This is a genomic window from Paenibacillus sp. sgz302115 (genome assembly GCF_056120445.1).
On the sequence record NZ_JBVYOK010000021.1, the window covers coordinates 1 to 57,671 of the forward strand.

Here is a 57,671-nt window from a genome sequence, read left to right on the forward strand (position 1 = left end):
GTCTCGTTTCGGGTAGACTTCATAGTAAGCGCCTCCTGATGGGTTTTTAGGACTCCGATCCCTTACACCCCCATCATACGAGGCGCCCTTGTTTTTGTCTAAGTCGAAAACTTAGCGAATACAGGAATGTTAAGGAACAGGGGGATGGATACGACGACTCTCTCCTTGAACCACAAAGGCTCCGTCCTAAGCCACTTAGTACTGATGCTGTCTAGTACGCGTTCAGTGGCGTACTAATACCAAAAGCGCCGCTCCCGGACAACAGGGGACGGCGCTTTTATTTTAACGTGACTGCGGGAATGTTTGGACTTCCGGCCGCTGCCCGTCTATAGATTTCTAATTGTAACCAATTCAATCTGCGGCGCCCGCAGCAACATGCCCAAGCTTGCCTGGGGCCAGCATGAGATACAGCTCTTGAATCTGTTCCCCGCTTTTGTCCACGGTCAGGCAGAGCACTGCCTTGATCTCCCCTTGCTGCTTGAACACGAGATTCTGCTCTCCATTGATCATGGCAAAGGAAATCTCCCACTCCCGCATCTTCCGCAGAACCCGCTTCGAGGTCAGCAAGGCCAGCACACCCTTACGCCCAACCATAGGTCTGAGAATAGTTTGTACCTCCTGCCCGCCGCCGTCACCGACAAGCACTGGCTGCTCGGCAAGCAGCTTCAGCATTCCGCCGACATCATAGGCGGTAAAAGCTGCGGTGAACCGGCGCAGCAGCGTCTCTCTGGACGTACCGGAGCCCGGTGCGGCTGACACTGGCAATGGCTGCTTGGCCTGAATCGTCCGCTTGGCCCGGCTGTAAATCTGCCTGCAGTTGCTCTCGGACTTGCCGACCATCTCCGCAATGGCATCATAATCGTACTGAAAGGCCTCTCTCAGCACGAACACGACTCTTTCGGCAGGCGACAGCCGCTCCAGCAGCACTAAAAAAGCGTACGAAAGTGTATCCTTCCGTTCTGCCGCCGCTTCCGGCCCGTCGTAAGGCTCGCTCACCGGTTCAGGCAGCCATTCTCCGATGTACGTCTCTCTACGGCTGCGCGCCGAGCTGAGCAGGTTCAGACAGCGGTTCGTAATGCCTTTGGCTACATAAGCCTTCATGTTGAGAATTCCGCTGCGGTCCCGCCGCTGCAGCTCTGCAAAACAATCCTGCACAGCATCCTCCGCATCAGCCACCACCCCCAGCATTCTATAGGCAATCGAAAATGCGTACCTATAATAGCTGCGGTACAGCTTCTCCAGGCTCAAAACCGCCCTCGTATCTATCCCAGCACCAAGCTCACCGTCCCGGTCCTTCACCTCCGTACCTCCTTTAGTTAAAACATCCCGGATACATTCCAGTCGATATGGCGATCCGGTTCCAGCTATTGATGGTGTTGATCACCATAATCCAGTCCACGAATTCCTCCTGGCTGAAATGCTCCATAACCTTGTCATACAAGGCTTGCGGCACACCCGCCTGACTGATAAGAGTAACCGTCTCAGCAAGCTCCAGCAGCGCTTTTTCCCGTTCCGTAAAGAGCGGCACCTCTCTCCAGACGCTCAGCAGCAGGATATGATCGGCATAATCGCCCAGCTTCAGCAAATCCTTCGCATGCATATCAATACAGAAGGCACAGCCGTTGATCTGGGAGACCCGTATCTTCACCAATTCATATAATACCTTATCCTTGATACGCCCGCCCGCATGCTGCTCTAGTGTCATCATTGCCCGAAAAGCTGGTTCATTAGCCGTTCTGTAGTTAAACCGTAAACTCATCTTCATCGCCTCCATAATATGTGTACATACTGGAGACAACATAGCGTCCTGATTTGTGACAGACCTATGCTTTTATTGCTCTTTTGGCTCTCTTAATGGTGATCATCCGCCAGCCTGTAAGCAGCGCCGACACCAGGCAAATAACCGATGAAGTCAGGAACACGGCATGCATCCCGGAGAGAAAAATATCCGGACGGCCCGCGATCAGACCGGTTACCCGGTAGCCCGCCCTGCTGCTCATTACATTGAACAGAATTGAGGTGGCGATGGTGATGCCGACTACCATGCCGACATTGCGGACCAGTGAATTGACGCTGCCTGCCGACCCAAGCTGTGTGCGCGGCACAGTGGACATAATCAGCGAATTGTTGGGTGACATGAACAAGCCGCTGCCGGTCCCGAGCATGGCAATCCACACACCTGCAAGCACAACCGGACTGCCGTCATGCAGGCGGGCCAGGCCGAATTGGGCGATGACCATTACGATCAGCCCGGCGAAGGTAAGGAATTCGGAACCGATTTTATCCGACAACGCCCCGCTCAGAGGAGCGATGATAACCATACAGATCGGGAACAGCATCAGCAGAAAGCCTGCATAGAATGGCGACAGATTCAGCATGTTCTGCGCATAGAACGGGGCAATAATATTGAAGCAGAAGTTGGCCACGAAGACCAGAAATGCGCACAGGATGCTGAGCGAGAACAAAGGATTCTTGAACAGGGACAACTGGAGCAGCGGATGAGTCCGGCGCAGTTCCACTATGATAAAAGCAATAAAAGCTGCGGCTGCAGCAATCAGCGACGAGAGAATCCGGCTGTCTCCATATCCGAGCTGTTGTCCGAGCAGCAGTCCGGCAAACAAAGCAACAATAAAAACGGCAAACAGCAGGCTGCCGGGAACGTCAATTTTGGATTTTACATGGATCAGGTCCTTCGGCAGCACCTTCCACCCAAGGGCAATGGCAATAAGTCCGATTGGAACATTGACCCAGAAAATATACTCCCATCCCAAGGTAGAGACGATGATTCCGCCCAGGCTTGGCCCCGCAATACTGCCGAGTGATACGAAGGTTCCGATCAATCCAAGCGCCTTGCCCCGTTCAGTGGACGGGAAAATATCCGTAACAATCCCCTGGCTGTTAGCCATCGTCATCGAGGCGCCGATAGCCTGAATGATCCGGGAAGCAATCAGGAATGGCAGATTCGCACTTAGGCCGCAGAGCAGCGATCCAATGATGAAAATCACCGTGCCGATTTTGAAAATTCTGATCTTGCCGGCGATATCGCCCAGCTTTCCGAAGAACAGTATGACGGAGCAGATCGCCATCAGATATCCTGTCGTTACCCACTCCACCTGCGCTATCGGCAGCCCAAGCTCCTTCACAAGCACAGGCAGGGCAATATTTACAATGCTGCCGTCCAGCGTAGACATGAAGGTGAACAAATTAAGTACGATCAGAATGATCCAGCGCTTCTTCTGAATCGCCGCATCCTCCTGATAGGTTGCACTGATTGAACTCATACGCAAGCACCTCTGACATCAAATTTTCCGAAAAAATATAGTTGCGTCCGCAACAAAATAACAAACCCAGTGTATCACAACATAGTTGCACGCGCAACTACTTTACTGTAGTATTTTGGATGAAAGGCTAATGACCGAAAATAATCAATCAAAGAGGTGCGCATATTGAACTCGAACAAGGAACCTATCGGCAAGCTGCTTTCCCAGCTAACCCGGCAGAGCCAGAAATTCCTCACCAAAGAACTGATGGATTACGGAATCGGCAGCGGCGGACAGCACACCTTTCTCAAGCTGATCGTGAACCAGCCCGGCATTACGCAGGAGCAAATGACCACCGAGTTGAAATTCGATAAGGCCACTACCGCCCGCTCCGTTAAGCATCTTGAGCAATCGGGCTATGTCGAGCGCCGAACCGATCCCAAGGACCGCCGTTCCTCCCTGCTCTATCCGACGACCAAAGCGATTGAGTTCGCTCCGGTCCTTCAAGAGATTCTGAATGAGCTAAACCGCAAGCTTGCAAGCGGCCTAACCCCAGAGGAAGTGGACACTCTCATTATGCTGCTCCAAAAGATCAGCAGGAATTCCGCGAATCTGTAATCGATCATAAATATGTTTTCATGTAGCGAATATAGACTGTCTACGGGATTAGGTGGAAAAAGGATCACTAATTAACGTGTTACAAGCGTTGTTATCCGAAATAAACGAAAAAACTCCCGTTAATTCTTTCAATAGGACCACTAAAGGCTAGAAATAGTAAAAATAGTGGGAGAAATTCCACTTCAAGTCACATTTCACCTGGTTAGATAGCAAATAAGTGAACAAATTCCCAATAAATATTGCTGGCCCAGGGGACGCCTATACCGGATGTTTTCTTTGCCGAATATTCAAAAACAGGTTAAAATGTAAAGCAATATGAGGTGTTTTCAGAAAGGAGTCATGATCTTGTCAATTGCAAGTGTAAAAGAACATTTCCGCCGTGTAGGCAGAGTGCAGGATGTGCGTGAATTTGCCACCTCCAGCGCTACTGTAGAGATGGCCGCAGCGACCATTGGCGTGATTCCTGCCCGGATTGCCAAGACCCTCTCCTTCCGGGGAGCGGACGAACAGGCCATTCTCGTTGTAGCCGCGGGGGATGCCAAGATTGACAACAAGAAATTCCGGGAACGCTTCGGCTTCAAGGCCAGAATGCTGACTCCTGAAGAAGTGCTGGAACAGACCGGTCACGAAATCGGCGGGGTCTGCCCCTTTGGACTGGCTCATGAGCTGGAGGTCTACCTGGATGTGTCGATGAAACGGTTCACCACGCTTTTCCCGGCTTGCGGTAGCACCAATTCCGCGATTGAGCTGACCTGCGATGAGCTGGCAATGTATTCGGGGAGCAAGGACTGGGTCGATGTCTGCAAGGGCTGGAATGAGGACGAAACGCCGGAATTTGAGGAAGGAACAACACAGTGAACAACAAAATGGACAAAAGCAGGCCGGAATCCTCATTCACGGGGACTCCGGCCTGTTTCCTATTTATTCAAATTCTTGCTCTCCACGATTTGCGTAACTTCCTTGGTAATGATGTCGCCGCCCATGCTCTTCCACTTGGCTACGAAGAGATCGAAATCGCTCAGCGGTGAATCGCCGACAATAATGTTCAGGAAGGTCTCGCTCTCGAGCGTTTGCAGCTCGGACCAATTCCGCTGCATATGCAGCGTACTTCCGTAAAAGATACTACGAACTTTCTCAATGGCGGTCGAGGATAACACGGCGACTCCGTATTTGTAGGCGTTGGCCGCCTTCCAGCCCTCCAGATTTTTTTTGGGCTGCTCCTCTTCGGTAAGCCAGTGGTTATAGAGCAGCTTTGTGTCCGGGTCCAGAGCACCCGGATCAATTTTGCCGTGCAGTGCCTGCTGCATATCCGAATAATGCTTCTCTATGGCCCCGGAATAATCAATCAGCAGGTCGAACGGGTAATAGGCCCGGGGCTGAATGCCGGTCTGCGCAGAGAAGTCATCAAGCTGCTTGACCGCCTCCTGATTAGGGTCCCTTCTCCGCTCCAGCCGGGTAAAAACATTCAGCAGCTTCACCACAGCTTCGGGATGCTCATAGCCTTTGCGCACGACCAGATAGCGGTCCGTGACCGGAGCCATGTGCGTTATAAAATTGCCCGCTGCATCAAGCGGTGCGGCATATGCCCGCCATTCCGCCTTGGTATCGAGAGCCACCGCCTCCGACAGCGGATAGAAGGGCATCCACCACGGACCGAAGAACATCCCTGACTTGCCGGAGATAATCGGCTCCTGGGTTTCTTTGTAAAGGGCAAAATCCGGGTCGATCAGCCCCCGCTTGTACCAATCGGCCAGCTTAGCCAAGGCCATCTTCGTCTCCGGGGTAATCGAGCCATAGACAATATTGCCCTGGCTGTCCTTGATCCAATTGGTCGGAAACGCATGAAAAGCGCTAAACACGGAATCCAGGCCGTTGACATGGGGTTTCGTGCCGTACACGATATTTTTGTACGCGCTGAGGCCAATCGTATCACGCTTGCCGTTGCCGTCCGGGTCGCGTTCAATGAAAGCCTTGGCGATCCGCTCAATATCCTCAAAGGTATGCGGAGCGGGAAGCTCCAGCCGGTCCAGCCAATCCTGCCGGACCCACAGCAGCGAAGGCGAATCTGCATTGATCGCCACATTCGGCAGGCCGTACAGCTTGCCGTTCCGGGTTGCGTCGCCCAGCGCTTCACCTTGGGTGGAATCATACATATCCTTGATCAATTCGGACCCGTACTGCTTGTATGTCTCGGTCAGATCCGCAATCATATCGCTGTCAATCAGCTTCGCTAATTGATCCCTGTCAACGACCATCGCATCGGGCAGATCATTGCTGTCAATCGCGAGCTGCGCTTTTTGCGTGTACGGCTCTTCGCCTTTCGCTTCCCAGGAATGAATGACCTTGATATTCGTCAGGCTCTCCAAATAACGGGAGATCGGATTGTTGTCGTTGCTGTCTCCCGTATTCAGGCGGGAATCCGGCACCTTGAAGCCAATCCGCATCACAACCGGCTCATCATATTTGCCATAGGCGGCTGAGTCTGCACTATTCGCCGTATTTGTCCCGCCCGTTGCCTTCGCATCCGGCACTCTGCCCTCGCGGCAGGCGGAGAGAGACAACATCGCCACAGCAAGGAGAACATATTTAGCCGCTTTGTTCACCGCTCAATCCCCTCCGCACGATATTCGCTCGGCAGCTTGCCCACGCGTTCCCGGAACAGCCTGCTGAAATAACGGTCATCTTCAAAGCCTGATCTGCCGGCAATTTCGCATACCGGATAATGGGTCTCCAGCAGCAGCGATTTGGCCAGCTCCAGCCGCATCCCCCGCAGACTCTCGCCAAAGGTCTCACCGGCAAAACGGGCAAAACACTGGCTGAAATACCCTCTGCTCATGTTGATCTCGGCAGCGACATCCCCCTGATTGATCTTGTCTCCGGCATGGCTCCTCATATAGCGGACCGCACGGATCAGGCAGAACATCACCTCTTTGCTCAGCCCCAGCTCAAGCATCCGCCGCTGCGCAAACCCTGAGAACTGCCGCAGCCAGTTTTTCCAGTGCGACCAGCTCAGGTTGCCTGCAGCCAAATCTTTCAGCTGTGCCGTTTCTTCAGCCTTCAGAATTAGCCCGTTCCATCCGTGCAAAAGTGCATAACCAAATTCTGCAATTCTGTCCTGCCCGGGCTGCTGCCGCTGCACATGAGTGATGAAAGTCTCCCAAGCCTCCCGGTCCAGCGCCCAGCGGAGATTCAGCGCATGCTCCAGTGCATCTTCTCCGGTTATGGGCAGAAGCTCCTCTGCCGCTATCCTTTTCAGCTCAGCATAGTCCAGCCTGGCCGGCTCCCCGGTCCCCTCATAATAAAAAAGCGCATGGTGCGCCGCTTTGTCCAGCACCTCCTCTACCTCCTGAAGCTGCCGGTCCTTCAATCCGCTTACCAGCGCCGCCGTCCAGCGTCCGCCAAGAACGCTTTTGAGCTCCCGGCCGGCCTCCTCCTCCGTAAAACGCCCAGGCAGCGGGGTGAGCCACATGTTCTTCAGCGCAAGCAGCGGATTATTCTTCACGATAGAGAGCCGGAACAGCTCCTCTTCATTGCCATGATGCCCCAGTGGAAGATAGAGCAATCCCTTGTCCGCAGCCACCGCCTTACCCTCTCCGCGCGCGAGCGATTCACGGGCACGGTCCTCCCATTTCACCCGTTCGACCAGACGGCGGATCGTTTCGTCTGCGTTTTCAACCTCCAGCAGCGTTTTGACAATATAATCGACCGCTCCGAGACGCAGCGCCTCCTGCACGTAATCAAATTCATGATGGCAGGTCAGCACGACACAGCGGATCGCAGGAAAACGCATGCGCACCTGCCGGATCAGCTCAAAGCCGGTCATGCCAGGCATTGTAATATCGACAAACAGCAGATCCGCCTCCTGCTCGCGGAGCAGGGCCAGCGCGGCATTGCCGTCCCCGGCCTCACCGACGATCACCACCCCGAAGGACGCCCAATCAATCAGCGAGATGAAGCCTTTGCGCACCAGGCGCTCGTCATCGACCACAACAGCTTTAATCATCGAAGTCCTCCTTGCTTTTGATGGGTATGATTATGATTACGCTTGTTCCTTCATCTGTTCCGCTGAGAATTTGCAATGTAACTTGCTCTCCGAAATAGGTCCTCAGCATACGTTTTACGTAGGAGAAGCCGATGCCCAGCCCCCGCTTCCCCACCACTCCATCCGTAAGAAGCTCCTCAATCTGGGCCTCACTCATGCCCGTACCGTTGTCCTTTACACACAGCCGTACTTCTCCCGGGCTATGGGCCGTAATAATGACATCCACTTTGCCGTTGTCGCTAAGGCCGTGATAGATTGAATTCTCCACGAGCGGCTGCAGCAAAAACCGCGGAACTGCTGCGCTCAGCACGGTCTCATCTGCCTGCACATTGAACTCGAACTCATAATCATAACGGATACGCTGCAGCTCCATGTAATTGCGGATTGCTTCAATTTCCTCACCGATGGTGACAATAATACTCATCTTGCCAAGGTTGTAGTGCAGCACCTTCACCAGCAGTGTGACCAGCTTGTCGATTTCCTTCTGCCCGTTCAGCCGGGCAAGCCACTGCACCGTATTCAGCGTGTTATGGAGAAAATGGGGGTTGATCTGGCTGAGCAGCTTCTCGATCTCGAACTGGCTTTTCTGCTTCTCATTGCGGGCGACGGCCAGAATCAGCTCATTGACCTGATCCTTCATCTGCTGGAAGTTGCTCAGCACAAAGTCGAACTCCTCTACATTGGTGTATGCAACGGGAACCGTTACATTCTCCGCCATGCGGATAATCTCCAGGTTCACCTTGCGCAGAGGGCCGTAGATCCGCTTCCAGATGAGCCAGGCCAGAAATCCGGCAAAGAGCAGCGTGGACAGGGCGAGCAGGATCATTTTGTAGAACCAGGTATAAATTTCGCTGTTAAATACCGATTTCTTGACCACCGCCACCAGCTTCCAGCCCTGCGGACTTTCATAGCGGAACAGATGATAGCCGTCAAGCTCTTCATGCGCTGCCCCCGGATTCTTGCCGGCTGCGGCAACAATCCGCTGCGGTAATTCACCGTCAATCGTCTGGGTCACGCTGCCGCTCTGATTGACCAGCAGATGATTCACCTGCATCCCGTAGGCCTGCTGATTAAAAATTTTGCGCAGCAGACTATAGTTCGTCTCCAGATAAATGTATAGCTTATGCTGGCCGTTCACCCGGACAATCCGCTGCTCGGAGAAGACAACATTATCGCCGACCGCGTACATCGTTTGGTGCGGCCCGTAGTAATCAGCCCCGTTATAATGCATGAAGGGAGGGAGCTTGCTGATTTCAAAACCCCGCCGTGTGCTCATATTGGTGAACAGCACCGGATCATCACTGCCCGGCATGATATAGGCGGTTAGGCCAATGTAGGGGTTGGTGAAATTGACCAGATTGATCTTCTGGTTAATCGAATTCATGATCTGCGATTTACGGTAGATTTGCTTCTCCTCCAGAAAGGAGGACATTTCCTGCACGATCTGACCATCCAGCGCGAACTGCTTGGAAGCGAAATCAAGGTTGTCGATGGCGTTCTCCAGGCTGAGCGCCTCCTGCCGCAGGCTCGCGCTGATGCCGCTTCCGATTTTGCCGGAAAGCACGGAATAAATCGAGGTATACGATACAATGCCGACAATGAGCAGCGGCAGCATTGTACCGACCAGCAGGTACATCACCAGAGTTGTCCGCAGCGATCTGCCTGCCGGAGCATGCCTTACCGCCTTCCTTCTCAACATCCGCAGCTCCCTCTTCTCCATTTATGAAAGCGTTTCATTCACTGATCCTAGAATACCAGAATTAATCGCAAACGAACAGAATAAGGCAGAGCAGCTCCATCACCGCCCTGCCTTGCTCCTGCCCTTCACACCTGCTTATTTCACGCTTTTGCGGGCTTCGAACAGCTCTTCCGCTTTCTTAACCGAGAAGTCCATCACTTCGGCATAGCCGAGACCGTTCACCTTGTCATGCATTTCTTTGTTCAGCTTGTCGAATTCGGCCTGATCCTTGGCAAAGACCATTTTCCAGGAAATCTGCTGGATGACCGTACCGATTTGTTTATTTTTCTGCTCCAGTGTTTTGTCCATCGTCAGCGGCTCTTTGCCTGTAAAGCCCTGAGGCGCAACGGCGAGCAGATTATTTTTCTCAAAATATTCCTTCGGCGTCAGCACGCCCATCTTTGCTCTCCAGTCGCTGTCGAGCTTCGACGGGTTGCGTTCCAGTGAGGTTTTCCACAAATTGTGGTCAAACGGTTCATTCGTCTGCGGATTCACCATCGCCGGAACAACAAAGGAGAAGTTCATCTGATTTGAGCCGTAGTAGTAGTCGCCGCCGCCGTATTCGTCAGGAACCTTGGTGTTCTGCTGATCGGCATACGCTTTCCAGCCAAAATCAGTCACCACCGGCTTGCCGCTGCTGTCAATATCCCAGGTCAGCCCCTTCGGTCCGTTCGGAACCGCCGTTCCGCTGCCTGCCGAGATCATCGCACCTTCCGGGGTGTACATCCAGTTGATGAACTCCATAATCCGCGCCGGGTCCTTGGCCTTCGCGCCGATAGCGATAATACCGTTGCCGCCGTAGACATTGAAGCCTGTGGAGTACATCAGCTCATCCTTGAATGGTACAAGTGCGAAGCCTTTGCCTGCGGCCGTTCTTTCCGGTGTATTGTAGTTGGCAGCGCCCAGCCACGGGAACCAGGAGAAGAGCAGCCGGCCATCCTTGTATTTGGCTACCACATCGTCGAACTTCTGTGTCAGCGAGTCAGGATCAAGCATGCCCATTTGATTGGCCTCAAAGTACAGCTTCAGCGATTTCATATACCAGCTATCCTCGGAGAGGAAGTCATAGTATTTCTCTTCATCTGCTTTGACGTACAGCGCAGTGTCGGGAATTTCGTCATAGCCCATCATGTTAGCGAACTGCTTCGCCAGCGTCATTTTATAGTTGCCGTCCCAGTCGGACCAGAGCGAGAAGGCATAGGTTTTTTTGCCCTGCTCATTTTTCGGCTCCAGCTCCTGCATCTTCTTCAGCACTGGCAAATAATCCTCGATCTTGCTGATTTCCGGCGCACCGATTTGCTGGTACAAGTCCCAGCGCAGGTCCGGTCCCCAAGTCATATCCTTACCTTCGGACGGCCCAGACGGGTTAGTGGCTACGCTATTCCCGATGCCGAATATCGCACTGCCGCCCCCAAAAGCAACCTTTGCCTTCTCAATTGCTTTCGGGAACTGCTTCGTAATATCAGCGCCGTATTTATCCAGCAGGCCATCCTTGGTCCAGTCGAGCAGCAGGTTGCCCTTGATCGCATTCGGATAATGGTTCTTGTCATCACCGAAGACGATAATATCGCCAAGGTCGCCGGAGGCCATCATTGCCGAAATTTTCGTGTCACCGCCGGTCAGATTGGAGGCGACGATATCCAGCTCGATGTTGAACTTGTCTTTGATGATCTTGGCGAACCAGCCGGTTTGCGGACCTGCGTAGTTGGCCGTGGTTGAGAATACCGTCAGCTTCAGCGGTTTGGAATGGTCGAGCGTCCCATCGCTTGGCGCCGTGGTTTCAGCCGCTTTATTTGTTGCCTCAGCTGCAGGCTTATCCGTGCTCTCCGCCGTATTTGCCTTGCCTGAATTTCCGTTCCCTCCGCCGCACGCTGCCAGCACAAACACCATGATTGCCGTTAGCAGAATGAGCGACATTTGTCTGAACCTCATTGCTTCATACCCCCTAAAAGTTTTGTTAAGCCTAGTCTTCTTGAATCACTTCGCAAAACTCGCTTCGAAAGCATACACTTAAGTTTTGTTAAGCCTATGCCTTACGGACCGGTCAGCCCTTGACTGCGCCGATCATAATGCCCTTGACGAAAAAACGCTGAAAAAATGGATACACAATCAGAATCGGCAGCACGACGATCATCGTCACCGTCATACGAACTGAAGTCGGCGTCTGCATGTTCTGCACACTGGCCGCCATGTCCGGGGAACTGCGGATAAGTGCCGCCAGCGAGCTGGACTCGTTCAAATACCGCCAGAGCAGGAACTGCAGCGTAAAATATTTGGTGTCTGTCATCAGGAACGCCGTATCCACGAACGAGTTCCACTGATTGACTGCCGAGAAAATCGTAATCGTCGCCAGGATCGGAGTTGTAAGCGGCACGATGATGCTCCAGAATGACCGCAAATAACCCGCCCCGTCGATCGCCGCCGATTCCTCTAGTGAAGGCGGAATGGCCTCAACGAAGGTTTTGACCAGAATGATATTGAATGGAGTAATAATTGTCGGCAAAATATACGCCAGATAGTTGTTGGTCAGATGCAGGTTGTGCATCGTAATGTACCAGGGAATCAGCCCTGCGCTGAAATACATCGTAACCACAATGCTGCGGTACCAGATCTGCCGGCCCCACATCTCTTTTTTGGTGAACAAATAGCCAAGAAATGCGGAAGCGCCAACCGTCAGGAGTGTGCCGACCACAGTCCGGTAGACCGACACCAGCGCCGCGTGGCTAAGCCCGCTGATCCGCAGCACCTTGGAATAGTTGTCGAAATGAATCTGCTGCGGATAGAACTTGATATACCCCGCCGCACTGAGATCGTTCGAGCTGATCGTATTGATAAACAGATAATAGAATGGGTAGATACAGCTCAAGGTAAATATCCCAAAGAGCACATAGATGATTCCCTGGAATAGGACATCGCCGGTTTTTAGCTTTTTACGCAACTGGAATCACCGCCTTTAAATGATAGACTCATCGCGCACAACCTTAGACAGCGTATTGGCCCCAAACAGCAGAAGGACACTGACGACCGACTTCAGCATGCTGACCGCCGTGGCGAACGGAAAATTGTTGGCAAATGCGATATTGTACACATATAAATCCAGCACCTCAATCGCATCCTTGTTCATCGCATTCTGGAAGGCAAAGTACTGCTCCATGCCGTTATTGACAAAGTTGCCGATGGAGAGCAGCAGAAGGACGAAGAAGGTCGGGATGATGCCGGGAACGGTGATATGCCAGATTTTGCGGAACCGGCTCGCGCCGTCCACCTCTGCCGCTTCGTACAGCTCCTGATCAATCCCCGCAATCGCTGCCAGATAGAGAATTGCTCCCCAGCCCAGTGACTTCCACCAATACCAGGCAATCATCGTTACCCAGATATGCAAGCTGGAAGCGAGGAAATTGAAGCCTTCATCCACAATGCCCAGCTGCACCAAAAAATTGCTCACTACCCCGTTGTCTACGGAGAACAGCGAAAATGCCAGCGCATACACCAAAATCCAGCTGATAAAATTCGGTATCGTCGTCAGCGTCTGCACCATTTTGCGGTACCAGCCTGCCCGGATTTCTGTCAGCAGTATCGCGAAAATCACAGGGAAGATTGAGGTGATCAGCCCAAGCGAGCTCATTGCCACTGTATTTTTGAGCACCCGCAATACTTCCTCAGTCTGCGTCGGATTGGCGACAATGGTCTTGAACCACTTCAGCCCGACATACGGCGTGTCCGAGAGCGGAATGCCCGGGATGAAATCATAGAAGGCATAAATCCAACCGCTGATCGGCAAATAGTAGAAAATAAAGGTCACAACAAGGAACGGAAGCGCCATGAGAAACAGCTTATGTTTGTTCTGCAGCTTCCTGCGGGATGGACGGACCGGTTCCACACCGCGAAGCAGCTCGCCAGAAGGTACCCCCATATTGAAATCTCCTCTATCCAGATTTTTGTTTACGCTTTCATTCTAAGGGAAAAATCGCTGCCGGCGGGAGGGAGGACAGATTGCCCTTCTGTGAGAGTCGTAAGACAGCTTCAGACCATTTTCACAGGCCAGCGGACCATTTTCACGTTCGAAAAAAAGAAAAGGAGCCGCTCATCCGCAGATTTCTGCAAATGAACAGCTCCTTCTTTTTTTCGCTTACTCAGCAGCCATCTTATTCGTTAAACATCCCAGCTTCTCGATCTCCACCGTAACCTCGTCACCCGGCTGCAGATAAATCTGCTTCTCCGGCGGATACCCCATAACAACACCCTCTGGAGTCCCGGTAAGGATAATGTCTCCCGGAGAAAGCGTCATGCAATGGGAGATGTAGCTGACAATCTGCCTGCAGTCAAAGATCATATCCGAGGTATTGGATTGCTGCCGCACTTCCCCGTTCACCGAACACTGGATATTCAGCAGGCCGGGATCGCCCACCTCATCCTTGGACACTACATAAGGACCAACCGGTGCAAACCGGTCGCAGGATTTGCCTGCAAGCCACTGGCTGGTGCGCGTCTGCAGATCCCTGGCGGACAGATCATTGGCGGCAAAATAGCCGAATACCGCATCCAGTGCCTCTTCCTCGCTGACGTTCTTGACTGTCCGGCCAATGACAATGCCCAGCTCCGCTTCATAATCCACCTTCTGTGTGGAGCGCGGAAGCGGCACTTCATCGCCGTGACCTGCCAGAGCGTTCGCGAACTTGCTGAACAGAATCGGGTATTCCGGCAGCGGCATTCCCGTCTCTTCAGCATGTCTGCGGTAATTCAGCCCGATGCAGATGATTTTGCCGGGATCGGCCACGCAAGGAGCGAATTCCAGAAGCTCTTCATTTCTGTAAAAGGACGCAACCCCCTCATCGCTCAGAGGCAGGCGGTCCACGAACTCACGCAGGCGGCGCAGCGCCTCTTCCCCTCCATCCAGCACTTCTCTCAGTGTTATGGGCGGAGCCGCTGCCGCTCCTGCCGTCATGGCGCTTACCGCTGCTGCCACATCCAATATGCACTCGTCTCTTTTTACGCCTAACCGCAATTCCCCTGATTCCCAAAAGTTCAAAAGACGCATTCCGCACTTCCCCTCTCCGCTATTAGTCGCAGCCTGCGAACAGATTAGCTCTTACTCCCTTGATTCCAGGGTTAGCCTTGAACAGTCCGCCTGCCAGCGGCCAACGCTGCAAGTCCTCCTGGCTCATGCCGCTGCGTGCCGTGGTGATATATAGCTCGTCCAGATTGTCGCCGCCAAAGACGCAGGAGGTTACAAGATTTGCCGGAACCTCGATCTTTCCGATTTGCTCTCCGGTATGCGGATTCCAGCGCGAGACACAACCGCCATTCCAGTGAGCCACCCAGATCATGCCTTCGCTGTCAATGGTCATTCCGTCCGGTCCGCCTGTCCCTTCCGGGAAATGAACGGCTGCCCGGCGCCCGCTTACCGTCCCGTTATGGAGATCATAATCCAGCACATCCACACGCCGGGTCAGCGTATCTATGTAGTACATCAATCCACGGCTGTCATCCCAGGCCATCCCGTTGGAGATGCCTATGCCGGACAGCACCTGCCGCACTTCTCCTTCAGGCTCCATCACATACAGGCTTCCCGCATCCTTTTTGCCCTCCATGCTCATCGTACCGAACCACAATCTGCCTCTGCTGTCGCATTTGGCGTCATTCAGCCGGTTGCCGGGAAGGCCGGTCTCTACCGCCGACAGCAATTCCAGCGGCTGATCCTCCTTGTACCGGTAAATCCCGTCCTGCAGCGCCAATACCCAGCCTCCACCAGTAGCCGGAACGGCTGCGCTGACCATTTGGTCGAAGGCATAGATCCTCTCGCCGCGCGTCTTCACATCATAAGTCCGCAGCTCCTTGCCCTCAATATTGACCCAATGTAGTCTGTCCGCCTCCGGGTCCCAATGGGCGCCTTCGCCAAGCACTGCCTTTGCGTCAAGCACCAGTTCAGCCTGCTCTATCTCGATCAATGAAAATCCTCCTAAACACACTCCAGAATATGTCACTTCCCTTTCATTCTACCTGCGTGGGAATTAATTATCTACTATCATCCAATATGACAGACGGTTATCCAGTTTGGCATGATATGCTGAAGGCAACAACTGACAGAAGAGGTGTCCTATGAAATATGAATGGAAAAAGCAAGACAAAACGCTCTATCTCCCCGCTGCCGAGCCGGCGCTGATTACCGTGCCCGCCCATAACTACTTCATGCTCCGGGGTGAGGGCAATCCCAATGGCGAAGCCTTTGCCGAAGCAGTCGGAGTGCTGTATTCCCTTTCTTATGCCATTAAGATGCTGCCCAAAAAAGGTCCGGCACCGGAAGGCTACTATGATTACAGCATTTTCCCGCTGGAAGGCATCTGGGATTTAAGTGAAAAAGGACGCAAAGAAGCCGTCCTCAACAAGGACGAGCTGGTATACACGCTGATGATCCGGCAGCCGGATTTTGTCACCCCCGGACTTGCCGCTGAAATTATCGGGAAGGTGAAAATCAGCAAACCGCACCCTCTCTTAAATATAGCCGCCTTCGGCAGCTCCGAAGACGGCTTAAGTGTACAAATGCTGCATGTCGGTCCTTTCGACGAGGAGCCGCATAGCTTTATGAGGATGGAACAATACTGCATAGATCAAGGGCTGCGGCGGTTATCCAAGACCCACAGGGAAATCTACATCACGGACGCCCGCAAGACGCAGCCGCAGAAGATGAAAACCGTGCTGCGCTTCCAGGTATCCCGGGAGAACTAGCAGATTATTGCTGCAAGCTGCCAAGTCTCTATCCCTCAACCCCAGCCAGCTCTAGTGTCCCGCTGGCACATTGCCCTCCGCCGACGCATCCATCTTCTGGCGGCCCATGAAGCAAGCAGCCACTAGCGCCAGCAAGGCCGGAATCATGGCCCAGAGAAAGGTGCTGGTGATGGAGTAAGACAGCCCGCTGGTAATCTTGTTCAGAACCTCAGGCGGAATCTGGGCCCGTGTCCCCGGGGACAGCAGCGCATGCGGATCTTTGAAATTCATTGCCATGCCAGCAGCATCACCGTTATTTGAAGAGAATACCTCTGCCAGTCTTGAGCTGAGATAATGGCTCTGAATGATGCCGAAGGTTGTAATCCCGATGGTCATGCCCAGTGAACGGAGGAAATTCAGCGTTGCACTGGCCGAGCCGCGCTGCTGTGGCGTCAAGCCATGAATCGCCGCCGTGCTGAGCACTGAGAACGATGCGCCGATACCGAGCCCGATGAAGATCATGTACAGTGTGACGAGCAGACGCGAGGATTCCGGGGACAGTGTTGCCACAAGGCCCGTCCCCACTACCAGCAACACCAGAGTCGGGACCAGCAGACGGCGGTAGCTGGTCTTGGCCATCAGGAATCCTCCTGCTGTAGCCGTAACGACCGAGCCGACCATCATCGGCAGCAGCACCAGCCCTGAATTCGTGGCCGAGCCGCCAAGTACACCCTGAATGAAGATAGGGATATACACTGAAGCAGCAATAAATGCCGCACCGCTGAATAAAGCACACAGGATGCTGGTGGCATACAGTCTTTTTCTGAACAAGGCAAACGAAATAATCGGCTCCTTTGCCTTGGTCTCTGCGAAGAGAAACAGCACGGTCAAGACGGCAAAAGCTGCGAACAAGCCCAGTATGAGCGCAGAGCTCCAGGCGTACTCTTTGCCGCCAAGCTCCAGTGCGAACATCAGGCTGATTACCGCGCCAAGAAGTGTTCCCGCACCCAGCCAGTCAATCGGATGCTTGGAGTGCTCCACCGACTCCCGGTAGAAGCTGACGACCATCACCAAGGCTATCAGCCCGAGCGGCAAATTGATGTAGAATACCCACTGCCAGGCGATATGGTCGGTAATGTACGCGCCAAGCAGCGGTCCAAAGATGCTAGACAGCCCGAAGACCGCACCAAAAGCTCCGCCGAGCTTGCCGCGTGTCTCCAGCGGAACGGCGTCGAACATGATCGCAAAAGCAATCGGCACCAGCGCGCCGCCTCCAATACCCTGAATGGCCCGGTAAACGGCCAGTTGGGTAATGGTATCCGCCGTACCGCACAGCGCCGAGCCGCCCATGAACACAATAATCCCGAAGATAAAAAACCTTTTGCGGCCGTACATATCCGAAAGCTTGCCAAAGATCGGCATTCCAGCCATCTCAGCTACAAGGTACGCAGAGGTAACCCAGACGAATTTGTCCATCCCGCCGAGTTCACCAACAATATTGCCCATCGCTGTAGCGACGATAGTGCTGTCCATGGAGGCCATAAGAATCCCCAGCAAAAGACCGGCAATCACGACGCCCAGATTGGGCGTTTTTTGGGCTGAGCTCACAGACTCCACTCCTTTATATCTTTTTTCTCATTAGTTAGTTACTTTTCACAGCTTTATCCGGTAGTTTACATTGGCGTTCTCATGAATCTCCAGCGATTCACGGTATTCCACCACATCAATATCACAGCCCGTGCCGATGATGACCCGGTTCCCTCTGACCATTCCCGCATGTGTTCCCTGAAGTTCCACCTCGTCACCTTCAATTAGCCCAGCCGAAAAGCTGAACCGGCCCGGATGCATCAGCGCTCCGCCAATTTTGCGTTTGATTGTAATGCTCCCGGCTCTGGCTTCAGCGGCACGGCTGGGACCAAACAGCGACAGCTCCACACTCTCCGCACTCAGCACTCCTTCTACCTGAAGCGCACCCGTCAAACGGATTTCCTCGGCCTCGCAGTCCCCCGCTACGGACAAGCTTCCGGTTAATTTGATCTCTTCAATGCGAAGATCGCTATCTGCCCGAATCTCTCCTTGTCCACTCAAGGATTCACCGTCAATTCTTCCCTTCACAGTGCATTCTCCGGTCAGCTTCATCTGCTCCATCCGCAAATTGCCATGAACCTGGGTTTCTCCCATCAGCTTCAGCTTTTGACAGTCCACATCACCATTAAACCTGCATTCTCCCATCACCTTCACATCCAAAAAGCTTCCGCCACTCATAGTAGAATTACCCAGAACCTTCAGATTTCTGCGCGCTGCTGTCTCATTCACCGATCTTCACCTCCTGTCCTACTACTGCTCCGGGATGCACAGTCAGTCCGGTACGGTATTCCACCCGCCCGATGCTGCTCCCTTGCCCGATAATCACTATGTTGCCTCTTATAACCTCGGCTGTGGTGCTCTCCACATCAATAAAATCTCCCTCAATACACCGCACATTCAATTCCGGTCTGAGCTTCGGGATAAGGCTGCCCGCCAGCTTGTTCAAGCCCCATGGGCTCCCTTGACGAACAACCAGGCTCTCCACATGTATCCCCTTCATCTTGGCTTGCCCCTGCAGCTTGAGATTCACACGTCCCGCGCTGAGCAAGCCGTCAATCGTAATCACTCCGTCGCCGGTGAAATCCTCCAGTTCGCAGTCGCCCTTGACATTGATGACCCCGTTCAGAGAGCAGCTCCCGCCCTGCAGACCGCCTTCAACCGTTAGCATCCCGTCGTTCTTTATGGTATCTGCCTGCAGGCCGCCTTGTATTTTCAGGTTCCCGCTCACCTCCATTTCCTCCACCGCCAGACTTCCGCCGAGCTTGATAAGACCGTTGCCTTTAAAAGTTCTCGCTGTCACCGGTCCATTAATCCGGCCTACCCCATCCAGAATGACATTGTTGTACAGCCCACCAGCCGCACCGCCTACTCCCGAAAACTTTAAATCCGGCACATTTCCTTTGTCCATAACCAGCATCCTCCCTGATTTTACAAGCTCACTGCGTTCGTCTCCTATTCCGCAATTAAGATTGTATTCCATGTCAAAAGAGCGGACCTCCGCCTGAAGGATGATTTCAGTTCGGTCGGCGAACGTATTTGCTGCTTATTTGGGAATTTCATAATGGGGTCTGGTCGCAACTGCGGGGAATGTTTGGACTTCCAGCCGCTGTTATGGTTGGATTTCCTGATTTAAACCGCTGTTCGCGATAGAAATCCAACCATAAAGGCGGACGCGTTCGCTCCTCCAGTTCCAAACTTCCCCTCCGTCACTTCTGCCCTTGTATGGTTTTTTCCTAGTCTACTTAACAATCTCAAAACAAGTATGATATGATTGATAAGAACAAATGTTCTTATTTCGGTTGTAAAAACATTCCTTTTATTACCCTATATATACAATCGGAGGAGAGAGGAGAAAGAACATGAGTGAAGCAACTCACATTTATGACTTCTATAGAAGAGAGATCTATCGCATAGGGTGGAGGGTCCAATACCAGGCGAAGAAGGTCAGAACCAGAGAATGCCCTCTGTATGATTACGAGCCTTCGAATATCAATTTTGCCGCCATTTCCGAACAAAAAATATGGGTAGAGCAGCTTATGCAGGATTTACCTCCTCAAGGAAAAGTGATCATCGAAAAAATATATCTGAAGGGCCTTACCGAAGCGGAAGTGGCCAAGCAGCTAAATATCAGCCAACAGGCGGTGAACAAATGGAAACGCAAAATGATCCACCAATTATCTCAGATCTCGAATTGCTAGAATTGCTGCAGGCAGCCAAGCAAAAGGATACTTTTGCGATGCTAAAGCTCATCGAAATTTATAATGAAGATATTTTGCGCATCAGCCAATACATCAAAATGCCCAAAGAAGACGCCATTTCTGCAATTATTGTTGAATTTCTGGATTTGCTTCAAGCAACTGAGGTGCCTGCGGGGTTATGTAATCAGGAAGATTCACTGTAATTTTTGACAATTCGAAAAAGAGCAGACAAGTCCCTGTCAAGGAACTGTCTGCTCTCATTGTCTGCTGCTTATCTAAAATTCAAAAGATTCACTCCGCTGGCTTGTCCACACTGGAAGCTGCTGCTACCGGTTCGTTCGCCGTATCGTCAGACTCTTCCGCAGCGGCAGGCGGTGCAATTCGTACGATCAGCGTATCCTCAGGGGTGAGGATTTCCCAGCCTTCGTGCTTAGGAAGATCGGACACGAGCAATTGATCGCCAATCTCCAGACCGCTGATATCCACATCAAAAGTGGCAGTCAGCTTATCCGGCAAGGTGCGGATATCCAGCTCATGAAGTTCGACCTGCTGGACGCCGCCGTTCTTCACGCCGGCAGGCTCCCCGCTGAAATGGAAAGGAACCTTAGTATGGAGTTCAGCCTTCATGTCAATCTGGTGAAGATCCACATGGATCAGCTTGCGGGACAGCGGCTGGCGCTGAACTTCCTGAATCATCACATTTTTCGAGCCGGAGTCCGGTAATTCTACCGTAAGGATAGCATGCGGGTTTTTGCCCAGAATCTCGTTCAATGTTTTGGCTTCGGCTGCAAAGGACTGGCTATCTGAACCTGCACCGTAGACGACAACCGGTACAAAGCCTTTGCTCCGCTGTGAAGACGACGATCCGGATCTTTTTGTCAAACGTACTGTGGTATTCATGATAATTCCTCCTAAAAGTTTTGTTAGCATACGCACCCGGTCAGCATCTTACAAAACTGGCTTCGGGAGCATACGCTTAGTCTTGTCAGCTTAGCTGCATAGAATGATCTTCGAACAAAACTAGCTTCGGAAGCATGGCTTGGGTTTTGTCAGCATGGCTACATAATGGTCATCGAACAGAACGGGCTTAGGAAGCGTAGGCTTAGTTTTGTCAGCTTAGCTGCACTCGGTAGTTCCTCCAACAAAAAGCAAAGACCGATTAGATGTGTAGGTCTAATCAGTCTCCTTTTACCCATATTTGCCTACTGTGGGACAAGTATAGCACTGTGGACATAGCAAGTCAAAATAGGGGGATTTTCAATTTTAATCCAGATTTCTTTAAACTAAATGGCAGGCCACAAAATGTCCGCCGCCAGCGTCACGAAAGTCCGGAATTTGCGCCTTACAGATTTCCAGGGCAAATGGGCAGCGGGTATGAAATTTGCAGCCGGAAGGCGGATTGGCCGGGCTTGGGATATCTCCCCTCAGCACAATCCTCTCCCGCTTCAGCTTAGGGATAGGCACGGGAACCGCCGAGAGCAGCGCCTTGGTGTAAGGATGCAGCGGACTGTGGAACAGCTCGTCCCGGGGAGCAGTCTCCACCATAGAACCAAGATACATAACTCCTATCCGGGAGCATAAATGCTCCACCACGCTGAGATCATGGGAGATAAATAAATAAGCCAGCCCTTTGCTGCTCTGCAGCTTGCTGAACAGATTGATGATCTGCGCCTGAATCGACACATCCAGCGCCGACACCGGCTCGTCAGCAATGATCAGCTCCGGATTCAGAATCAGTGCCCGGGCGATCCCGATCCGCTGGCGCTGGCCGCCGGAGAATTCATGCGGAAAGCGGTCGATATGGTAGGAGGACAAGCCGCAGGCCGCAAGTGATTCCAGCACCAGCTCCCGTACCTCATCCTTGGAGCATAATCCATGATCCAGCAGGGCTTCTCCGATGGCATCGCCTACCCGCACGCGCGGGTTCAGCGCACTGTAGGGGTCCTGGAAGATCAACTGCATCTTCGGCCGCAGCAGGCGCAGCTCCGCTTGGGAGAGGCTATGGATATCGACCCCCTTGAACTTTACCTCGCCGTCTGTTTTTTCGGTCAGCCGCAGAATCGTGCGGCCGACTGTACTTTTCCCGCTGCCGGATTCCCCGACAAGACCAAAGGTTTCACCCGGCTGCAGCGTAATGCTGATATCATCTACAGCCCTTACATGTCCTACCGTGCGGTTCAGCAGTCCCTGTCTGACAGGAAAATATTTCTTGAGATGATTCACTTCAAGCAGCGCTTCAGACATGGGCCTCCACCTCCTCATACAGCCAGCAGGCAACCTTTTGCCCGCTGCCTTGCTCCTTCAGCTCTGGCTGACGGCTGCGGCAGACCGGCATACAATCTCCGCAGCGGTCATGGAAATAACATGAGGCTTCAAGCTCAAGCGGATTCGGCACCTGGCCCGGAATGGAATACAGCTCCTCCAGACGCTGGCCCACCACCGGCTTCGATTTCAGCAGCCCCCTCGTATAAGGATGCTTGGGATTCTTGAACAGCTCCACAACCTCCCCCTCCTCGATGATTTTGCCGGAATACATCACGATAACATAATCGGCCATTTCGGCAACCACGCCGAGATCATGGGTGATCAGCAGAATGGACATCCCGGAGCTTTCTTTAAATTCCCGCAGCATATCGAGGATTTGCGCCTGGATGGTCACGTCAAGCGCCGTGGTCGGCTCATCGGCAATGAGCAGCTTCGGATTACAGGAGATAGCAACGGCAATCATAATCCGCTGCAGCATGCCCCCGCTTAATTCATGGGGATAGCTGTCAGCGATCTGCTCAGGCCGCGAGATGCCGACCTGCTTAATCAGCTCAATCGCCCTTTGACGCGCTGCTTTCTTTTTCATTTTCAGATGCACCATCAGCGGCTCCATAATCTGCTCAGCGATCTTCATCACCGGATTGAGCGAGGACATCGGCTCCTGAAAGATCATGGCGATATCATTGCCGCGGATCGTTCTTAGCGTATTCTTATCCAGCTTCAGCAGATCTTCTCCCGCAAGCTCAATTTTTCCGCCGGTCACCTTCCCGCCAGGCTCCTCAACGAGGCCCATAATCGACATGGCGGTTACACTTTTTCCGCAGCCGGATTCTCCGACAATACAGACCGTCTCTCCTTCGCGGACCCGAAAGCTTACATTGTCAACGGCTGTTACCTTTCCTTCTTCCGTATAGAACATGGTGCTGAGACCTTCTATATTCATTAAATGCTTCATCTGCTGCTGGCCACCTACCTCTTCTGTTTCGGATCAAGCACGTCTCTGAGGCCGTCACCAAATATATTTATGGCAATAACCGTGGCAAAAATCGACAAGCCCGGCGGAATCCATAGCCAAGGATGATCCTGGAAATCTATCATATTGTTCGCTGCGTCAATCATATTGCCCCAGGTCGGCGTAGGCGGCATTACCCCCAGGCCGAAAAAGCTCAGCACCGACTCACTCAGAATCGCCCCGCCAATATTGAGTGTAGCTATAACGATCAGCAGCGGGACCACATTCGGCAGCAAATGGTTGAAAAGCTTCCGCCGGTCGCGTAGGCCCAGCACAGTAGCCGCCTGCATGAATTCGCGCTCCCGGAGGCTGAGCATCTGTCCTCTCACCATCCGGGCGAGTCCCGGCCAATTCACGATGCTCAGCATCAGCATGACGATGTACATCCGGTAATCCGTCGGAACCTTCCATTCCGAGAGCAGCGCCCCGAAGATGAACAGCAGCGGCAGGCTGGGGATCGTCATTAGCAGATCCGCGATCCGCATAATGATCTGATCCGCGATACCACGGTAATATCCGGCAATTGCGCCTAGCAGAGCGCCAATGAAAACAGACAGCACCATCGACGCAAGTCCGACAGTCAGTGAAATCCGACCTGCCTGCATTACCCGGGTCAGAATATCCCTGCCGAGCGCATCCGTTCCCAGCAAGTGCTGCAAATTAGGCGCTTTGTTCATTAGCGCCATATTGATTTTATTGTCGGTGTAAGGCGAGAAGAACGGGCCGATAAAACATAGTGCAAACATAAACAACACAACCCCAAAGCCTGCGACTGCCAGCTTGTTCCTCATTAGCCTTCTCATCGACTGTCTGAACAGTGAAGAAGACTTCAGCGGCTGTACCCCCGGCTTACGAAGCTCAGTTAACTTGCTGTTAGCTGCCAAAACGGCATCCTCCTCCCTATAACCGGACGCGCGGATCGGCAACCCGGTATAGAATATCCGAGAGCAGCGTTCCGATGACGGTCAGAATAGCAATAAACATTGTAAAACCCATGAGTAGCGGATAGTCCCGTAGTCCGAAGGATTTCATATACAATTGGCCAATGCCCGGCCAGTTGAAAATTTGCTCAATGATCAGCGATCCGCCGAACAATGCCGGCAGCTCGAAACCCACCAGGGTAATTGCCGGCAGCAGCGCATTGCGGAGCGCATGGGTGAACAGCACCTTCCGCTCCTTCAGCCCTTTGGCCCGGGCCGTGCGGATATAGTCCTGCTTCAGCACATCAATCATATTGCTGCGGAAATAACGGGTTAATGAGCCGAGGCCAAGCAGAGTCATTACCACAACCGGAAGGGTCATGTGCCGGACGACCTCCTTCACATACGCCAGCCCCGTAGCATTGCTGCCGGTAGTAATCATCCCACCCGGAGGAAGCCACTTCAGATCTACCGCCAGAATCTTGATCAGGAACAGGCCGATGAAAAAGGACGGCAGCGACATTGCGGCAAAGATCGCGACCATGACCAGTGTGTCGAACCAGGAATACTGCTTATAGGCAGAGACCACGCCGACTATTACCGCAATCACCCAGGTAAGAAAGGTAGATACGGCAGCCAGCAAAAAAGAATTCCAGATATAGTCGCCAAACAACTGAAGCACCGGCTTCTGCTGGGCAAGCGAGTATCCGAAATCCCCATGAAACGCATTGTTCATCCAGATGCCATAACGCTCAAGCACCGGTTTGTTAAGGCCGTAGATTTCCCGCAGCTCTGCCTTCCGCTCTGCCGTCAGCTTGATATTTCCTGTAATGAAATCGCCGGGCGTCGAGGCATACAGGCAGAAGATGAGCAGCGAAGCCGCGAACAGAATAATGAGCATATACAGCAGTCTTTTCGTCAAATAGGTACTCATGACCCGCTCCTTATGGATCATCCCCTGCCATCACAGCAGGGGATGAATGTGTTGTTATTTCAGCGAATTATTTCAGAGTCCACTGCGGCAGGCTTCCGGCAAGCCCGATGAACGGGCTGACCGTCAGATTCTGAATGCGCCCATTGTAGGCGTAGACTGTTTTTTTGTAGCTGGTGAACAGGATCGGCAGTTCGTCATTGAAGAGCTGGTACAGTTCTTTGTAGACAGCCTTGCGCTGCTCAATATCGGTAGTTGCAAGTGCCTTGTTGTACAGCTCAAGGAATTTCGGATTGTCATAGTCAGTGATTTCCCCGTCGAAGAACTGCATGAACCCGTCAGCCGGATCAGTCAGCATACTGGTCGAGAAGGATACCAGATCGTAGTCTCCGCCCTCTACCTTGGACACCAGCGAGTTAAAGTCAGCAAATACTTCCGGCTGGAATTCGATGCCGAGCGCTGCAAAGTTCTCCTTGGCTACAGCAATGAAAATATCGGTGTTCTTGCTCTTGGAGCCGAGATAATGGATCGACAGCGGTTTGCCGTCCTTCTCACGGATGCCGTTTGCACCAACTGTCCAGCCCGCCTGATCCAGCAGCTGTTTGGCTTTTTCCGGATCATATTTGTAAGGGTTGATGCCTTCTTCGGTGTAGGCCCAGGAGATCGGCGATGCCGGAATGTTGGCAATGGAGCCGGCTCCCTGCTGGGCATCCACATAAATGCTCTGGCGGTCAAGACCATACATAATCGCTTGTCTGACTTGCTTATCCTTAAGCTGCTCATGCTTCAAATTGACCTGCATATAGCCGTAGGTGCTTGGTGTGTAAGGAATGATATTCACAAAGCCGAGTGCCTTCAGCTTCTCAATATTCTCGTCCGTAGCACTGAAGGAGGCATAGTCAACCTCTCCTGTCTCCAGGAACTGCCACACATCACCTTCGGAGGTTTTGTAGATGAAATGCTCTGTCTTCGGTTTGCCTTTAAAATAATTCTCATTGGCTGTGAGACGCACTTCCTGTCCGGGTAGGAATTTCTCCAGCTTGTAAGGCCCGTCGCCGAGCGGCTTCTCATGCAGCTTCTTGATATATTCCAAATGGCCGAATTTGTAGTCCTTGCCGTAATAAGCTTTCGAGAGCACGTTCGAGCCAAGTGTTACAAGAGCCGTTGCATTTGGTTTCTCCAGTGTCACCGAAATGGTCTGCGGATCAATGACCTTGATGCCATCGACGGTTTTGGCCGTGCCTTCTTTATAGGCTTTGCCGCCTTTAACATTCAGTGAGGGCAGTGAAGAGCCGCCGTCATAGGCTTTGTCATATTGAAGGGTCCAGGTAAAAGCAACATCATCCGCAGTGAGCGGCGAGCCGTCGCTGAATTTCAAGTCTTTTCTCAAATGAAAGGTATATGTAAGCTGATCCTTCGATACATCCCAGCTCTCGGCAAGCTCTGGCGTAGGAACACCTTTGTCATCTACCGTTACCAGTGAAGCATACAGTAAGGAAGACACGTTGCCGTCATAGCCGCTCTCCTGAAAATAAGGTGTAAACGCCCCGCTCGGATCTGTAAGGCCGACAATGATCGTATCCGAACGCTTCTTGGCAACCTCTGGCAGCTTCGCTAAATCAGTGGCGGTAAAAGGCTCGCTCAGCGCGCCCGCTGGAACGGCTGCCGGGGATGCCGAAGCTTCTGTGCCCGCTGTTGCTCCCGCATCAGCCGATGCCGTTGCCGCCGCCGTGTTATTCCCGGTTGCAGCGTTGGAATTGCCGTTGTCCGAGCAGGCCGAGAGCGCAAGTGAACCCGCAATCAGTAAGGAAGACAATAAAAACATGCTTTTTCTCATAAAATCATCTCTCTTCTCTCCATTTGTGTAATACAATAATTCCTACCTGCTAAGTATGATTAAAGACCGATAGTTCACATTATAGAAAGTATTCTCTGTTCTGTAAAGAGAGAACTTGAAAAAAATTCTTTATCAACAGAATCGCGTGCGGTTTTGCGCAAAAAAAATAAGCCGGAAAATCCTCTGCAGCAGAGAATTCCCTGGCTTTGATACCTGACCGTATGGCTATGGACTCTTATTTCAAATATTCAAAAAGCTGCTCGTTCATCCGGTGAATTCCCTCCAGGCGCAGGCTGTAGGCGGTGACGTTCTCCCCTTCGATGTAGGCATGAAGCAGGCCGGCGCAGCGGAGACTGAAGATATGGTCATGAACAATCCCCTTGGAGATACCGGCTTGCCTCACGATCTCTGTAAAGGTTTTGCGCTCGCCGCCGAGCGAATGCAGAATCTTCAGACGGCTTTTTTCACCCAGACTGCGGATGGCCCTGTACATGTAAGGCGATATTTCTTCATCCGCTATAGTGATTCTTGCCGCGTAATGGCAAATCGTGAGCGGCCCGAAGCTGTAAATAATGTTGGCAGGCTGAAAATGATATTGTGGAATCAGCACCAGCTTCTTCAGCCGGTCTGCCGGGAGGAAATAAAACCCGTTCGTCGTCTTATTAATAAAATCGGCAGTAGCATTCCCGTTCAGCTCCTTCTGCCGCTCCTCCGCGTGCTGCTGCAGTCTGCTGATCACAACGTCATTGCTGCCGTGGAAATATTGCCGGTTCCACTCCGATAGCAGAAAATGCATCCTGCTGCGGAATTGATCCATTTGCCCCGGAAATACACTCACATATTCGGCAAGGGTCTCATACATATCTCCTACCGTCAAGCCTTCCAGCCAGCGGAGCACATTGTCCACACTTCCTTTGTCTGGACACTGATAGATCAGCAGATTCAGCAGCTTCCACTCATTGCCCAGCTCCGTCTCCGCAAGCGTGGACAACAGCTCCGGGCTAAGGCGGCGCGACACCTCAGAGGACCATGACGTGCCCAGATCAATCTTTTTATTCGATTTCTTGCATATAAATGTATGTATACTGCTCACTAATTCATACACCGGCTCAAATTCAACCCCAACCTCGTACTCCACGGTCATTCCTCCTGATGCAACTTCTATTCACTACAGCGTTAGTGACTTAATATTATGGTATTTCACGGCGTATACGCAAGCGCACAAGTTCTCCCGGCCCATAAGCCTACCACTCTGCATCTCGCTTTTTCGTGGCTAGGAGAGTAAAATAAAGGCACATTATTCGATTGGAGTGAAGGATAAGATGGGACAAATCGAACAGGGAGAAGGACGTTTTTATATTGCTGGTGACGGTAAGGACCTTGCCCAGATCACATACAAAACGGACAAAGCAACGGGGAATCTGGTTATCGACCACACCTTTGTCTCGGAAGATCTGCGCGGCCAAGGTGCCGGGGAGAAGCTTGTGCGGGCGGTTGTGGATAAAGCGCGCGCAGAGCAGGTTAAGATTGTGCCAGTATGCCCCTATGCGGTTCATCAATTCAAAAAGCATGCGGAGTATGGGGATGTGCTGAGCGAGAATGGATAAAATCATAAGTTGTGCCAAGCCGATGCTTGGGCACACATTCGGGAGGACATGCGTTTGACTACAGCAGAAACATTAAAAGATATAGAGGAATTGCAGCAGCGCTGCGAGCAATACGAAGGAATTACCCTGAAGCTCAATTGGGAAATGCTTCGGCAGCCGCCGGCAGCCGGTGGAGCCGAGTGGCTGGTAACTTATGAGGATGATATGCTGGTAGGATTTATAGGCCTGTACGGGTTCGCCAGCGAAATGGAAATCTGCGGGATGGTGCGGCCGGGATACCGGCGCCGGGGTATCTTCACTTCCCTGTGGCAGCGGGCGCAGAGCATCATCAAGCAGAATAATATCACTACACTGCTGCTGAATGCTCCAGCCTCCTCGTCTTCAGCTTCAGCTTACCTGAAGACGCTGCCGCTGGAATTTAACCATGCGGAATACCAGATGAAATGGGATAGCGCGTCTGCACCGCAGGGCTCCACGGAGCCTAGCTCGGCTGCAGGGACTGTAGTGCTGCGGCCTGCGCGCGAGGACGAAACCGCCATTCTTATCGAGCTGGACTGCGAAGGGTTCGACATGTCCAAAGAGGATGCCGCAGTAATGTACGAGCACCCTCTGCAGGACAATCAGCAGGAGCAGATCATAATCGAAATGAACGGACAACCGGCCGGCAAGATGCGGCTGTATACAGAGGATAACGAAACCTGGATCTACGGGCTCACAGTAGCCAAGAAGCTGCGGGGACTCGGCATCGGCCGAAGTACGCTTCTGCAGACGATTGAACGTGAGCGGCGGAATTATAATGGCGTGAACCTGGAGGTTGCCCTCCACAATCCGGGTGCACTGAAGCTATACGAAAGCTGCGGCTTTGTCATTCTGAACAAGCAGGATTATTACCGCTATATCGGCTGACCTGCCGTGGATTGGTGAAGCTGCTGAGATGCAGCTCCCCACGGAGAGCACTCTTTCTCTTGGCGTTAACAGCCCGGAGGAAGGGTGCTTTTTCAAGTTGGAAACCGCTCAGGTTACATCAAGCCATACCCCCGGATGACTTGCTCATCCTTCTCATTTCGGCGTTCCCCATATTTCTGCATACGTTCCGCCGACTCTTCCCGCTGCAAAAACACAGACAACAGCCGTACATAATCCAGCGATTCTTGTAACGGAATTCCCGCGCCATCGAAGATAGATTTGCGTCCGTCCAGCAGAGAATAGACCTCCACCGTTTCAGCCGGTTGGCCGTAGGCCTTATGGCAAAACACATTGGCCATATGCAGAAAACCGGTAATAACCTCCTCATTCCCGCTCACCATAAATTTCTGAATGCTCAGGCACCGTCCAGGAGCCGCCGAGTTCCAGACCAACTGAAAAATCATCGCCAGCTCAATATCCAGCTCCGGCACCGACACATGCCACTGCTCGTACAGCAGCACGGGAACCTCCTGCAGATGATTACCGGATACGATCCGCATCAGTTCATCCGCAATTCCTGTCTTCACATCCCAGTAGTGCATCAGGGAAGGAAAAGCATCTCCTTTAGGAGGCCAGCGGCGCTCCAATAGAAACTGGATCGGCGTTTCCCGGCGCACCTCGGGCTGCAGGCTGTAAAAGTCATTCAGCGTATGCCCAACCGCATACTGGACCTGCTGCCTCCAGCGCGGAAGGCCGGTGGCCGCTGCTCCGCTGCCGGTATTTTCCGCACCGCCCAGCATAATATGCTCCATGCGGAAATCATTAAGCCGGCTGTATCGTACAGCCGCCGCCTCCCGCTTGCCTGCCGCCCAGCTACCCGCCGCGCCGCCCATCTTTAAGAAACCGCCGCGCAGGCTTCGATAAATTGACGGCCGAAGCTGCGGCAGGTTTCTTTTTCCGTAGCGTTAGGCCCATACTCTATTTTCAAGCTATCCTGGAGAAGCTCCGCACCACGCTCCTTCAGCTTCGCCTCGATCTGATCCACGGCTCCACAGTATATTTCATATCCGGTATCTCCGCTTCCGAAGGCGGCTGCCTTGCAGGCTGTAAGATCCAGCTCATCCAGCTCCTCATAGAAATCCAGGAATTCATCAGGCAGCTCTCCGTCGCCCCAGGTATAAGCGCCCAGCAGCACGCCCTCATATGCTTTTATCTCATCCGCGTTGCAGTCAGTGACCGATTTCATTACAGCCTCACCGCCCGCTTGGCGTATTCCCTCTACAATCAGTTCAGCGATCTCTTCCGTATTGCCAGTCAAGCTGGCATAGACCACAAGCACCTTAGCCATGATCGGTTCCTCCCAAGTAAACATTAAATTTAAACCAAGTTTGAACAACTTCTTTATTATTTTATTTGATAATGATTCTCATTGTCAACAGACAATAACAAGAAAACGCGGACCCTTATCCTCAAAACCGGACAAGAGCTCGCGTTCACTGTTGACCTATTCATTTTTTCGTTGGCAAAGTGCGCCTCTAATAGATCGTCAGACTCTAATCATCCCCTGATCGGAAGAGTCTGCCCATTTGTAACGGACCGAGCCGCTCTTATTTCTACTGGAAGTCATTTTTTCGCAAATTTACGGACTCCAGAGCCTTTAAGTGCGGGCTTTCATCCCAAATATACCTGCCGAAGAGGCAATAAGTGCGTTACGGTCCATTAGCCCGGCTAAATGTATCCTTTTCGGGAAAATAACGGCTTTACGGTCCGTAAGGATCAGGAGAATCGAGGATTGATATGACGAATCCCGCTCTCCCCAAACCCCAAAGGCTCCGCCTAATTCACAGATTTAGAGTTGATACTGATCTAATATGCCCCTTCCAGCAGCGTAATGCCGTTGCCGTCCGGGTCGCGGAAATTCATTTCCTGGCCTCCGTATTCCATCGTCGCCGGCGGCTGACAGTCCAGTCCTCTCGCCTTGAGCTGCTCATACGTCTCATTCAGACTGCTGCAGGAGAACACCAGATTCACCACTCCTGTAGTATGCTTGCCCCATTTGTTCTCATCCCAGATGATCAGCCCAGGCTGTCCCTTGTCAAAGCCGAGCTTCGCCCCGTCGGAATTGCCATAACCCTCAAAAGGAACAGGAATTCCCAGCACCTCCGTGTAAAAAGCTACCAAAGCAGCCGGATCCTTAGTGTACAAATTAATGCCTTCAAAAGCTGAAATCATCTATTCTCTCTCCTTCGCGATCATATTCTTAGCTGCGCGTTCGCCCGCTGAATACAGCTTAACAGCTGCCGCTCATCTTGTATTGCAAAAAAACGACATTCACCTCTGCGCATAGGCCAAGGCTTCCAGTGGCGTTCTCCCCGCAAATTTCTTAAAGCTGTTGATCAAATGCGACTGATGGCTGTAGCGGTAGTTGTACACCACATCCTGCATAACCATTTTGTGCGGAGAGAATTGATACAGGTCTAGCCATACATTCTGAAAGCGCACAAGGTCTGCTGTCTTTTTGGGGGAAAGGCCGATATATTCGCGGAAAAGCCTCTCAAGCTGGCGGCTGCTTATCCCTGCGTTATTCTCAAGCTCTCCGGCGGTAACCACGCCCTTCTGCTTCAGAATGCTGTAAACAGCGTTCATCAGGCTGTCATTGCTGCGCCAGGCATGGTCCAAACGTCTTAGCAGATAAGCTTCCGCAGCAGCGGCCCGCTCAGAGAACGTATGTAAAGCGTGCAGCCTTTGTCCCAATTCTTCGCGAAAGGAAGCGAAATACTGTTCGACAGGAACATGAACATTCAGAACATCCCGGAGATGCTCGTCCGCAAACAAATGAACCGCCCAGAAATGAAAACGGATGGCAAAGCTCAGCTTGCCGTTAGACTGCGCAGCTCCTCCGGCCTCAAACGGAGCGTCATTTATTCCACAAAAGATTCCGCCGGCCTCACCTGTAGCGGCATCCCATTCCCATATAATATCCATACAAGTATCCGGTATAATCGTCACCGGCCCCGAAGGCTGGAGGGCTGCTCCGTCCAGCGGTGTCTGTGGCAGGGGCGCATGGGCTTGCAGCCGGGGCGAGCTTCCCCAGAAACAGCGGATAAACGGCCGCAAGGCTTGGCAGGGCAGGTACTCGCCGGCCGCCGCCGGATTTGAAGTAATCGGATAATACAGCTCCGAAAGGTCAAACATCAGCTTCCGCCTCCAATCTTCCAGGGTTCCATAAGCGATAAACATATTTTCTTCTGATCATACACAATCACTGAGAGAAGCGCCAGAACATAGCCATGCATAGACCTCTGCAACGTCCCGAATTCACTCGAAACTACTATAACCGGACCCTCTTTGGGGCAAAATGGGAATAGTCGAAGCTTTGCAACCATTTTGTTTGTAGCAGCAAGGCTAAATGATGTACAATAAAGGCTAAATGACTTTTTGAAGGATGGATAATCATGTATATAGCAAGTGACTGGAAAGACTATGAAGTGCTCGACACCGGGGGCGGAGAAAAGCTGGAACGCTGGGGAGATGTCGTGCTGCGCAGACCGGACCCGCAAATTATCTGGCCCCTTGCGGACGAGACGGCCAAATGGCGTGATGTGCACGGACACTATCACCGCAGCTCAGCTGGCGGCGGGCAATGGGAAATGAAGAAAACCATTCCGAACGATTGGAAAATCAGCTACGGCAAACTGAAATTCCATCTTCGTCCAACCAATTTCAAGCACACGGGTCTATTCCCCGAGCAGGCTGCCAACTGGCGCTGGATGATGGACAAGATTGCCGAGGCGGGCCGTCCGATATCGGTGCTTAACCTGTTCGCCTACACCGGCGGTGCAACCGTGGCTGCGGCCAGCGCAGGAGCTTCTGTGGTGCACGTGGATGCAGCCAAAGGCATGGTCCAATGGGCTAAGGAAAATATTCAGCTCTCCGGCCTCGCCGAACGGCCGGTCCGCTTCATCACCGACGACGTATTCAAATTCGTGCAGCGTGAGCAGCGCCGCGGCAGCAAATACGACGCGATCATTATGGATCCTCCATCCTACGGCAGAGGTCCGGGCGGCGAAATGTGGAAGCTGGAAGCGAGCCTGTATCCCTTCCTTGAGAGCTGCATGGAAATTATGAGCGACAGACCGCTCTTCATGCTGATCAATTCCTACACGACCGGTATTTCACCGACCGTTTTGCGCAACATGCTCTCGATGACAATGGGCAAACGTTACGGCGGCAAGCTGACCTCCGGCGAAATCGGCCTGCCGATTACAGCCTCCGGAATGAACCTGCCTTGCGGAATTCTGGGCCGCTGGGAGGCGTAAGCCATGACACCGATAGTACCCGAGTCCGGCGGCGGGAGCTCCCGCTTCGAGATCCTGTACGAAGACAACCATCTGCTTGGCATTGTGAAGCCCGTGAATATTCCCGTGCAGGAGGATGCCACAGGAGACCCGGACCTGCTCAGCCTGCTCAAAGAAGATGTGAAAGAACGCTTCAATAAACCTGGCAATGTGTACATGGGCCTGGTTCACCGTCTGGACCGCCCGGTCGGAGGCGCGATGATCTTCGCGAAGACCTCCAAAGCTGCTTCAAGGCTGTCGGAGAGCGTCCGCTCCCACAACCTGAGCAAAGTATACCTGACCGTGGTTCACGGCAAGCCTCCGGCTGCGCAGGGCCGTCTGGTCAACACCTTGCTCAAGGATGCCAAGACTAATACGGTAACCATTGTCCGCCCCGGAACGCCCGGCGGCAAGGAAGCCATTCTCGATTATACGGTGCTTGGCAGCGCCGAAGGCTATAGCCTGCTGAAGATAGACCTGCTCACCGGACGTTCGCATCAGATCCGCGTGCAGCTCAGCGGCATCCGCTGTCCGCTCTACGGCGACCAGAAATACGGAGCAGCAGTGAACAAACCGGGGCAGCAGATCGCTTTATGGTCTGCGCTTGTAGGCTTCCCGCATCCCGTAACCAAGGAAGAAATACAGCTGATTTCGCTGCCGCCGCAGACCCATCCGTGGAGCTTGTGGCCGCAGCATCAAGTAGAAACGGCTGTGCCGTCCATAAAAGGACGGTATCCGTTTCAGCGAGAAATAGAAGGATAAAGTATAACGTGAAACTTATACTTTCTTATATTTATGCAAAAGCAGGCCATCCGTTAGGAGGCCTGCTTATTATGCGTGCTGATATCTTAGGATGCAGACCCCTCCGGGGCCTGAGCCACCGCGAGCTTCCCCATTAAGTAGATCAGAAGCTGCTGGTTATGGGAGGAGATGGGGTCCAGCACCTCAGCAAAAAAATCACTGCGGATCTGGAGGCCGCGCTCCGTCTCTATTTTGCCAGTCTCCGTGATGCTTACCCACACAATTCGCCGGTCAGCCGCATCACGTTCACGGACGATCAGACCATGCTTCTCCATCCGGTCCAGCAGCATTGTTACTGCCGCCGGGCTGGTCGCCAGATGCGGAGCCAGATCGGAAGGCTTCATCGCGTTACGCTCCTGCAGCAGCTCCAGTACGGTAAGTTGGGCATCTGTAAGTGTAGGGGCAAGGTTGCTGTCCATGTGTAGCTTATAGTCCTTTAATATCTTATGCCAGATCTTACTGAATTCAGTGGCGTGCACACGTATTCCTTCCTTTCTTGCGGACCTCTATCCGGTATATCTACATTTTCGCGAGAAAAATTCCATTTCCTGCAAAAGAAAAAAATAATTCGCCGGCATAATTTTTAATTAAACCATAAACGGCGCCCGGCTACTCCTTACAGAGCAGTCAGGTGCCGTTTATTTATGCTATAAAAAGTGGTTAACCCGCTTATAAAACCGCCGGGAACAGGCTGATAATCTCGTCCTTTTTCTCTACGGCCACCAATTGCTTGCCAATTGAGCGCCGTTCGCCAAGCGGTGCCGATTCGGAGGAGAAGCTATGTACTGCTCCATCACGGGTAATCGCCGTAAGCTCCAGCGGTTCGCGGCAATAGAATGCGCCGGACAATCTGCTGCCGTTCGGCTTGATGCGTTTGCCCTCCTTGAATTCGAAGGTTGGCATGCCTTTGCCGCCGCGGCTCTGTGAAGGATAATCCAGCAGCAAGGTGCGTTTGGCATAGCCAAGCTCGGATACGACCAGGATTTCGCCCTCGTCTTCACTTACCCAGAAGCAGGAAACGACTTCATCGCCTTCCCGCAGTTGAATGCCTCTTACCCCGCTGGCCACCCGGCCCATAGGATTAACTTCGTTTTCCTTGAATCGGATGCACATGCCCTCGCGGGTCACCAGCACAAGCTCCTTGTCTCCGCTACTCAGGGCCACTGTAATGATCTCATCACCTTCAGCCACCTTGCAGGCGGCAACAGCACCGGAACGGCTCGTAGAGTACTCCTTGAGCTCTGTACGCTTCACCTGGCCCTTGCTGGTGACGAAGACCAGGCTGGCCTGCGGATCCTCCAGATTGCCTACCGGCAGGATGCTGACGATTCCGTCACCTTTGGCGAGGCTGATTACGTTCACAATCGCCGTGCCCGGATCTTTCCATTTGAACTCTGGAATCTGGTGAACAGGAAGCAGGAAGTATTGCCCCTTGCGGGTAAATACCAGCAGGCTGTCACGTGTGTTCAGATCCAGCAGCTTGACTATATGATCGCCTTCCTTGACCCCTGAGGCATGGCGTTCGCCCCCCGAACGGGTGAAGGACAGCATGCCGGTCCGCTTGATGTACCCGTCGGCTGAAAGGGCGACGAGAACATCCTCGGCGTTCACCAGCACTTCAAGGCTTACCTTGAGCTCCTCCACCTCACCCTGAATGAGCGAGCGGCGGTCAATACCGTATTTGTCGCGGATTTCAATCAGCTCTTTACGGATGACGGCGATCAGCTTCTTGTCGCTGTCCAGAATAGCCTGCAGCGCGGCAATCCGCGCTTGCGTTTCATCCAGTTCCTTCTGGAGCGAGTGAATCTCCAGATTGGTCAGTCTGTAAAGCTGCAAGGTAAGGATGGAATCAGCCTGGCGTTCGCTGAAGCCGAACATCCAGACCAGATTGTTCTGGGCATCCTGGCGGTTCTTCGACGCCTTGATTGCGGCGATGACCTCATCCAGAATGTTCAGCGCCTTAACCAGTCCCTCCAGGACGTGAGCGCGGTCCTCCGCTCTCTCCAGATCGAACTGGGTGCGATGGGTCACCACCTCGCGCTGATGGGCAATATAGGCCTCCAGAATCGCTTTGAGGCCAAGCTGCTGTGGAGCTTTGTTGACAATCGCCACCATGTTGAAGTTATAGGTGACTTGCAGATCGGTTTTTTTGAGCAGGTAGGCCAGAACCCCTTGAGCATCGGCTTCCTTCTTAAGCTCGACTACAATCCGCAGGCCGTCGCGGCCGCTCTCGTCACGGACCTCGGCGATGCCTTCGATTTTTTTCTCCAGACGGATATTCTCCATCGAGGTAACCAGCCGTGATTTGACGATCTGGAACGGCACCTCAGTGATGACAATCTGCTGCTTGCCGCCGCGCAGGTTCTCGATCTCGGTCTTGGAGCGCAGATAGATGCGCCCTTTACCTGTGCGGTAAGCGTCCATGATGCCTTCGCCGCCCATAATCGTGCCGCCTGTCGGGAAGTCAGGACCTTTGATGAAGGTCATGATATCTTCCAGTTCAATATCCGGCTTCTGCATAACAGCTATACAGGCGTCAATTACCTCGCGCAGATTATGCGGCGGAATTTCCGTAGCAAATCCGGCGGAGATTCCGCTGGTCCCGTTGACCAGCAGATTCGGAAAACGCGAGGGAACCACTACCGGCTCCTTAGCGGTATTGTCAAAGTTGTCCTTGAACAGCACGGTGCGCTTCTCGATGTCGCGCATCATTTCCATGGCGATTGGGGACAGCCGCGCCTCTGTGTAACGCATCGCTGCCGCCGGATCATCGTCCATCGAGCCCCAGTTCCCATGTCCGTCTACAAGCACATGGCCCATCTTCCAGGGCTGTGCCATCCGCACCATGCCTTCATAAATGGAGGAGTCCCCGTGCGGATGATAATTCCCCATTACATCCCCGACCGTCTTGGCGGACTTGCGGTAGGGCTTGTCCGGGGTATTGCCCGAGTCGTACATGGCATACAGAATCCGGCGCTGTACGGGCTTCAGCCCGTCGCGGACATCCGGAATCGCCCGGTCCTGAATAATATATTTGGAATACCGGCCAAAGCGGTCACCGACGACCTCTTCCAGAAAAGCCGGCGAAAATTGTTCTGATAAACTGCTCATTCGCTCACCTTCTGTTCCTCAATCTGTCCACATTTTTTAAACCTTGGCGATCTAACGCTCCGCTGGAGGAATATCTTGCAAGTATTTGCTAAAAAATTCAAAAGAACAAAACTGTGTTGATTGGTGTCCAGCGTAACTCCGGGGAATGTTTGGACTTCCAGCCGCTGTTATGTTTGGATTTCCTGATTTAAACCGCTGTTCGCGGTAGAAATCCAAACATAAAGGCGGACGCTGACGCTCCTACAGTTCCAAACTTCCCCTCCATTACTTCCCACCAATAAGCTTCGCTTTATTCTTCAGAACCCGACAAAAGCAAATCCAGAGAATATTCCCTTTGCTTCGCTAAAAAGGAATCACCAAAAAAATAAAAACAGCGGAAGTAATCGTCACTGCCCGAAACCCCTTCAGACAAATGACGATTTACTCCACGATCTCCGTGAAATCGACGTTCTCGACAATCCAGCGCTTACGCGGGTCGACCTTATCGCCCATCAGTGTGGATACGCGGCGCTCCGCCTTGGCGGCGTCCTCGATCTGCACCTGCAGCAGGCTGCGCGAGTCCGGATTCATCGTGGTCTCCCACAGCTGCTCGGGATTCATTTCACCGAGTCCTTTGTAACGCTGCAGCTCGAAATTCTTGCCGAATTCCTTCAGATAGTTCGCGAGCTCCTCGTCACTCCAGGCATAACGCACCGTCTCCAGCTTGCCCGACTTGCGCGTCAGCTTGTATAGCGGCGGCTGGGCGATGTATACCTTGCCCGCATCTATCAGCGGCTTCATATAACGGTAGAAAAATGTCAGCAGCAGCACCTGAATATGCGCACCGTCGGTATCGGCGTCGGTCATAATGATGATCTTGGAATAATTGCTGTCTTCTACGGCAAAATCCGGCCCAATCCCCGCACCAATGGAGGAAATAATCGCCTTGTACTCATCGTTCTTAAGGATATCCAGCAGCTTGGCCTTCTCGGGATTCATCGGCTTTCCCTTCAGCGGCAGAATCGCCTGAATCTTGGAATCACGCCCCTGCTTGGCCGAGCCTCCGGCGGAATCGCCTTCGACAATGAACAGCTCGGTACGGGTCACATCCTTGGACTGAGCAGGCGACAGCTTGCCGCCAAGGTTGGAGCTCTCACTGCGTTTTTTGCCGCTGCGGATCTCATCGCGGGCTTTACGCGCCGCTTCCCGGGCCTTGGAGGCCTGAATCGACTTCTTCAGCAGGCTTTGCGCCACCTGGGGGTTCTCTTCCAGGAAACGCGCCATATTCTCGGATACGATATAATCCACGGCGCTGCGGGCAGAAGCGCTGCCGAGCTGGTCCTTAGTCTGTCCGACAAATTCCACCTCGGCCATCTTGACGCTGATGACCGCCATCATGCCTTCGCGCAGATCATTGCCTTCCAGGTTCTTGTCCTTCTCCTTAAGCAGTTGTGTCCGGCGGGCGTAATCGTTCAGCACGCGGGTGTAGGCTGTCTTGAAGCCCGTCTCATGTGTACCGCCGCTCCGGGTTGGAATCGAATTGACGAAAGAAGCCAGGGTCTCGGTATAGCCAGCGTTATATTGCAGCGCCACCTCAACCTCGATATCGTCCTTCTCCGCGCTGAAATGAATCACATCATGCAGCACGTCCTTGCCTTCATTAAGGAACTGAACGAACTGGCTGGCCCCGCCTTCATAAAAGTATTCATCCTGACGGCCGCTCCGCTCATCACTAAGATTAATGCGCAGACCGGAGTTCAGAAAGGCAATTTCCTGCACCCGCTCCGCCAGCGTATCGTAGTTCAAGGCTATGCCATTTGCAAAGACGCGAATATCCGGCTTGAAGGTGATCTTCGAACCGGTCTTATTCGTATTTCCCAGAATTTCAAGGCCGGTCACAGGTTCACCGACATGCTCTTTTCCACTGCTGTCCACCCAATATTCGAAGCGCTGGCGATGGATTTTGCCTTCCCGGTAAATTTCAACCTCCAGCCATTCGGACAGTGCATTGGTCACAGAAGCGCCTACGCCATGCAGCCCCCCCGATTTTTTGTAGCCGGAACCGCCAAACTTGCCGCCCGCATGCAGAATGGTAAATACCACCTGCGGCGTTGGCACTCCTGTCTTGTGCATTCCGGTCGGAATCCCGCGCCCGTTATCCTGAACGGTAACTGAGCCGTCCTTGCGCAGTGTAATATCAATCTTTGAGCAAAACTTAGCCAAATGTTCGTCTACTGCATTATCCACTATTTCCCATACAAGATGGTGCAGTCCCGAGGAACTCGTACTGCCGATATACATGCCGGGCCGTTTGCGTACCGCAACCAGACCTTCGAGCACTTGAATGTCGTCAGCATCGTATCCAGTCCGGGCGTCTTCGCCGTTCTTGGAGACTTTTGCAAACATATCGATCTGTTCGAGCATTCATGCTCCTCCTTCTTTTTCTCTCTACCCTTCGAAATGCAAACAAACGTTTCGTTCACTTTGTACATTCTAATTCAAAATATCCCGTTTCGTAAAGACGGCGAAAGAAATGATCACCGAAACGACTCCCCAAACCGCTAATACAGCCATGGAAAAAGATAAAGTCATTCCTTCAATCGGCGCGGGCGTTCCCGCCAAATATCCGGTCAGCCCCAGGTTGACCATAAATAAATATTTCGCCGTGCTCCAGGCCGAGGCCATATTGGTCAGAATCGTGCCGGCAATCAGCGCCGCCATCATCACCACGATGCTTGCAGCCGTGCTCCGCACCAGTACCGACACCATGAAGGCCAGCAGCGCAACAACAATGCTGACGAACCAGATAAGCCCGCCCTGCATCAGCAGATACTTCCACTGCGGCACCGCGTGTACAGTAGACATATTAACGGTATCTCCGCTGAGCTGGAAGCCCGTAAAGACTGGAACGTTAAAGCCCTTATATCCAAAAGCAAGACCGGAAATAAGATAGCTGATAATGAAGACCGAAAGTACAATCAGCGAGACGAACATCAGCAGTGCCGCCATTTTGCTGAACAGCACCTTCCAGCGTTTGACCGGCCGGGTCAGCAGCATCTTGATCGTTCCGGTTGTACGCTCCCCGGAGACCAGATCGGAGGCCACAGCCATGATCAGCAGCGGAATAAATAACGACACCGAATTGTCCAGAAACTCACGGGTGAAGGTTACACCACTAGGCTCATTTGGGTTGACATCATGATCGAGATAATACTGCAGCTGCTGGACAAAAATCTTCCGGTACGATTTCCATTCCTCCGGAATCCGGTCGCTGCCGAGGGAGTTCTGGTTGTCGGTAATCTGCTGCTGGATTTCCAGCCTCCAGTCCGAATTGAATTTGTCCCGGCTGCGCTCGGCTACCCGCATCTGAGCGTAAGTGAACATGGGCACGAGCACGAGCAGAATCAGCAGTATCACATAAAAGCGTTTCTTCTTAATGATCTTCAGGCACTCATTACGGATGAGCGGCAACAGATTAATCAATGGATTCACCCTCCGTTAGCTTCAAGAATAGCTGTTCCAGTGTGGGGTTGATTTTATGCACAGCCCTTACTTCCACTTCGTCGGTAACAAGTATGGCTACAATCTCGGGGATCAAGTCTTCATCCATAGCCGTGATAAGGGAATTCGGTCCCATGCCGGCAGTGATGGAATCATCCAGCGTAACCTCATCCAGCTCCAGCAGTGAAATATCCGGTCTTCCGGCTAAAATCCTCTTCGCTCTGTCAAAAGGCTCCAGCTCCCATAGCACATAAGGGGAGTTGCGGGAAACCAGCTCTTCCACCCCGCCCACAGCCAGCACACGCCCCTTGCTGATAATGGCGACACGGTCGCACAGCAGTTGAATTTCACTCAGCAAATGGCTGGAGACAAATACGGCAAGCCCTTCATTCGCAAGCTGGCGGATGAATTCCCGCAGCTCCTTGATGCCCTTCGGATCAAGCCCGTTCGTCGGCTCATCCAGAATCAGAAGCCGGGGCCGTCCAAGCAGCGCCTGGGCTATGCCCAGACGTTGCCGCATACCCAGCGAGTAAGTGCTTACCTTATCATGAATCCGCTGATCCAGCCGGACAATATCCACCACCTCGGCAATTCGGGCCTGATCCACCCCTGGCTGCATGCGGGCGAAATGCTGCAGGTTCTCCCAGCCGGTCAGGTAGGTGTATACCTCGGGATTCTCCACAATGGAACCGACATATTGCAGCGCTTTTTCAGGATCACGGTTCACATTGTAGCCGCATACGGTAATCTTGCCTTCGCTCGGCCGGATCAGATCGACCAGCATGCGGATGGTTGTTGTTTTGCCGGCTCCATTCGGACCAAGGAAACCAAAAACCTCGCCTTCCCGGACATCAAAGGTAACATCATCTATAATCCATTTGCGGCCTATTTTTTTGCGGACATTCTCGACGGACAGCACGATTGCCCCGGAGCCCCCGCTCTTTTCATTTGTCATCTTTCTCACAGCTCCCCGTTGTGTTCATTTCAGATGTCTGCGATGCAGGTGGAGCTTAACGCACAGCTTGTACGACCCGTTCGCTGATCCGCTGGTAACCATCGCCGTTCGGATGGAAATGGTCGCTTGACAGATAGCTCTGCCAGTGGCGGTTGAATAAATCGAAGGTCGGAACGAGCGTCATATTGCTCCGTTTATTAATAATGTCCATTGCTGCATTGTTCCAGGCCGTTACCGCCTGATTGCCGGGAACGAGCAGCTCGGGAACATCTCCGAAGGGATTATATAGTCCCAGATAATAAATTTGTGCTTTTGGATTGATCTCCGCGATCCGGTCAAGAATGACGCCCAGCCGTTTCGCGGCTTCAGGCAGAGCAGCCAGCAGCGATTCCGGCGTTATTTCTTCACTGCCATTAGCCGCTGTAGTGCTAACGGTGGAACCCGCTTTTTTGGCAGCACTCCCTGCCCCGGCTTCCCGGCTTGTTGACGTTTTTGGGCTTGTCCCGTTAGAATCCTTCGATCCGCTCTCAGAGCTTTCCGTATCCGGTGATGCGATTTGCTGGCCTTCACTGCCGTTCCCCAGGAGGTCAGCACCTCTGAAAAGATCATTACCGCCGATAGAGAGCAGAATGACGTTAGCCTGGCGCAGGGCGTATTTCACGCCTTCATCCTGCAGCTTGCTCTGCAGACCTGCCGTGGTTAAACCGTTGATGCCCATATTTCCGAGAAGCTCCGCCTTATTGCCTTTTGCCGTCAGACCATCAACCGTTCTTTTGACAAATCCGCTGCCCTCGTTATCGCCTGTGCCTTTGGCCAGGGAGTCGCCAAGCGCCATAATCCTGACCTCCTTGCTCACCGATACTGCGGGGGCTGTTGTCTGCTTCGGCAGCGAGGAGAAGAACGCCTCTCCCTTCGGGAATAAAATATCATTCACCGCGTACACAAACCCGGCCAGCAAAAGTACGGTTGCCGCTATGGAAATCAGGCTGACACTGCGCCAGGTCCATTTGGAATCCTTCAAAGCTATCCCTCCGTATGCCGTTCTATTCTGTATTGTTCCACATTTTACAAAGTTCTTAACTATGTAGATAAACATAATTCTTCTATGCGTAATTTGCAAATCCTTAACATGTAAAAAATGCAAAGCGCGGCTCATAATCTTACTGCAAATGGAAGCGGCAAAAAAACCGCCCTCCAGCCAAGCCGGAGAGCGGTTTCCATCAATTCTTAAAGCTGTATTATTTACCGATAAATTCCTGAACCCAATAGTTGTTGTCGAAGCCTACGCCGATATAATTGAAATTCGGGCTTAAAATGTTGGCGCGGTGTCCGCTGCTATTCATCCAGGCTGTCATTACTTCCTGCGGTGTCTTCTGCCCCATAGCGATATTCTCACCGGCATATTGATAAGTGACGCCGAAGGCGGACATCATATCAAACGGTGAACCGTACGTAGGGGAAGTATGCGAAAAGTAATTATTCGCACGCATATCGGTTGCCTTCGCTGCCGCCACTTTGTTCAAGCTGTCGAGTGCGGCTACAGGGGCCAATCCGGCTGCGGCGCGCTCCTTGTTGACCAGCGTCACGATCTGCTGCGTAAATGTGCCGTTTGCCACCGATACGGTCGGCGCAGCTGTTGCCACAGGCTTCGCTGTTGGAGCTGGTGTCGCAACAGGCTTAACCGTTGGCACTGGCGTTGCTACAGGCTTAACTGTTGGCGCTGGTGTCGCTACTGGTTTAGCTGTTGGCACTGGTGTTGCAGCCGGTACTTCCGTTGGTGCTGGAACCGCCGTAACCGGCTTAGAAATCACAATCGGCTGGAACGTAAAGGTTGATCCGTCAAAAGTAATACCCTTAATGCTATATTGGTGCAAATATTGCATGAATTGTGCAAAGCCGGGAGTGCTGACAGTCACCGCCTGAGGTGCTGCCGCTGCCTTAGCTTGTAATGGAAGCGAAATGCTTAATGCCAGAACAGCCGCTACACTTCCACCTATCACTGCTCTTAGAGTTTTGCTCTTCATTCTGCCATCTCCTTGTTCTTGTTGTATTTTCTAAGCTGCCAAGAGTTCCGGGACCAAATATTACAAAGTTGTAATCTGTTCCTTGGTTATTGTAACATAAATCTCTCATCTGTGCCCTTCTAATTTTTTACATTTAATAGATTGCAGATCAGCTTGTCCAATTGCTTACGAAGGCATATCTGCCCCCAAAACCAAAAAGAAACGGCCCCTCCCTGCAGGAACGGCTGCCGTTTCTTATAGATACAAGCTTTATTAATGAAAAGACTGCCAAAATTCGCCTTCGGTCGAAATCAGGCCCATAATCTCCGCATAAGGGATACGGAAGGTTGGGAACCCGGCTGCATAAGGGGCGATTTCATATGGGGCAAAATACAGATAAAGCGCCTCCCCATCCACAAAAAAGGGCTGATCGGCCGTAATTCCCTTATAGCTGTCAGGGAAGACGTAAGAGTACTGTGGATCGGTCGCAATCTGTTTGCCGACAATTTCGCTGAGCTTCTGTACATACTTGCTGCCTGGCTTGAACAGATCACTGAGCTTGTAAAATTTCCCGTTCTTCAAATTGATGTGCGTATAGATTTTGGTCGGCATGCCGTGCGCAGCTCCGAACGGATAACGATAGCCGTTCAACTCCAGCACCAGGAGAATTTTACGGAAGAAGGATACGGCAAAGTCGCCTGTGTAGCTGAAATCCTTAGCTGTTCCTGCCCCCTCGGCAAGTGAAAGGCTGCGCAGCTTGTCGTTCACTTCTCTCGACACATCTGTGATGGCGATGCCTTCTACAACCGGGTAATACACCAGGTAATCTCTGTTTGGATGATATTTTTTCTCCAGAACGGAATACGGCGGTCTTAAAGGAATGACGTCATTTTGCCGCCATACAAGCTTCCCCTTGCGGTCATAATAGGCTGTGCGCAGGTCTACATCCGCCCTGATCAGGCTGCCGCTGAATGACAATGTGCCGGAGCCTGGAACAACGGGGGGCTGGGCAGATTTGTTGCCGGTTTTATCAATAAAATAGGTGTCCTTCGCATCGTATACGGACGCAAGCCCGTTCTGGTAATTGTTCACACCCAGCAAGGGATGATTGTTCAGAATTCTTCCCGTTACCGCATCGGCGATAACATAGCTGGCACCCCGGTAGGGCTGGCCGGCAACAAGCGGTGTTCCCAGTGCAACCCTGTCTTCTCCAAGCTGCAGCACAACATCGTAGGTGGCCGGAATAATCTGCTTGCCCTGCATATCAATAAGCCCGTAGGCGTTGCCGAAGTCCGGCGCGGTATTAATCACTGCCCTTCCCTCGGAAAAAGGCAGCGCGGACGTAAATTGCGGCTGTATGGCAATCGTGCCGTCCGTGCGGAGATAGCCGTATTTGCCGTTCTCCTCGGCCTGAAAAGCTAGCATCCCTTCGCCCAGGTTGCCTACAAAAGGATAATTGTACGTATGCTGCACAACTCCTTGCGGATCAATCAGCGCAAACTCCCCTGCTTTGATTTTGACCAGCGCCATACCGTCCTTGAAATCTCCGCCATCCTCGTAGACAGCAGGCAGCACTTCTTTGCCTTGTGCATCCAAATAGCCGTAGCGGGAACCGTCCGAAGGATTCTGCTTGGAGAAAAGCGCCCGCCCCTCATGAAGCGAATTCAAATAATCATACCGCGCCGAAGTGACCTCTTTGCCTTTTTCATCAATGAGCGTATACCCTTTCGCATCGGAGACAACGGCCCGGCCCTCGGAAAAAGGGGCAATAAAGGAATAGATTGGCTTCACCTTTTCCCTGCCGGTGCTGTCGATCAGCCCGCTCTTGTCCTTGCGTTGCACAATTGCCAGCCCGTTCGCCTGAAATTCCTCGGCATATTCGTATCGCGGTTCAATGACTGTCCGGCCTTCATTGTTGATATACCCCCACAGCGTGCCCTCTTTCAGCTTAAAAGGTGCCGGATGCGGCACTTCCGCCCGCAGCTCAGCCTCCTCCAGCTCAGACAAAATGAACAGCGGCCCCAAAGGCTTTTTGGAGTAATCCACACGGTATAACCCCGGCTCTGCGGGGATGGTTACGAACAAATCGTCATCCGCGCGGATAAAATCCTCCTCCTGCTGTACGATAGCCTCATTCCAGCCGATCCCGTCCCAGCGCCACACCTCGGCCTGCAGGAGGCCGCTATCCATTCCTTTTCCCAGCTCATTCAGCCTTATCCTCAGCATCCAGTCGCTCCCCTTTACCATAGCCTTATGCCTACAGAATATGGGCGGGAGCGGAGTTATGTGCCTAATCTGCGCACTGGCAACATGACATATGCTGTGATCTTGATAATAACGGCGTCCTCGCATACTATTAGACATATCATTTTGTATAACTTCGGCGATATGGGCCGAGGGTCTCTACCAGGAACCGTAAAATCCTGATTACAAAAAAATGCCGCCCTGGCGTTTTTTTGTGGTCGGGATTTTTGGCGTATCCGGCTAGTAGATCGTCAGACTCTACATGTTGGAGTTCAAATGATACTCCGCCGAACGGATTAGGACGTGGAGACCAAACTGCTGGCGTATCAGGCCCCACGGACAGAATCATCTCCTGATTGGAAGAGTCTGCCCGTTTGTAATGGACTGAGCCGCTCTTATTTCTACTGTAAGTCATTTTTCCGCAAGTTAACGGACTCCAGAACCTTTATGCGCGGACATTCACCCCAAATATACCTGCCGAAGAGGCAATAAGCGCTTTCCGGTCCGTTAGCTCGGCTAAATGTACTCCTTTCGGGAAAGTAACGGCTTTACGGTCTGTAAGGATCAGGAGTATGGATACGACGAATCCGTCTCTCTCCCTGAAACACAAAGGCTCCCTCCTAAGCCACATATTTAGACCTGTACCAGGTGCAGTATAACAACAAAGGATGTGGACTCTATGACCAGCAATCAAAATCTGCTTGCAAGACGGATTCAGGTGGCCGGCAAGCAAATCCCGGCAGATCTCGTGATCAAAGGCGGAAAGATTGTCAATGTTTTTACAGGTGAGCTTATGGAAGGCGATATTGCCATCGTTGACGGCTACATTGCCGGCATCGGCTCCTATGAAGGCAAGCGGACGGCAGACGCCGCCGGCAAATGGATTATTCCCGGCCTGATTGACGGGCATGTGCATATTGAAAGCTCCATGCTGACTCCGCAGGAGTTCGCCAAGGTAGTGCTGCAGCACGGAGTAACGGCAGTTGTCACCGATCCGCACGAAATTGGCAGCGTGGCTGGAGTGGAGGGCATTGAATATATGCTGGAGCGCTCTAATGACCTGCCGGTGGATATTTTCGTTATGCTTCCCTCTTGTGTGCCTGCGACAACGTTCGAAACCTGCGCAGCCGGGCTGAAGGCCGCTGACCTGAATCCCCTCTATGCCAACCCCAAGGTGCTGGGGCTTGCAGAGGTGATGGATTTCCCTGCGCTAGCCAGACCGGATTCGGGAATGCTGGACAAACTATCCGGTGCGCTGGACCACGGGAAGCTAATCGACGGACACGCTGCCGGGATCGCAAGGGAGGACCTGAACATTTTCCGGGCGGCAGGCATTCGGACCGATCATGAATGCGTGAATGCGGAAGAAGCAAAACAGCGCCTCGATCTCGGAATGTATCTGATGATACGCGAAGGAACTGCTGCCAAAGACCTTGAAGCACTGCTGCCCGCTGTCACTACACAGAACGCCAGAAGATGCCTGTTCGTCACCGACGACAAATTAATCGACGATCTGTTGGAGGAAGGCAGCGTGGACCACAACATCCGGCTTGCCATCAGCAAAGGCCTATATCCCATTACAGCCATTCAAATGGCAACCTTAAATGCCGCCGAGTGCTTCGGCCTTCAGGACAGAGGGGCCATCGGGCCGGGTTACCGGGCCGACCTCGTGCTGCTGGACGATCTGAATTCACTCTCCATTGCAGAGGTGTATAAGCAAGGCGAATGTGTCGTAAAACAAGGGACGCTAGCGATGGAAGCTTTCCCGGAAAATACAGCGGCAGAGACAGCAAAGACCATTGTCGAGAGCTGCCGCCTGACTGATTTTCAAATTGGGGATTTGGCTCTCCCGCTTGGCTCGGATACCTGCAACGTCATTGAGATCATTCCGAATTCCATCGTCACCCGCCGCTTGAAGGAGAAGGTGCAGGTGGAGAATGGATTCTTTGCCCCATCGGTTCTTCATGATCAGCTGAAGCTCGTTGTCGCCGAGAGGCACAAGGATACAGGAAACGTTGGCCTTGGCATCGTCAAAGGCTTCGGGTTCGCCAAAGGAGCCATCGCCTCAAGCGTTGCCCATGATTCACATAATATCATCGCCGCCGGTGTGTCCGATCAGGAGCTGTTCACCGCGATCCGCCATATTGCCGCAATGAACGGCGGCTTAACCGTTGTATCCGGCGATACCATTCTCGCCTCCCTGCCGCTCCCAGTCGCCGGACTGTTATCCGAGCAGGGCTACGAGCAGGTGTATGCCGAAATGCAGCAGCTCTATGCAGCCTTGCGCGAGATTGGCGCACCGGAACACTTCAATCCTTTTCTAACGCTGTCCTTCCTGGCACTGCCGGTAATCCCTGAGCTGAAGCTGACCGACCGGGGATTGTTCGACTTCGCTTCTTATTCGCATGTTGGGATTGAGGCCGCGAATTAGCATTTGCCTTGCAGGTCAATGCACTAATCAGATATAAGCGCGTCAAAAAGAACTGTCCAAAGAGCCACGGTTGCTGCTTGGGACAGTTCTTTGTTTTTGAGGTATCCGTTTTTAATACATCTACTGACTTTACATTATGGATCGATGTTGTAAATTAGCTTTGACTAACCGATTCGGTCAAAATTCCTTAACAGCAGTAAGTTATGGATGGCCCAATGTGCCTTCCACCAATTTTCTGCTACCGCAAACTCGTTTGGGTAATCCGCCCACTTCCACGTTATTTCCCATACACCCGCGTCAGTTCGAGATTCAAGAATGTATTCAAGCTCTTTTCCCACTACCTCTTCGTTCCCTTTGTAAAAAATACTTGCCGGTGATGAAATATACATGGACGGCCTCATCGAGTACACCAGCCATTTGCCGGGATCTCGCTCAATGGCGTCATCCACCAACTTTTCCAGTCTATCTGCGAGAAAAACGCAATCATATCTGTCGGTTAACTTTGCCCGCTCTACACCTCGAAGAAAGGTGCAATAACCGCCAAGCTCATGGACTTCAAGTTGTCCAGACTGTCTGATCTTATCCATCATTTTGTCGCCAAGCGTTAAGGCTTTCTTATACAATCCGGAAGACCGATCGGCAACCTGGAAGATAAAACCAACTAAACCTGCGGTAGCGTGGTAACCATTGTCTGCATTGTTTTGTTCACTGTACGTCCACCAAGGTGCATGAGGGAAATCGTTGTTGGAAGGAATCGCAAACTGCCACCCTGTTTCAGAAAAATACTCGCAATTATCAAGATACTCCAGTATCCCTTTCACATAGGAATACTCCAAGTCAGAAATCCCGATTTCATCCAGTATGGTAATGGCTATTCCTGTTGCATATGGAAAGGAATTGGGGTTCCAATTATCCGCCTCCAGTGCAAGGCCAAAGCCTTTATCGCTATTTTGATAGGCTGATAGAGCTAGAAGGACCGCCTCTTTGCTCCCGCTTTCAAAATGATATTGCCATATTGCCAAATCAATAGGCCGTGCATTTCGATACATCCATTGCCTGATTTCCTGAAATTCGGTTGTCTTTAATTTCTTCATGCTTTACAACCTCCCTGTGCATTAGTGCTTACAGCATCATACTAAGAATCCCGTTAGCCGTATTGCATATAAACGACATCAAAAAAAGAATTCAGCTATTTAGCTCTCATTTATGTACGAAAAGTCCAAAAGCTCGAGTCAGAGTGTCCGATCAGGAGCTGTTCACCGCGATCCGCCATATTGCCGCGATGAACGGCGGCTTAACCGTTTCCGTTCTCGCCTCCCTGCCGCTCCCAGTCGCCGGTCTGTTGTCCGAGCAGGGCTACGGGCAGGTGTACGCCGAAATGCAGCAGCTCTACGCAGCCTTGCGCGAGATTAGCACACCGGAACACATCAATCCTTTTCTCGCGCTGTCCTTCCTGGCGCTGCCGGTAACCCTGAGCTGAAGCTGACCGACCGGGGATTGTTCGACTTCGCCTCCTATTCGCATATTGGAATTTAGGCCGTAAATTAGCACCTGGCTTGAGGCGCAGACACTTAGCCAATTTATCCATTTAAAAAAGAACTGTCCCTAAGCTATTGCTGTGGCTCTTTGGAACAGTTCTTTTTTGTCTTAGCATATAAGTGTATTTACTACATCTATAATGATGCTCCAAACGGAATTTATAGAAATAATTGTATTCCATACAGTTAAAAATCAGGAAAAACCGTCTTTTAGCAAAATATCGCAAATTTAACTGCACGAAATGCAATTACCTTCGTCTCAGCGCCCACATTTGATTTTTTAGTTGTACATAATACAGTTAGCGCAGTGTAGATAGAGTAGAAATTAGACTATGGTAGTTAGAGTATGGTTGTTAGAGTATGGTTGTTAGAGTAAAGCAGTTAGCGCATGGCGGTTAGTCGCATGGCAGTTAATCGCATGGCAGTTTGCGCATGGCAGTTAGTCGCATGACGGGTAGCGCATGGCAGTTAGTGCTACGACGTTCAAGCCAAAAAAGCGTTTGCCTAATACCGGCAAACGCTTAACGCTTTTTACTGCCCTCCCCCCCGCGAAGCGGGGAGGGAATACCCCGAGGTGATGGAAAGTGGCGGAGGGGAAGTTTGGAGCTGTAGGAGCGCTAGCGTCCGCCTTTGTCTCCAGATTTCATCCGCGAACAGCGGTATAATTCAAGAAATCTGGAGACAACAGCGGCCGGAAGCCCAAACATTCCCCGCAGCCACGCCCAGTCACCTTAAGCGCATTTCCTCAACGAATCACCTTAACCTCTTCCCTCACCACTTCGCCTACTTCTTCGACAAATATTTCCGCATATCAAACGACACAGCAGCAATAATAATCAGACCTTTGATAATCAACTGATAGTAAGGGCTGATGCCGATAAAGGTGAGGCCGTAGTTGATCAGGGTAAAGATGATAACGCCAACCAGAACACCCGGCACCGTACCGATACCGCCTGTGGTGGATACGCCGCCGACTACGCAAGCCGCGATGGCGTCGAGCTCGTACATGTTACCGTAGTTATTCGTTGCGCCGCCTGTTCTGGCGGCTTCAAGCACACCGGCAAGACCGTAAAGAGCGCCGGCAATGGCATAGATGTAGATCAGGTTTTTGGAAACGTTGATCCCGGAAACCTTGGCTGCCTGCATGTTGCCGCCAATGGCGTACATGTTTTTGCCCAGCTTGGTTTTGTTGAACAGCACCCAGACAATGGCTGCAACCACCAAGGCTATGATAACGATGTAGGGTATCGAATATTGTCCGCTGCCTATGAAGCCGGAGCCGATCTTGGTGAAATCGGGACGCAGGCCGCCGATTGGCTGCGATTGGTTCGGGTCCATATCGAAATACAGCGAGTTCAGGCCATAGACAATAAGCATAGTACCCAGTGTAGCGATGAATGGCGGAACATTAAGCTTGGAGACGATAATACCATTGGCGAGACCGCAGATCAGACCGGCGAGAATGGCAATCAGGATGGGAAGCCATACCTGCACTTGCGGCAGATCCGGGAAGAAGCGGCGTGAATAATCCGGTATTTGCAGCATGGAGGCGGAGATAACCGCCGTGAAGCCTACAACCCGGCCTGCGGACAAGTCCGTACCGGCTGTGATAAGGATGAAGGCAACCCCCAGTGCGATGATTACCCGTGTGGACGATTGAATTAGTACGTCACGCAAAGTGTTGACCGACATAAAGGATGGATCGTATATGATAATTCCTAGAATGAGCAGTACCAACACGATATAGATAGCATTCTGAGTGACAAAAGATTGAGCTTTTTTAACGTTCATTAGTAGTGATCCCCCTTAGTGCTGTGCAGCGAGACGCATAACTTCGGTTTCCGTTGCCTGCTCGCCTTCTAGTATTCCTGTTAGCCGGCCTTCCGACATCACCATGACCCGGTCGGACATCCCGAGCAGCTCCGGCATTTCGGAAGAAATCATAATAATGCTCTTGCCCTGCTTCGCCAGATCGGCAATGATCGAATAAATCTCGAACTTGGCGCCAACGTCAATCCCGCGTGTAGGTTCATCCAGCAGAAGAACTTCCGGCTCGGTAAGCAGCCATCTTGCAAGCAGCACCTTTTGCTGGTTGCCGCCGGAAAGATTCATAATCTGGGTTTTGGTTGTAGGCGTCTTCGTCCGCAGCTTTTCGATCATTTTATCGACCTCATCCTTTTTCTTCTTGCCGTCTAGCAGGAAGTAAGGGGTCTTGTAACGGTCAAGGTTCGCGATGGCACCATTCTCATGGACGGACAACACCGGGAAGATACCGGTTACACGCCGCTCTTCGGTTAACAGAGCCAGACCGTGCCTCTTGGCATCCTGAGGCGAATTAATGACTACCTTCTTGCCCGCAATGGAGATGGTTCCCGATTGAATGGCGCGAAGACCGAACAGCGCTTCAATAACCTCTGTCCGCTGTGCGCCGACCAGACCGCCGACGCCAAGAATTTCACCGCGTCTGAGCTCGAAGGACACATCCTTGAAGGATCTCAGTTCAGGTGAGGTCAGGCCTTCCACCTTCAGGAAGACTTCACCGGGAACGTTAGTACGTTCAGGGAAACGGCTCTCAAGGTCGCGGCCGACCATTCTGGAGATGATCAGATCGGTTGTGAGCTCCGCCGACGGCCAGGTGCCGATTTTTTTACCGTCACGCATGATCGTGACTTCGTCGGAAATTTCGAGAATTTCCTCCATCTTGTGGGATATATAAATAATGGCTACCCCTCTTTTTTGCAAGTCGCGGATAATCCGGAACAAATGCTCAACTTCCACACTCGTAAGGGAAGAGGTCGGCTCATCCATTACAATCACGCGGGAATGAAAAGAGACAGCTTTCGCGATTTCGATAGATTGGATTTTGGATACGGACAGCTTGCCCACCAGGGTCTCGGGATTCAGGTCGATATCCAGATCCTTGAACAAATTTTCCGTGTCGGTATACATTTTCTTATGGTCAATAAACTGAATGGGTCCGATACCCCTGGTCGGGAAACGCCCCAGCCAGATGTTCTCCATCACATTGCGGAACGGCACAGGATGCAGCTCCTGATGGATCATCGAAATGCCATGCTTCAAAGCATCATTGGAGTTCGAAATATTGGCCCTCTCGCCATCCAAAAAGATCTCACCGGCGTCCGGTGAATAAATCCCAAACAGACATTTCATGAGCGTGGACTTGCCCGCACCGTTTTCACCCATCAGTGCATGGACCGACCCCGGTCTAACCTTGAGGCTTACGCCGTCCAGCGCCTTCACGCCGGGAAATTCTTTGGTGATGTTGTTCATTTCCAGCAAAAATTCTGATTTTGCCATGTTGTTACGCCCCCTACGCTTTTTTCTTTTTCCATGAGAGGCACAGCGGTTCCGTCCTGTTCCCTACCCTTAAGGAATTCCAGGGAGCAGATCATCCGCTCCCCGGCATTATTGTTATAGAGATTTACTTAGCGTCAGCCACGTTGTCTTTGGTGATCTTTTTGTAGGAGATCCAGACATATTGGTTGTCGGTGATGTCGAACCCGATATTTTCTTTCGTTGGCTTTTCACCTTTAGCCAGCAGAGCCGCCAGCGTAATAGCCGCTTTACCTTGGTTGTTGGCATCATTGAGCACAGTGCCGAGCATTGTGCCATCCTGCAGTGCCTGAACTGCCGGAGCCGTTGCGTCAACGCCTACTACCGGCATATATTTGCCGCCAGTGAAGTATCCCGCAGCCTTCAGCGCTTCAATCGCACCGAGAGCCATGTCATCATTGTTCGCAAGCACAGCTTCGATCTTGTCGCCATGCGAGCCGAGGAAGGCTGCCATTTTCTCCTGGCCTTTTACACGGTCCCACATCGCTGTATCTTCAGCCAGCTTCTCAACCTTGATGCCTGCATCCTCAATGGCCTGAACAGAGAACTTGGTGCGAAGCTCCGCATCCTGGTGTCCTGGTTCGCCTTTAAGCATTACGTATTGAAGCACACCGTCTTTATTCTTGTCTGCTTCTGGATGAGATTTCCAGTAGTCGGCAATCAGTTGGCCGGACATTGTGCCGGACTCTTCCGCTTTAGCGCCTACATAGTAAACCTTATCCCATTTCTTCATATCTTCCGGAAGCGGTTCACGGTTCAGGAAAACTACCGGAATATTGGCCGCTTTGGCTTTGTCGATAATCACACCTGCTGCTGTGCGGTCAACCGGGTTGATCAGCATGCCGTTGTATTTCTTCGTGATGAACAGGTCAACCTTGTCATTTTGTGTAGGCTGCGAGTTTTGGCTGTCTACGATATCTACTGTGGCGATGCCTTTAGCGGCTGCATCAATCGCGTTGCGGACACCGGTCATGAAGGTATCGTCGAATTTGTAAATGGCTACCCCGACTTTTGGAGTTTCTGTTGAACTACCGGTGTTAGCTGAATTTGTAGCAGTGCCTGTATTCGCTGTATTTGCAGCTTTGTTATTGCCGCCGCAACCTGCCAGAGCAGCACCCAGCAATGCACTAGCGAGTAAAACGGAAGTGATTTTTTTCATAATAATTGACCTCCTGAGGGTATCTTTTTTTAAAATTTTGCCCGTAGCGTTCCGGGTACATCCTTATTATGCCGAACATGAAAACGGTTGCGAATATAAAATCCTACTCATTTTTATAAAAATTCTAATGATATAAGATTTCTATCTCACGAACGGAAACAGCAGCTTTTGATTCTCCGGCCACAGCATATTCTCCAGATCTATCAGCTTCGTTCCGGTATCGACACGCTCAGGCACATCCAGGCCTTCGGTGACTTCTACCGCATATTTCACAGCCAAATAGCCGTTGCTGAAGGGGTTCTGGATAACTGTAGCCTGTACTGTGCCGTCCTGGAGCATTTCCATCATGGATGGAGAACTGTCAAACGCAATCATTTTTAAATGGTCCTTATTTAGAGATTGTATGACTTTGCCAGCCCCCTGCGATGCCGTTTCATTCAGCGTGGCGATCCCCCGCAGATTGGGGTGCTTTTCCAGCATATCCCGGGTCAGCTGCTCCGCAGTGGCAGTGCTCGATGAGGTGTAGGAAATCTGCACAACCTCAACATGAGGATAACGGGCGGCATAATTCAAAAAACCCCGCTCCCGTTCGTCCGCATCCCTGGCTCCATAATCAATTGTCCCGGTAGATCCTTCCTGCCCGCTTGAGGAATTGGTAAAATTGATGATCCCAACCTCTCCATAGCCATGCAAAAGCTGAATGAGCCTTTCCGCAGACTTTTGCCCGGCCTCATAGCCGTTCGATCCCACGTAGGTTCTTACTTTGGCGGACCCGACTTCGGCATCTAGGGAGATCACGGGAATTTTGTAATAAGCCGCCCGGTCCACAACCTGGGCAAGCCCCATATAGCTGCTGGCAGCGAGGATGATCACATCCGCCTTTTGCTTAATGGAATCCTCCACCATCGAAATCTGCTCATCTATGTCGCTCTCCGAGGCCGGCGCCTTGAACGTCAGCTTCACATTAAACTCCTTGGCGGCCGCCTCCGCTCCGAGCTTCACCGTATTCCAGTAATCGCCGCTGCTCATCTTCACAATCAGGTGGACATTCCGTGTTTTGCTGGTGCTGATGTACGTTTTAGACGGGCCCAGACAGGAGGTAACCGTGATTCCCAGCACTGCACACAGCAGCAAAGTCATACAAAACCGTATTGTTCTCATTGAGATGATTCCTCCTCCTTCTGTCCATTTAGATCCTCCACAGCACTAATAGCCGGGAAAATAATCGTAACCGTTGTGCCCTCTTCAAGCTCACTCTCAAAGGAAAGACCATATTCACGCCCGTAATAGAGGCCGATCCGCTCATTCACATTTCGTACACCTACACCTGAGCCGTTGCCGCCGGATTTGCCCCCTCCGCTAAGAATCGTGTTCAGCGTTTCTCGGGTCATACCAAGGCCGTTGTCGCTGATCTTGATGACTATAAGCCCCTCCTGCAGCTCTGCGGTGATGGAAATCAGCCCCTCATCCGGCAGCATTTCAATACCGTGGTAGAGCGCATTCTCGGCAATGGGCTGCAGGATAAGCTTGATCGTCTGGTACTGAAGCACCTCATCCTGGGCTTTAATCTCATAGCGGAATTTATTTTTGAAGCGGAAGCTCTGAATCACCAGATAATGCCGGACATGATCCAGCTCTTCCTGCATGGTTATAATATTGTTCCCTTTGCTGAGACTGATCCGGAAAAACTTCGAGAGCGACTGGATCATGGTCACCACCTCATCTGTTTTGCCGCGTTCCGCCAGCCGGATCACAGAGTTCAGCGTATTGTACAGAAAATGCGGGTTAATCTGGGACTGCAGCACCTCAAGCTCTCCCTTACGTTTCGACTCCTGCTCATAAATTATCTGGTCCATCAACTGGCGAATCCGTTGCAGCATCAGATTAAAGCGCCGCGACAGTTGCTCGACCTCATAGGCGCCGCTGACATGGATCGGGGTATTGAGATCCCCATCCCCAACCTGCTTGACGGTCCGTTCCAGCTTGCGGATTGGGCTTGCGATCAGCCAGGACAGATAGACGGATAATGCAATAACACACAGAATGACAGCGCCCAGAAACCAGGCCAAAAACTGGTTCAAGTCGCGTTTGGTCGTCACAATCTCATCGTAATAAGCGACGCCGACGATTTTCCAGCCGGTCTGAGCCAATGTACGTACCGTAATAAAACGTTTCTCTCCCGTCGATTCATCCAGGTAGCTGCGGTATGCGTATTCAAGCACCGGCTCCACGTTCTCATACTTCAGTCCGGCATAAATCAATTGCTGCTGCGGATGGTAGACGATATTACCCAGTGAGTCCAAAATGTAAGCGTATCCTCTTTTGCCGAGCTTAACCTGCCTGCTAAGCTCATCAATGGTGCGGAAGTTGAAGTCAATCAGCAGGATGCCGTTTTTGGCCGCTCCGTTTTCTTTGTACTGAATCATTTTGCTGATGGACACAACCCAGGTGTAACGTCCCTTGAAAAGATTCTGGATATGCGGTGCGGAATAGGAAATTTCGGAGCTTCGTATAGCTGAGGTGAACCAGCTTTGACTTTGCAGCTGTGTATTAAGCCTCATTTTCTGGCCTGGCGTACCCATGACATACTTCCCTTGCGGTGTGAACAGGGCCACAGAGACCAGATCCTCAC

The 57,671-nt window shown here is 52.1% G+C and carries 50 protein-coding genes and 1 riboswitch (1 of these 51 running past the window's edge); of the genes, 11 read left to right on the plus strand and 39 right to left on the minus strand.

The features are described 5' to 3' along the window. Positions 1 to 351 precede the first annotated feature (351 nt). The 3 genes from AC0LWN_RS26565 to AC0LWN_RS26575 form a co-directional block, all read right to left on the minus strand. Positions 352 to 1,299 carry a sigma-70 family RNA polymerase sigma factor gene (locus tag AC0LWN_RS26565; protein WP_474670733.1) on the minus strand — a complete coding sequence of 316 codons (948 nt, stop codon included), beginning with the start codon at positions 1,297 to 1,299 and terminating at the stop codon, positions 352 to 354. Positions 1,300 to 1,312: 13 nt separating this feature from the next. After that, the gene (locus tag AC0LWN_RS26570; RefSeq protein ID WP_474670735.1) at positions 1,313 to 1,759 is read right to left on the minus strand and encodes a carboxymuconolactone decarboxylase family protein; all 447 of its coding nucleotides are present in this window, start codon (positions 1,757 to 1,759) and stop codon (positions 1,313 to 1,315) included. A gap of 64 nt (positions 1,760 to 1,823) precedes the next feature. After that, on the minus strand, positions 1,824 to 3,281 hold the full coding sequence (locus AC0LWN_RS26575) for an MFS transporter (protein WP_474670737.1): 1,458 nt from the start codon (positions 3,279 to 3,281) through the stop codon (positions 1,824 to 1,826). Between the two features lie 165 nt (positions 3,282 to 3,446). On the opposite strand from AC0LWN_RS26575, the gene AC0LWN_RS26580 reads away from it, so the two are divergent. Both AC0LWN_RS26580 and AC0LWN_RS26585 read left to right on the plus strand, forming a co-directional pair. After that, positions 3,447 to 3,878, plus strand: a complete 432-nt coding sequence (locus AC0LWN_RS26580) for a MarR family winged helix-turn-helix transcriptional regulator (RefSeq protein ID WP_474670739.1) — start codon at positions 3,447 to 3,449, stop codon at positions 3,876 to 3,878. A gap of 345 nt (positions 3,879 to 4,223) precedes the next feature. Then, entirely contained in the window at positions 4,224 to 4,736 is a 513-nt protein-coding gene (locus tag AC0LWN_RS26585) for a YbaK/EbsC family protein (RefSeq protein WP_474670741.1), read from the plus strand. 59 nt (positions 4,737 to 4,795) lie between these two features. Here the strand turns inward: AC0LWN_RS26585 and AC0LWN_RS26590 are convergent, their stop codons facing one another. The 8 genes from AC0LWN_RS26590 to AC0LWN_RS26625 form a co-directional block, all read right to left on the minus strand. Beyond that, complete coding sequence (locus tag AC0LWN_RS26590) at positions 4,796 to 6,481, minus strand: extracellular solute-binding protein (RefSeq protein ID WP_474670743.1); 1,686 nt, start codon at positions 6,479 to 6,481, stop codon at positions 4,796 to 4,798. Then, positions 6,478 to 7,881: a response regulator gene (locus AC0LWN_RS26595; protein WP_474670745.1), complete on the minus strand. Its 1,404-nt coding sequence runs from the start codon at positions 7,879 to 7,881 to the stop codon at positions 6,478 to 6,480. The genes AC0LWN_RS26590 and AC0LWN_RS26595 overlap by 4 nt, the downstream gene beginning before the upstream one ends. Then, on the minus strand, positions 7,874 to 9,619 hold the full coding sequence (locus AC0LWN_RS26600; protein WP_474670747.1) for a sensor histidine kinase: 1,746 nt from the start codon (positions 9,617 to 9,619) through the stop codon (positions 7,874 to 7,876). Before AC0LWN_RS26600 ends, AC0LWN_RS26595 begins: the two co-directional genes overlap by 8 nt. A gap of 135 nt (positions 9,620 to 9,754) precedes the next feature. After that, entirely contained in the window at positions 9,755 to 11,590 is a 1,836-nt protein-coding gene (locus AC0LWN_RS26605; protein WP_474670749.1) for a type 2 periplasmic-binding domain-containing protein, read from the minus strand. Positions 11,591 to 11,702: 112 nt separating this feature from the next. Beyond that, positions 11,703 to 12,596 carry a carbohydrate ABC transporter permease gene (locus AC0LWN_RS26610; RefSeq protein WP_474670751.1) on the minus strand — a complete coding sequence of 298 codons (894 nt, stop codon included), beginning with the start codon at positions 12,594 to 12,596 and terminating at the stop codon, positions 11,703 to 11,705. A gap of 15 nt (positions 12,597 to 12,611) precedes the next feature. Then, on the minus strand, positions 12,612 to 13,571 hold the full coding sequence (locus tag AC0LWN_RS26615; protein WP_474670753.1) for an ABC transporter permease: 960 nt from the start codon (positions 13,569 to 13,571) through the stop codon (positions 12,612 to 12,614). A gap of 216 nt (positions 13,572 to 13,787) precedes the next feature. Then, entirely contained in the window at positions 13,788 to 14,696 is a 909-nt protein-coding gene (locus tag AC0LWN_RS26620; RefSeq protein WP_474670755.1) for a fumarylacetoacetate hydrolase family protein, read from the minus strand. Positions 14,697 to 14,718: 22 nt separating this feature from the next. Beyond that, positions 14,719 to 15,606, minus strand: coding sequence for an SMP-30/gluconolactonase/LRE family protein (locus tag AC0LWN_RS26625; protein WP_474670757.1), 888 nt, complete (start codon positions 15,604 to 15,606; stop codon positions 14,719 to 14,721). Between the two features lie 151 nt (positions 15,607 to 15,757). Here AC0LWN_RS26625 and AC0LWN_RS26630 point away from each other — a divergent pair, with 151 nt between their 5' ends. Next, positions 15,758 to 16,384, plus strand: coding sequence for a GyrI-like domain-containing protein (locus AC0LWN_RS26630; RefSeq protein WP_474670759.1), 627 nt, complete (start codon positions 15,758 to 15,760; stop codon positions 16,382 to 16,384). Between the two features lie 51 nt (positions 16,385 to 16,435). Here AC0LWN_RS26630 and AC0LWN_RS26635 read toward each other — a convergent pair whose 3' ends face one another. From AC0LWN_RS26635 to AC0LWN_RS26645, 3 genes are all read right to left on the minus strand, one after another. Beyond that, the gene (locus AC0LWN_RS26635; RefSeq protein ID WP_474670879.1) at positions 16,436 to 17,905 is read right to left on the minus strand and encodes an MDR family MFS transporter; all 1,470 of its coding nucleotides are present in this window, start codon (positions 17,903 to 17,905) and stop codon (positions 16,436 to 16,438) included. A 111-nt stretch (positions 17,906 to 18,016) separates the two neighbouring features. Then, positions 18,017 to 18,679 (minus strand): bactofilin family protein, encoded by a 663-nt coding sequence (locus AC0LWN_RS26640; RefSeq protein ID WP_474670761.1) that lies wholly within the window; start codon positions 18,677 to 18,679, stop codon positions 18,017 to 18,019. Next, positions 18,672 to 19,358, minus strand: coding sequence for a hypothetical protein (locus AC0LWN_RS26645; protein ID WP_474670763.1), 687 nt, complete (start codon positions 19,356 to 19,358; stop codon positions 18,672 to 18,674). Before AC0LWN_RS26645 ends, AC0LWN_RS26640 begins: the two co-directional genes overlap by 8 nt. Before the next feature lie 451 nt (positions 19,359 to 19,809). Here AC0LWN_RS26645 and AC0LWN_RS26650 point away from each other — a divergent pair, with 451 nt between their 5' ends. Next, complete coding sequence (locus AC0LWN_RS26650; protein ID WP_458966711.1) at positions 19,810 to 20,148, plus strand: sigma-70 family RNA polymerase sigma factor; 339 nt, start codon at positions 19,810 to 19,812, stop codon at positions 20,146 to 20,148. Then, positions 20,100 to 20,351 carry a hypothetical protein gene (locus AC0LWN_RS26655; RefSeq protein WP_474670766.1) on the plus strand — a complete coding sequence of 84 codons (252 nt, stop codon included), beginning with the start codon at positions 20,100 to 20,102 and terminating at the stop codon, positions 20,349 to 20,351. The genes AC0LWN_RS26650 and AC0LWN_RS26655 overlap by 49 nt, the downstream gene beginning before the upstream one ends. Before the next feature lie 88 nt (positions 20,352 to 20,439). Here the strand turns inward: AC0LWN_RS26655 and AC0LWN_RS26660 are convergent, their stop codons facing one another. From AC0LWN_RS26660 to AC0LWN_RS26690, 7 genes are all read right to left on the minus strand, one after another. Then, positions 20,440 to 21,048: a 50S ribosomal protein L25 gene (locus AC0LWN_RS26660; protein ID WP_458966709.1), complete on the minus strand. Its 609-nt coding sequence runs from the start codon at positions 21,046 to 21,048 to the stop codon at positions 20,440 to 20,442. Positions 21,049 to 21,426: 378 nt separating this feature from the next. Beyond that, the gene (locus tag AC0LWN_RS26665) at positions 21,427 to 22,392 is read right to left on the minus strand and encodes an ABC transporter ATP-binding protein (protein WP_474670768.1); all 966 of its coding nucleotides are present in this window, start codon (positions 22,390 to 22,392) and stop codon (positions 21,427 to 21,429) included. Then, positions 22,385 to 23,368: an ABC transporter ATP-binding protein gene (locus tag AC0LWN_RS26670; protein ID WP_474670770.1), complete on the minus strand. Its 984-nt coding sequence runs from the start codon at positions 23,366 to 23,368 to the stop codon at positions 22,385 to 22,387. The genes AC0LWN_RS26665 and AC0LWN_RS26670 overlap by 8 nt, the downstream gene beginning before the upstream one ends. A 14-nt stretch (positions 23,369 to 23,382) precedes the next feature. Next, complete coding sequence (gene opp4C, locus AC0LWN_RS26675; RefSeq protein ID WP_474670881.1) at positions 23,383 to 24,258, minus strand: oligopeptide ABC transporter permease; 876 nt, start codon at positions 24,256 to 24,258, stop codon at positions 23,383 to 23,385. Between the two features lie 67 nt (positions 24,259 to 24,325). Further along, on the minus strand, positions 24,326 to 25,279 hold the full coding sequence (locus AC0LWN_RS26680) for an ABC transporter permease (protein WP_474670772.1): 954 nt from the start codon (positions 25,277 to 25,279) through the stop codon (positions 24,326 to 24,328). A gap of 67 nt (positions 25,280 to 25,346) precedes the next feature. Beyond that, positions 25,347 to 27,113: an ABC transporter substrate-binding protein gene (locus tag AC0LWN_RS26685; protein WP_474670774.1), complete on the minus strand. Its 1,767-nt coding sequence runs from the start codon at positions 27,111 to 27,113 to the stop codon at positions 25,347 to 25,349. A 235-nt stretch (positions 27,114 to 27,348) separates the two neighbouring features. Beyond that, positions 27,349 to 28,251, minus strand: a complete 903-nt coding sequence (locus tag AC0LWN_RS26690) for an ArsR/SmtB family transcription factor (RefSeq protein WP_474670776.1) — start codon at positions 28,249 to 28,251, stop codon at positions 27,349 to 27,351. Positions 28,252 to 28,435: 184 nt separating this feature from the next. Between AC0LWN_RS26690 and AC0LWN_RS26695 the strand changes: the two genes are divergently transcribed. Together AC0LWN_RS26695 and AC0LWN_RS26700 are read left to right on the plus strand one after the other, a co-directional pair. After that, the gene (locus tag AC0LWN_RS26695) at positions 28,436 to 28,720 is read left to right on the plus strand and encodes a GNAT family N-acetyltransferase (protein WP_474670778.1); all 285 of its coding nucleotides are present in this window, start codon (positions 28,436 to 28,438) and stop codon (positions 28,718 to 28,720) included. A gap of 54 nt (positions 28,721 to 28,774) precedes the next feature. After that, complete coding sequence (locus AC0LWN_RS26700; protein WP_474670780.1) at positions 28,775 to 29,626, plus strand: GNAT family N-acetyltransferase; 852 nt, start codon at positions 28,775 to 28,777, stop codon at positions 29,624 to 29,626. Positions 29,627 to 29,739: 113 nt separating this feature from the next. Here the strand turns inward: AC0LWN_RS26700 and AC0LWN_RS26705 are convergent, their stop codons facing one another. The 4 genes from AC0LWN_RS26705 to AC0LWN_RS26720 all read right to left on the minus strand — a co-directional run bounded on the left by AC0LWN_RS26705 (position 29,740) and on the right by AC0LWN_RS26720 (position 32,821). Further along, positions 29,740 to 30,519, minus strand: coding sequence for a hypothetical protein (locus AC0LWN_RS26705; RefSeq protein ID WP_474670782.1), 780 nt, complete (start codon positions 30,517 to 30,519; stop codon positions 29,740 to 29,742). Positions 30,520 to 30,521: 2 nt separating this feature from the next. Beyond that, the gene (locus AC0LWN_RS26710) at positions 30,522 to 30,974 is read right to left on the minus strand and encodes a flavodoxin (RefSeq protein WP_474670784.1); all 453 of its coding nucleotides are present in this window, start codon (positions 30,972 to 30,974) and stop codon (positions 30,522 to 30,524) included. Between the two features lie 518 nt (positions 30,975 to 31,492). Beyond that, the gene (locus tag AC0LWN_RS26715; RefSeq protein ID WP_474670786.1) at positions 31,493 to 31,858 is read right to left on the minus strand and encodes a VOC family protein; all 366 of its coding nucleotides are present in this window, start codon (positions 31,856 to 31,858) and stop codon (positions 31,493 to 31,495) included. 99 nt (positions 31,859 to 31,957) lie between these two features. Further along, entirely contained in the window at positions 31,958 to 32,821 is an 864-nt protein-coding gene (locus AC0LWN_RS26720) for a helix-turn-helix domain-containing protein (RefSeq protein WP_474670789.1), read from the minus strand. Between the two features lie 260 nt (positions 32,822 to 33,081). Here AC0LWN_RS26720 and AC0LWN_RS26725 point away from each other — a divergent pair, with 260 nt between their 5' ends. Both AC0LWN_RS26725 and AC0LWN_RS26730 read left to right on the plus strand, forming a co-directional pair. After that, entirely contained in the window at positions 33,082 to 33,945 is an 864-nt protein-coding gene (locus AC0LWN_RS26725) for a class I SAM-dependent methyltransferase (RefSeq protein ID WP_474670791.1), read from the plus strand. Between the two features lie 3 nt (positions 33,946 to 33,948). Next, the gene (locus tag AC0LWN_RS26730) at positions 33,949 to 34,725 is read left to right on the plus strand and encodes an RluA family pseudouridine synthase (RefSeq protein WP_474670793.1); all 777 of its coding nucleotides are present in this window, start codon (positions 33,949 to 33,951) and stop codon (positions 34,723 to 34,725) included. A gap of 86 nt (positions 34,726 to 34,811) precedes the next feature. Here the strand turns inward: AC0LWN_RS26730 and AC0LWN_RS26735 are convergent, their stop codons facing one another. From AC0LWN_RS26735 to AC0LWN_RS26770, 8 genes are all read right to left on the minus strand, one after another. Then, the gene (locus AC0LWN_RS26735; RefSeq protein WP_019910073.1) at positions 34,812 to 35,243 is read right to left on the minus strand and encodes a MarR family winged helix-turn-helix transcriptional regulator; all 432 of its coding nucleotides are present in this window, start codon (positions 35,241 to 35,243) and stop codon (positions 34,812 to 34,814) included. Between the two features lie 190 nt (positions 35,244 to 35,433). Further along, the gene (gyrA, locus tag AC0LWN_RS26740; RefSeq protein ID WP_474670795.1) at positions 35,434 to 37,875 is read right to left on the minus strand and encodes a DNA gyrase subunit A; all 2,442 of its coding nucleotides are present in this window, start codon (positions 37,873 to 37,875) and stop codon (positions 35,434 to 35,436) included. Between the two features lie 420 nt (positions 37,876 to 38,295). Beyond that, entirely contained in the window at positions 38,296 to 40,278 is a 1,983-nt protein-coding gene (gene parE, locus AC0LWN_RS26745; RefSeq protein ID WP_474670797.1) for a DNA topoisomerase IV subunit B, read from the minus strand. 69 nt (positions 40,279 to 40,347) lie between these two features. Further along, positions 40,348 to 41,337, minus strand: coding sequence for an ABC transporter permease (locus AC0LWN_RS26750; RefSeq protein ID WP_474670799.1), 990 nt, complete (start codon positions 41,335 to 41,337; stop codon positions 40,348 to 40,350). Next, positions 41,330 to 42,310, minus strand: a complete 981-nt coding sequence (locus AC0LWN_RS26755; RefSeq protein ID WP_474670801.1) for an ABC transporter ATP-binding protein — start codon at positions 42,308 to 42,310, stop codon at positions 41,330 to 41,332. The genes AC0LWN_RS26750 and AC0LWN_RS26755 overlap by 8 nt, the downstream gene beginning before the upstream one ends. A gap of 55 nt (positions 42,311 to 42,365) precedes the next feature. Beyond that, positions 42,366 to 43,331, minus strand: a complete 966-nt coding sequence (locus AC0LWN_RS26760; protein WP_474670803.1) for a GDSL-type esterase/lipase family protein — start codon at positions 43,329 to 43,331, stop codon at positions 42,366 to 42,368. Positions 43,332 to 43,548: 217 nt separating this feature from the next. Next, positions 43,549 to 44,334: a CAP domain-containing protein gene (locus tag AC0LWN_RS26765; RefSeq protein ID WP_474670805.1), complete on the minus strand. Its 786-nt coding sequence runs from the start codon at positions 44,332 to 44,334 to the stop codon at positions 43,549 to 43,551. A 252-nt stretch (positions 44,335 to 44,586) separates the two neighbouring features. Further along, positions 44,587 to 46,539: a WG repeat-containing protein gene (locus tag AC0LWN_RS26770; RefSeq protein WP_474670806.1), complete on the minus strand. Its 1,953-nt coding sequence runs from the start codon at positions 46,537 to 46,539 to the stop codon at positions 44,587 to 44,589. Between the two features lie 124 nt (positions 46,540 to 46,663). After that, positions 46,664 to 46,763: riboswitch (purine riboswitch) on the plus strand. 473 nt (positions 46,764 to 47,236) lie between these two features. Here AC0LWN_RS26770 and ade point away from each other — a divergent pair. Next, positions 47,237 to 48,988, plus strand: coding sequence for an adenine deaminase (gene ade, locus AC0LWN_RS26775; RefSeq protein ID WP_474670807.1), 1,752 nt, complete (start codon positions 47,237 to 47,239; stop codon positions 48,986 to 48,988). Positions 48,989 to 49,152: 164 nt separating this feature from the next. On the opposite strand, the gene AC0LWN_RS26780 is transcribed toward ade, so the two are convergent. After that, positions 49,153 to 50,082: a hypothetical protein gene (locus AC0LWN_RS26780; RefSeq protein WP_474670810.1), complete on the minus strand. Its 930-nt coding sequence runs from the start codon at positions 50,080 to 50,082 to the stop codon at positions 49,153 to 49,155. Between the two features lie 62 nt (positions 50,083 to 50,144). Here AC0LWN_RS26780 and AC0LWN_RS26785 point away from each other — a divergent pair, with 62 nt between their 5' ends. Further along, entirely contained in the window at positions 50,145 to 50,468 is a 324-nt protein-coding gene (locus AC0LWN_RS26785) for an adenine deaminase C-terminal domain-containing protein (RefSeq protein ID WP_474670812.1), read from the plus strand. Positions 50,469 to 51,309: 841 nt separating this feature from the next. Here AC0LWN_RS26785 and mglC read toward each other — a convergent pair. From mglC to AC0LWN_RS26810, 5 genes are all read right to left on the minus strand, one after another. Continuing rightward, positions 51,310 to 52,317: a galactose/methyl galactoside ABC transporter permease MglC gene (gene mglC / locus AC0LWN_RS26790; protein WP_474670814.1), complete on the minus strand. Its 1,008-nt coding sequence runs from the start codon at positions 52,315 to 52,317 to the stop codon at positions 51,310 to 51,312. Between the two features lie 15 nt (positions 52,318 to 52,332). Further along, positions 52,333 to 53,844, minus strand: coding sequence for a sugar ABC transporter ATP-binding protein (locus AC0LWN_RS26795; RefSeq protein ID WP_474670816.1), 1,512 nt, complete (start codon positions 53,842 to 53,844; stop codon positions 52,333 to 52,335). Positions 53,845 to 53,968: 124 nt separating this feature from the next. Continuing rightward, on the minus strand, positions 53,969 to 55,039 hold the full coding sequence (locus AC0LWN_RS26800) for a galactose ABC transporter substrate-binding protein (RefSeq protein ID WP_474670818.1): 1,071 nt from the start codon (positions 55,037 to 55,039) through the stop codon (positions 53,969 to 53,971). 141 nt (positions 55,040 to 55,180) lie between these two features. Continuing rightward, positions 55,181 to 56,200, minus strand: a complete 1,020-nt coding sequence (locus AC0LWN_RS26805; protein ID WP_474670820.1) for a substrate-binding domain-containing protein — start codon at positions 56,198 to 56,200, stop codon at positions 55,181 to 55,183. Next, positions 56,197 to 57,671: the 3' portion of a sensor histidine kinase gene (locus AC0LWN_RS26810; protein ID WP_474670822.1), read on the minus strand. The gene runs 358 nt beyond the window's last position; the window shows 1,475 of its 1,833 coding nt (coding positions 359–1,833); its start codon lies off the right edge, out of view; it ends in the stop codon at positions 56,197 to 56,199. The genes AC0LWN_RS26805 and AC0LWN_RS26810 overlap by 4 nt, the downstream gene beginning before the upstream one ends.

Bases quoted from the DNA above. Each gene is read 5' to 3' on its own strand.
- AC0LWN_RS26570 (WP_474670735.1), bottom strand. From the start codon at position 1,759: ATGAGTTTACGGTTTAACTACAGAACGGCTAATGAACCAGCTTTTCGG.
- AC0LWN_RS26575 (WP_474670737.1), bottom strand. From the start codon at position 3,281: ATGAGTTCAATCAGTGCAACCTATCAGGAGGATGCGGCGATTCAGAAG.
- AC0LWN_RS26595 (WP_474670745.1), bottom strand. From the start codon at position 7,881: ATGATTAAAGCTGTTGTGGTCGATGACGAGCGCCTGGTGCGCAAAGGC.
- AC0LWN_RS26600 (WP_474670747.1), bottom strand. From the start codon at position 9,619: ATGTTGAGAAGGAAGGCGGTAAGGCATGCTCCGGCAGGCAGATCGCTG.
- AC0LWN_RS26605 (WP_474670749.1), bottom strand. From the start codon at position 11,590: ATGAGGTTCAGACAAATGTCGCTCATTCTGCTAACGGCAATCATGGTG.
- AC0LWN_RS26615 (WP_474670753.1), bottom strand. From the start codon at position 13,571: ATGGGGGTACCTTCTGGCGAGCTGCTTCGCGGTGTGGAACCGGTCCGT.
- AC0LWN_RS26620 (WP_474670755.1), bottom strand. From the start codon at position 14,696: ATGCGTCTTTTGAACTTTTGGGAATCAGGGGAATTGCGGTTAGGCGTA.
- AC0LWN_RS26630 (WP_474670759.1), top strand. From the start codon at position 15,758: ATGAAATATGAATGGAAAAAGCAAGACAAAACGCTCTATCTCCCCGCT.
- AC0LWN_RS26635 (WP_474670879.1), bottom strand. From the start codon at position 17,905: ATGGCCTCCATGGACAGCACTATCGTCGCTACAGCGATGGGCAATATT.
- AC0LWN_RS26645 (WP_474670763.1), bottom strand. From the start codon at position 19,358: ATGGACAAAGGAAATGTGCCGGATTTAAAGTTTTCGGGAGTAGGCGGT.
- AC0LWN_RS26650 (WP_458966711.1), top strand. From the start codon at position 19,810: ATGAGTGAAGCAACTCACATTTATGACTTCTATAGAAGAGAGATCTAT.
- AC0LWN_RS26655 (WP_474670766.1), top strand. From the start codon at position 20,100: ATGGAAACGCAAAATGATCCACCAATTATCTCAGATCTCGAATTGCTA.
- AC0LWN_RS26660 (WP_458966709.1), bottom strand. From the start codon at position 21,048: ATGAATACCACAGTACGTTTGACAAAAAGATCCGGATCGTCGTCTTCA.
- AC0LWN_RS26665 (WP_474670768.1), bottom strand. From the start codon at position 22,392: ATGTCTGAAGCGCTGCTTGAAGTGAATCATCTCAAGAAATATTTTCCT.
- AC0LWN_RS26670 (WP_474670770.1), bottom strand. From the start codon at position 23,368: ATGAAGCATTTAATGAATATAGAAGGTCTCAGCACCATGTTCTATACG.
- AC0LWN_RS26680 (WP_474670772.1), bottom strand. From the start codon at position 25,279: ATGAGTACCTATTTGACGAAAAGACTGCTGTATATGCTCATTATTCTG.
- AC0LWN_RS26685 (WP_474670774.1), bottom strand. From the start codon at position 27,113: ATGAGAAAAAGCATGTTTTTATTGTCTTCCTTACTGATTGCGGGTTCA.
- AC0LWN_RS26695 (WP_474670778.1), top strand. From the start codon at position 28,436: ATGGGACAAATCGAACAGGGAGAAGGACGTTTTTATATTGCTGGTGAC.
- AC0LWN_RS26705 (WP_474670782.1), bottom strand. From the start codon at position 30,519: ATGGGCGGCGCGGCGGGTAGCTGGGCGGCAGGCAAGCGGGAGGCGGCG.
- AC0LWN_RS26710 (WP_474670784.1), bottom strand. From the start codon at position 30,974: ATGGCTAAGGTGCTTGTGGTCTATGCCAGCTTGACTGGCAATACGGAA.
- AC0LWN_RS26715 (WP_474670786.1), bottom strand. From the start codon at position 31,858: ATGATTTCAGCTTTTGAAGGCATTAATTTGTACACTAAGGATCCGGCT.
- AC0LWN_RS26720 (WP_474670789.1), bottom strand. From the start codon at position 32,821: ATGTTTGACCTTTCGGAGCTGTATTATCCGATTACTTCAAATCCGGCG.
- AC0LWN_RS26725 (WP_474670791.1), top strand. From the start codon at position 33,082: ATGTATATAGCAAGTGACTGGAAAGACTATGAAGTGCTCGACACCGGG.
- AC0LWN_RS26730 (WP_474670793.1), top strand. From the start codon at position 33,949: ATGACACCGATAGTACCCGAGTCCGGCGGCGGGAGCTCCCGCTTCGAG.
- gyrA (WP_474670795.1), bottom strand. From the start codon at position 37,875: ATGAGCAGTTTATCAGAACAATTTTCGCCGGCTTTTCTGGAAGAGGTC.
- parE (WP_474670797.1), bottom strand. From the start codon at position 40,278: ATGCTCGAACAGATCGATATGTTTGCAAAAGTCTCCAAGAACGGCGAA.
- AC0LWN_RS26755 (WP_474670801.1), bottom strand. From the start codon at position 42,310: ATGACAAATGAAAAGAGCGGGGGCTCCGGGGCAATCGTGCTGTCCGTC.
- AC0LWN_RS26765 (WP_474670805.1), bottom strand. From the start codon at position 44,334: ATGAAGAGCAAAACTCTAAGAGCAGTGATAGGTGGAAGTGTAGCGGCT.
- AC0LWN_RS26770 (WP_474670806.1), bottom strand. From the start codon at position 46,539: ATGCTGAGGATAAGGCTGAATGAGCTGGGAAAAGGAATGGATAGCGGC.
- ade (WP_474670807.1), top strand. From the start codon at position 47,237: ATGACCAGCAATCAAAATCTGCTTGCAAGACGGATTCAGGTGGCCGGC.
- AC0LWN_RS26780 (WP_474670810.1), bottom strand. From the start codon at position 50,082: ATGAAGAAATTAAAGACAACCGAATTTCAGGAAATCAGGCAATGGATG.
- mglC (WP_474670814.1), bottom strand. From the start codon at position 52,317: ATGAACGTTAAAAAAGCTCAATCTTTTGTCACTCAGAATGCTATCTAT.
- AC0LWN_RS26795 (WP_474670816.1), bottom strand. From the start codon at position 53,844: ATGGCAAAATCAGAATTTTTGCTGGAAATGAACAACATCACCAAAGAA.
- AC0LWN_RS26800 (WP_474670818.1), bottom strand. From the start codon at position 55,039: ATGAAAAAAATCACTTCCGTTTTACTCGCTAGTGCATTGCTGGGTGCT.
- AC0LWN_RS26805 (WP_474670820.1), bottom strand. From the start codon at position 56,200: ATGAGAACAATACGGTTTTGTATGACTTTGCTGCTGTGTGCAGTGCTG.